We start from the raw sequence: 57,671 nt of genomic DNA on the forward strand, positions 1-57,671 counted from the left end.
GGTAAATAATAAATTGAATAAATGGTACGACCAACGCGAAATGCCCGAAGTTCCAGAAGAATCTTTTAGAGAATGGTACAAGAAAAATGGTAAAGCAACTAAAGGAAAAAATGATGAGCAGTAAAGAATCTATTTTACAAAAAATAAAACAAAATCAGCCAAAAGAATTGAATGAACTTCCTAATTTAGAGCCTTTGAAAGAATCTGAATTAGATGTTTTAGAACAATATAAATCGGTTTTAAAAAGTATTGGCGGTGACTTTGTTGAAGTATCCAATTATGCTGAAATTACTGATTTTGTAAAAGAAAAATTCGATACCAGCAAACGCATACTGACCACTCTTCCAGAACTTTCAGAAGTGGCCAATTTGGATTGGACTAGCGATGATCCTCATTCTTTGCAGGATGCCGAACTTATTTTGGTTAAAGCACATTTTGGCGTAGCCGAAAATAGTGCGCTTTGGATTACCGACGAGGTTATGGGACAACGGGTTTCGACTTTTATTCCGCAATATTTGGCAATAGTTGTCAATAAAAAGGATATTGTTGCCAAAATGCACCAAGCTTATGACCGCATTGGAAATCAGGAATATGGTTTTGGAACATTTATAGCTGGACCTTCAAAAACAGCTGACATAGAACAGTCTTTAGTTTTAGGGGCACACGGAGCAAGAGGATTGACCGTTTTTTTGATGGAATAAGTTCATGTTTTTTTCGATACTGTAAAATACATAATTGATATATAAATAATAGCTTTTGTATATTAATTGAATTCAGGTTTTCATAAATTTTCCATTTCCTGAAAGTTTATGAATTTAAATTATTTTTAAATGTTTTCTTAAACAGTGTTTTCAAGTTATCTTAATAATAAAGTTTTTTTGATCCAGTAGTGCTTTTAAGGCTGGTGCTTTTTTTATTTGGAGAAATTTCCTTTCTTAATAAAATCCGTATCTTTCGCGACTGGAATTAAAAATACTAATTTAAAACAACCAAAATTGAAAACAGATTTCTTATTAAATGATAAAGTTATTGTTGTTACAGGGGCTACAGGAATTTTAGGAGGAGCTTTTGTGAAAGGAATTGCCGAGGCTGGAGCAACAGTTGGCATCTTAGGCAGGAACGAAAAAATAGCTAATGAACGAGTAAAGGCTATTGTTGATAAAGGAGGAAAAGCAATTGCTTTAATTGCTGATGTTACCAAAGAAGCAGATTTAGTTGTTGCTCGTGAGCTGGTTCTTTCTAAATATGGAAAAATTGATGGTTTGGTTAATGCCGCTGGCGGGAATATGCCCGATGCAGTAGTACAGCCCGATCAAGATATTTTTAAATTGAATATGGATGCTTTACAGCAAGTAATGAATCTTAACTTGTTTGGAACGCTTTTGCCTACTCAGATTTTTGGAGAAGCCATAAAAGATACTGTTGGTAGAGGAAGTATTGTAAATATTTCTTCGGTATCCACAGTGGCGGCAATGACAAAAGTACTAGGATATAGTTTGGCAAAATCAGCCATTGATTCTTATACTAAATGGTTTGCTGTAGAACTTGCTAAACGTTATGGCGATAAAATTCGTATGAATTCAATTGCGCCAGGCTTTTTCTTGACAGAACAAAATAGAACTTTATTGACCAATACGGACGGAAGTTTGACTGAAAGAGGAAATTTGGTAATTCAAAATACTCCTTACGGCCGCTTCGGCAGTCCAGATGAATTAGTTGGAGGATTGGTTTGGCTGTTGAGTGATGCATCTAAATTTGCAACTGGATCAAAAATTACTTTAGATGGAGGTTTTACAATTTTTAGCGGAGTTTAATATTTTTAAAGAAAGCAATTATGTATAAAATGAAACAAACGTGGAGATGGTTTGGACCAAATGATCCCGTAAGTTTATCCTATATCAAACAGGCAGGTGCAACAGGAGTGGTATCAGCGTTGCATCATGTTCCTCATGGTGAAGTTTGGACAATAGCAGAAATCAATAAAAGAAAAGCTGAAATTGAAGAATCTGGTTTAGTATGGGATGTGGTAGAAAGTATCACAGTACATGAATCCATTAAAACCAGAACAGGAAATTTTCAGGAATATATCGATAAATACAAAGAAAGTATCCGTAATGTAGCAGCTTGCTGTATTCCGGTAATCACCTATAATTTTATGCCGGTAAACGATTGGACTAGAACGCAATTGGATTACAGAATGCCAGATGGGTCAGAAGCTTTGTATTTTAACTGGATTGATTTGGCAATTTTTGATATTTATATTTTAAAAAGAGAAAATGCCGAGAAAAGTTTCCCTGAAAATATTGTAACCAAAGCCAAAGAACGTTTTGTTGCTATTACTGAGCAAAGATTACAAGAAATAGCAGATACAGTGATGTTTGGAATTCCTGGAGAAAAAAAGATAACTGTAGAGTGGATGCGCAATGCATTGAAGGCCTATGACAACATTGACAGAGATGCTCTAAGAAGTAATCTGAGTTATTTTTTAAACGAAATCTGTCCCGTTGCTGATGAATGCGGCGTGCAGTTAGCCATTCATCCAGACGATCCTCCATTTGATATTTTAGGCTTGCCAAGAATTGTTAACTCAATAGAAGATTATGATTATATCTTGTCTAATGCGCCATATAAATCAAACGGAATTTGTTTTTGCACGGGTTCTTTAGGTGCTTCAAAAGCAAATGATTTACCCGAAATGGTTAAAAAATTAGATGATAAAATTCATTTTATACATTTAAGAAATGTTCGCAGCGATGAAGAAGGAAACTTTTTTGAAGCCGATCATTTAGATGGAAATACCGATATGTATGCGGTAATGAAAGAATTATTACTGATTCAGAAAAAATACAAAATTTCAATTCCGTTCCGTCCCGATCACGGACACCAAATGTTAGATGATTTAGGTAAACAGAATAATCCTGGATATTCGGCAATTGGGAGGCTTAGAGGATTAGCAGAATTAAGAGGTTTAGAAGAAGGAATTATCCGTTCATTATAAAAAAAAAACTAGAGCTTAAAGGCTGAGGCTGTTCATTTTGGACAGCCTTTTTTATATTCTAGAATTCTGCCTTTTTATTATTTAAGCTAAAATTTTATGTAAAATAAATAATAAAATTAAGTTTCTTTTAAACGAAATTTTCTTATATTTCGCAAATATTTTTTTATGACCTACAGATTTTTTTCAGCGATAACTATTTTTTTGTTATTTACTACAACTCTGCTTTTTTCTCAAAAACCTGATTACAGTGCTCTGACTATTTCCGACAGTCTCAAAGAAAATGCTAATGCTATTGTTCGTTTAAACCAAACGGATATTTTAATTGCCTCTCAGCGCAGCATGAATATCAAGAAAATAAGAATAGTTACGGTGCTTAATGAAAAAGGCCTTGAAGCCATAGGAGCAGTCGCTGGTTATGATAAAAGGTCGAAGATTAGAAACATAGAAGCAACCGTTTATGATGCTTTTGGAAAGGAAATTAAAAAAATAAAAAAAGGTGATTTTAGAGACGTTAGTGCAGCAGATGGATACTCTATTTTTTCTGATGATCGAATTATTTTTACAAATTATACACCAATACAGTATCCTTTTACTTTTGTTTATGAAAGTGAATTTGAAACTTCAACTACGGCACATATACCAACTTGGAATCCAATTTCTAATTATTTTGTTAGTATAGAAAAAAGCATCATAAACGTAACTTACCCTTCTATTCTTGGTTTTAAAAAGAAAGAGTTTAATTTTTCTAATTATAAAATCAAAAAAACAATAGATAATGAAACTCAACTTTCTTATTTGGCTACAAATATTTTTGCTCAAAAATATGAAGCAAATAGTCCAGAGTCAAAAATTTTCCCAAAAGTGATGATGGGATTGGAAAGTTTTAATCTTGAAGGTGTTGATGGAACCGCTAAAAATTGGAAGGAATACGGACAATGGTTCTCCGAAAACATTTTGAAAGGAACAGATAATCTAACTGATGAAACCAAAGTCAAAATTAAATCGTTAGTTGGAGATGAAACCGACCCAATAAAAAAAGCAAAAATTGTGTATAAATATATGCAAGAAAAATCTAGATATATTAGTATTCAAGTTGGTATTGGCGGGTTTAAACCAATGCTTGCTAGTGATGTTGATAGATTAGGTTATGGCGATTGTAAAGCACTGTCCAACTATACTAGAGCATTATTGGAAGTTGTTGGCGTTCCATCATATTATACCGAATTATTTGGAGATAGTGATATAGAAAATATACAATCAGATTTTACATCTCTACAAGGCGATCACGTTATTTTATGTGTTCCAAATGGGGAAGAGAAAATATTTTTAGAATGTACTAGTCAAAATAATCCTTTTGGTTACCAAGCTAATTTTACTGACGATAGAGACGTATTGATTATAAAGCCGGATGGTGGAGAAATTGTTCATACAAAAATCTATGAAGATAAATCTAATAGTCAAATTAGTAAAGGAACTTATGAAATTTCTGAAAAAGGAGATTTTGGAGGGAAAATTACGATAGTATCAGAAGGTTCACAGTATAGTAAAGCGAAAATTGAAAATTGGCAACCTACAGACAAAGAAGAACATTATAAAAATTATTGGAATAATATTAATAATTTAAAAATAGGAAAAATGTCATTTTCGAATGACAAAGAAAATATTCGATTTACTGAAAATATTACAATAAGTGCTGTCAATTACGGAAACGTATCTGCTAACAAAATGATGTTTGCTCTAAATGCTTTTAATCCATTAACTCAAAGTGTAAAACGAATTCGAAACAGAAAGAATCCGTTAGAAATTCAAAGAGGATCTGTAGATGTAGATGAAATCGAAATTGCTATACCAGCTAATTTTTCAATTGAGTTTCTTCCAGCTAATGTTGAGATTAACGGGAAATTTGGGGAATATAAAACTGAGATTATAAAAAAAGATAATGTGACTATCGTTTACAAGCGAAAATTCTTTTTGAAAAAAGGATTGTATACCAATAAAGAGTACGACGAATTTCGTCTTTTTATGGAGCAGATTTCTAGAAATGATAATGCTAAAATAATTTTAACCAAAAGCTAATTGCCAAATGAAAATCAAATATTTAACTTTTCTGTTTCTTATTGCCCTATTTTGTTCCAATGTAAATGCTCAAGAATTTAAATTAGGAAAAGTCTCCATAGCAGAATTAGAACAAAAAGTGCATCCGAAAGATTCAGCTGCGGTAGCTGCCATATTGTTCAAAAAAGGACAAACCAGTTTTGTATTTTCAGAAAACGAAGGGTTTATTGTAGTTTTAGAGGTTACCATGCGTATTAAAATCTATAAAAAAGAAGGATATAATTGGGCAAATAAGCAGGTAGCCTTTTTAGTCGGAAATGGTACTAGTAAAGAAAAAGTTGCCTTTTCAGATGCAGTAACTTATAATTTAGTAGCAGGTAAAATAGAAAAAACAAAGCTTAAAAGTGAGGGCGAATTCACAGAAAAAGTTAATAAATATTGGAATAGGAAGAAAATAACTTTGCCGAATGTAAAAGAGGGTTCTGTGCTAGAATACAAATATGAAATACGAACAGATAATATTGGAATGTTGAGAGAATTTGATTTTCAAACAGATATTCCTGTAAATTATTCAGAATATATAACTCACATACCCGAATACTTTGTATATAACACTAAATTAAAAGGTTTTATCTCTCCAAAAATCACAACAGAAAAATCGAATCAGTCCATTACTATTAATAGCAAAGAAAGATCTGGAGGAGGATGGACTGCTAGCAGTACTAATTTTACAACGGATAAAATTGATTATCTTCAAACAAAAACAACCTATGTTATCGAAAATGCTCCTGCTATGAAAGACGAGGCATTTGTAAATAATATTGACAATTTTACTACCAGTTTGGTTCAGGAATTATCGATGACACAATATCCAAATAGACCTATTAAGCCTTATTCTACAGACTGGAATTCTGTTGCAAAAACTATTTATGAATATGATGATTTTGGACCAGAGTTGAATAAAACCGGATATTTTGAAGAGGATTTAAAAGCAGTTATTGCAGGTTTGTCATCTCAAGATGAAATTATTACAGCGATTTTAAATTATGTAAAAGCTACTGTGAAATGGAATGAAAATTATGGTTATTCTTGTGATGAGGGTGTTAAAAAAGCTTACAAAGACAAAGTAGGAAACGTAGCCGAAATTAATTTAATGCTTACTGCAATGTTGCGTACTGCGGGCTTAAAGGCAAATCCTGTATTAGTGAGTACCCGATCTAACGGAATTTCAATTTTCCCTAATAGAACTGCATACAACTATGTGATTGCTGCAGTCGAAACACCTCAGGGCATAATACTATTGGATGCTACAAATAAATATTCTACTCCAAATGTATTGCCATTTAGAGATTTAAACTGGATAGGAAGATTAATTAGAAAAGACGGGTCATCTGATGAAGTCGATTTAATGCCAAAAATGGCTTCAACTGATCATGTAACAATGTTGTACGCTATTGACGCAATAGGGAAAATTACAGGAAAATTAAGAAGACAGAGAACCGCTCATAATGCAATGAGTTTTAGGTCGAAAATTGAGAATGTAAAAGAAGAAGACTATCTGGAAAAGCTGGAAAATGAAAATCAAAAAATTGAAATTGCAGATTATTCCAGAACTAACGAGAAGGATTTGAAATTACCCATTATGGAAACCTGTTCTTTTACCGGAACTAATTTATGTGAAGTTATAGGGGAAAAAATATACATTAATCCATTATTGTTTTTTACCAAAGAGCATAATCCTTTTAATAAAGAAACCAGAGAATACCCTATTGATTATGGTTTTCCATTTATAGAAAGTTACAATATTAATATTGATATTCCTGAAGGATATGTTGTAGAGACATTGCCAAAATCGGCTCAGTTAAATATGGAAGAAAATATAGGCGGATTTAAATTTAGAGCAAATGCTTCTGGAAATAAAATACAGCTGATTATTTCCCATCAAATAAATACTCCAATCATATCTTCAGAATATTATTCCATGATGAAAGATTATTACCAAGGAATGATTACGAAGCAAACCGAGAAGATTGTGTTGAAAAAAGTGTAAACAATGAAAAAAAGCAAAGTGTTTTTGGTATTGTTCATTTTATTTTCTTTCGTAAAGATAAATGCTCAAAACTTTGAATTAGGAAAAGTATCAATTGCAGAATTAAAGGAAAAAGTTCACCCCAGAGACACAAGTGCTGTTGCAGCAATATTATTTAAGAATGGTAAAACTAGATTTGAGTACACTAGGGATAAAGGATTTGTCGCAATTACTGAAGTTTCGATGCGAATTAAAATTTATAAGAAAGAGGGCTATGATTGGGCTAATTTTACGGTACCGTATTATGTAGGGTATGAAAATTATAGTGATGATGTTGTCACATTTTCCAATGCTGTAACCTATAATCTGGTAAATGGTGCGATTGTAAAAACTAAACTCAATAGTGAAGGCAGTTTTAAGAAAAATGTGAATGAATATTGGAATGAAGCAACTATAATGTTGCCAAATGTAAAAGAGGGGTCGGTAATTGAATTTAAATATGTTTTGAAAACGGAAAACATTGTTAAGTTTCCTGTTTTCTATTTTCAATATAAAATTCCAGTAAATTCAGCTGAATATACGACTAATATCCCTTATTTTTTTACGTATAAACCTATTCAGATTGGTTTTATAGATCTTAAAGTCGATTCAAAAGTTACAGATGGAAGTCTTCATTATGATGATCAATATCAACATTCAGTTTCGTTGAGTTTCAATCAGATAAAAAGTAAATATAGTACAGAAAATATTCCAGCATTAAAAGAAGAAAGTTTTGTTGATAATATTCGAAATTACCAATCGTCATTGCATCATGAACTTGAAAAAACAAATTTTCCCGATGATAAAGAGAAAAATTTTTCAAAAGATTGGGATGGCGTAGCCAAAACTATTTATGCAGATAAAGATTTTGGGAAAGAGTTAGAAGAGAGTTCTTATCTTCTAGACGATACTAGATTGATTTTAAAAGGAATTGATTCTAAGGAAGAAAGACTAGCAGTAGTTTTTAAGTTTGTTCAAGAACGGATGCATTGGAACAATGATAATGGATACTACACAGATAAAGGAGTAAAGCAAGCCTATACTGCCAGAACTGGAAATGTTGCCGAAATAAATTTTATACTTATCTCAATGTTAAAACTGGCAGGTTTTGATGCAAATCCAGTACTGATTAGTACAAAAGATTATGGAAGACCGGTTTTTCCTAATAGGACTGGTTTTAATTATGTTATAGCTGAAGTGAATATTGATGGGAAGCAAATTTTATTAGATGCTACTCATAAATACACAACCCAAAATATTTTACCCTTGAATGTTTTAAACTGGAAAGGACGGCTTATTAAGCAAGATGGAACTTCTCAGGAAGTGGAGCTAGTGCCGACAAAGAGTTCAGGTAAAAATTATACGCTGATGGTAAAATTGGATAAATCCGGAGGAATGGAGGGCAAGTATAGATCTCAGTTAACGGATTATGAAGCATACAATTTTAGAGATAAGTATGCAGAAATGGAAACGGACAACTATCTCGAGAAATTAGAAAATAATTTAAACGGAATTAGAATTCAAGGGTATACCATAGATAATAAAAAGACTAATCTTGCTAATCCTGTTATGCAGACTTTTGCTTTTTCAACTAATAATCATTCTGAGATTATTGGAGATAAAATATATATCAACCCAATGTTATTTTTTACGGAATCTCATAATCCTTTCGTTCAAGAAAAAAGAAAGATGCCAATCAATTTTGAATATCCAAAATTTGAAAAATATAATATAAGTTATGAAATTCCAGAGGGTTATGCTATAGAATCGCTTCCTAAACCCTTAAAGATTTCAACAGAAGGTGAAGAGCTGTCCTTCTCTATGAATGTGAATTCGCAAGATAATAAAATACAGATTGCTGTAATCAAAGAGATAAATTTTGCTGTCATTTCAGGTGATTTTTATGGATCAATTAAAGACTTTTATCAAAAAATGATTGACAAGCAAAATGAAAAAATAGTCTTGAAAAGAATATAGTATGACTTTGTGCATTTGTATATTTGCCATAAAAATACCGCTATGAATCTAAAAAATGCCCAACAAGACGTAGATACTTGGATCAAAGAACACGGAGTCCGTTATTTTAATGAACTGACTAATATGGCACAGCTTACCGAAGAAGTAGGTGAAGTAGCCCGAATCATTGCGCGCCGTTACGGAGAACAATCCGAAAAAGAAAGCGATAAAAACAAAGACCTTGGCGAAGAATTGGCCGATGTTGTTTTTGTAGTGCTGTGTTTGGCTAATCAGACAGGAATCGATCTGCAGGCCGCCTTTGATAAGAAGATGGATTTGAAATCAGTAAGAGATAAAGACCGCCACAAAAACAACGATAAACTAAAATAATGTTATAAGTGAACGCAAAGCTTTGGTACATCCTTTTTTTAAAATAAATTTGCCAAACATACCTTTTCAACTTATCCAAAATGAATTTACTAGTACAGACTTCCCAACCCGATTTACAAGACCAAATTGCAATTACAGGATCCAAAAGTGAAACAAACAGACTTTTGCTGCTTCAAGCATTGTTTCCTAATATCACTTTAGAGAACACTTCAAATTCAGATGACAGTGAGGTAATGCAAAAAGCATTAAAAGGGAATGACGAAATTGTAGATATTCATCATGCAGGAACTGCAATGCGTTTCTTGACTGCTTATTTTGCAGTCAATGAAGGCCGTGAAGTTGTCTTGACAGGATCTCAAAGAATGACCGAACGCCCGATTAAAGTTTTGGTGGAGGCTTTGGTACAATTAGGAGCAAAAATCACGTATGAAAATGAAGAAGGTTATCCGCCTATTCGAATCATTGGACAAAAAATAACGGCTCACAAAGTCAGTATTCCTGCTAATGTGAGCAGTCAATATATATCGGCATTGCTTTTAGTAGCGCCAAAATTAGAAAACGGAATTGAACTGACTTTGGTTGGCGAAATAACTTCTGTTCCGTATATCAAAATGACTTTGACTTTGCTAAATGATTTAAATATTGAAACGAGTTTTGTTGGAAACGTAATAACTGTAAAACCAAAGAAAGAAGTAGAAACCAAAGTAATGACTGTTGAGTCCGATTGGAGTTCAGCTTCCTACTTTTTTAGTTTAGTAGCTTTGGCAAAAACAGCTTCAGTTTCTTTAACGAGTTATAAAGAAACAAGTTTGCAAGGAGATTCGGCTTTGGTTGAAATTTATAAGAAGTTGGGAGTTTCTTCACAGTTTGAAGGAGATAAGCTTACATTGACAAAACAAGAAGGTTTCGATTATAAAGACATCACTTTCGATTTAAACAATACACCAGATATTGCCCAAACTATTGTAGTTACTTGTTTAGGATTAGGAATTGGCTGTCACTTAACAGGCTTGCATACCTTAAAAATTAAAGAAACTGATAGATTGGAAGCACTTCGAATAGAATTGACTAAACTAGGAGCCAATATTTCAGTAACCAACGACAGTTTGACATTGGTGGCAACAGAAAATATTAACCCAGAGATAAGAATTGATACTTATAACGACCACAGAATGGCGATGGCTTTTGCTCCGCTAGGACTAAAAGTTCCAATTATTATCAATAATGCTGATGTTGTATCAAAATCATATCCAGATTTTTGGGATGATTTAAAAAAATTAGGCTTTTTAGTTGTTCAAAAGTGGTCATTTACCTAGACTCTTGTTCAGTTTGTTGTCAATTCATTTTTGTTTAGCGTTTAGGTGAGTAAAAATAAACACCTAAACACTTGACAACGCCTATCTCACAATCGTATATTTGCACCCGAAAGATTTTTAAGTTCAGGCTAAACAGCTTGCAACTTGAAATTTTAAACTTTTAAACAAACAGCAAATGAAATTATCACACTTTCAATTCAATTTACCAAAAGAACTTCTTGCAGAATATCCAGCCGAAAATAGAGATGAGTCTCGTTTGATGGTTATTGATCGTAAGAAACAAACGATAGAACATAAAATGTTTAAAGATGTTATCGATTATTTTGATGATGGTGATGTTTTAATCCTAAATAATACCAAAGTTTTCCCAGCCCGTTTGTACGGAAACAAGGAAAAAACCGGAGCTAGAATTGAAGTGTTTTTATTAAGAGAACTAAATGCAGAACAAAGACTTTGGGATGTATTGGTAGATCCGGCACGTAAAATCAGAATTGGAAATAAATTATACTTTGGAGACGACGATTCATTAGTGGCTGAGGTAATTGACAATACTACTTCTCGTGGTAGAACCTTGCGTTTTCTTTATGATGGTTCTTATGAAGAATTCAGAAATAAATTGACCGAATTAGGAGAAACTCCTATCCCAAAATATATTAACCGTGAAGTGACGCCAGAAGATGCTGAACGTTACCAAACAATTTATGCCAAAGAAGAAGGAGCTGTAGCGGCGCCAACTGCTGGTTTGCACTTCTCTAAGCATTTATTGAAAAGATTAGAAATTAAAGGAGTTAAATTTGCCGAAGTTACACTTCACGTAGGTTTAGGAACTTTTAATCCAGTTGAGGTTGAAGATTTATCTAAACACAAAATGGATTCTGAAGAATTGAAAATTACTCAGGAAGCCTGTGATATTGTAAATACTGCAAAGGCGGCTAAGAAAAGAATCTGTACCGTAGGAACGACTTCTATGCGTGCTGTAGAAAGTTCAGTTTCTTCACAAGACACGCTAAATCCTTATGATGGATGGACAAATAAATTCGTTTTTCCTCCTCATGATTTTAGTATACCGACCTGTATGATTACTAATTTTCATACGCCAAAATCTACTTTGTTAATGATGGTTTCTGCTTTTTGCGGACATGATTTAATGAAAAGAGCTTACGAAGAAGCAATCAAAGAAGAATATAAATTCTATTCTTACGGAGATGCAATGTTGATTATCTAATCGCATTCAAAATTATAAATATAAGTCTCGTCAGCAATGGCGAGATTTTTTTTACCTGCAAACTAATTCCACAAACTGAATACTGCTATCTGAACAGTGATGACTGCCTTCTGAATATGGGCGTATTACGGGTCATCCATTACAAGTTTTGACCAGAAATCAAAGTAATACTAGCACTGTGGGAGCTTCCGTTGGTCGCTTCCTCGTTGCTGTATTACTAATGGCTTCAAGTAAAAACTTTTCATTTTTATCCCTAACGCAATTTCTTTTCCATGAAAATTTCGTTGCTTTAAATATAAAATTTAGCTCCCAATGGATTGATTTTTTATTGAATTATCTTTTTATAGGACTTAAATACTTTCTTTTTTCTATTTTTACTGCATAAATAATAAAAAGATGGATTTCAAAAACACACTGAAATTTGCACAAAAACTGGATGCTCAAGATAATTTACATAAATATCAAGACGAATTTATTTTTCCAAAAGTCAATGACAAAAAGGTAATTTATTTTACTGGTAATTCTTTAGGATTACAGCCAAAAAGATCCAAAAAATATATTGATGAGGTAATGGATGATTGGGCAAATTTAGCCGTTGAAGGTCATTTTTATGCAAAAAAACCTTGGTGGGACTATCAGGAGCGTTTTACTAATCCGTTGAGCAAATTAGTGGGTGCATTGCCGTCAGAAGTCACAGTGATGAATACGCTGACAGTGAATCTTCATTTATTGATGGTTTCTTTTTATAGGCCAACAGCAAAACGTTTCAAAATCATTTGCGAAGAAAAAGCATTTCCTTCAGATCAATATATGTTTCAGAGCCAAGTGCATTTTCACGGTTATAAACCAGAAGATGCAATCGTAGAAATTAAGCGCCGTGACGGGGAACATAACATTCGGCTGGAAGATATTCTGTCAACAATTGAAGAAGTCGGAGAGGAGCTGGCTCTAGTTTTAATAGGTGGCGTAAATTATTATACAGGCCAGGTTTTTGACATGAAAACAATTACCGAAGCTGGTCACAAACAAGGCGCTTATGTGGGTTGGGACTTAGCTCACGCCACAGGAAATATTAAATTAGAACTGCACAATTGGAATGTGGATTTTGCCGCATGGTGCAGCTATAAATACATGAACTCAGGACCAGGAAATGCTTCGGGCTGTTTTGTTCATGAAAAACATCACAACAATAAAGAACTGCCTCGTTTTGCGGGTTGGTGGGGACATAATAAAGAACGACGCTTCAAGATGGAACCGGTTTTTGATCCTGTTCACGGAGCTGGTGGCTGGCAGATAAGTAATCTACCAATTTTATCTTTAGCACCTTATTTAGCTTCTGTTGAAATGTTTGATGAAATTGGAATGGATCAATTAATCTTAAAAAGAGATAAAATAACTTCCTATTTAGAATTTATCCTAAACGAAATCAGCATAGAAGTGCAAGGTTCTTTTGAGATTATTACACCGGCTAATTCTTCTGAAAGAGCATGTCAGTTATCTGTTTTTTTGCATGGAGAAGGGCGCAGGCTGTTTGATTATTTAATGAAAAATGGTGTAATTACAGATTGGCGTGAACCCAATGTAATCCGATTGGCGCCAGTTCCATTATATACCTCCTATGAAGATATGTTTCACTTTGGGCAGATTCTGAAAAGAGGAATATTGGAGAAATAAAAAAACGTGAATAGTTCTAAATGCTGTTCCCGTTTCCTTTTAATTGTAATTTCTTATTCTTTGTCTTTCCTGAAAGGTTTTGTCGGAACGTCCTGCTGAGCCTGTTGAAAACGGTCAATCAGTTTTGGTAAAAAATAACCGTCAGTACCATTTAAGGCAACAACATTTCCTTTGTCTAACTGCAGCCAGCCGTCTTTATGTTCTAATGCTTCGTCATAAAAAATACTTTCGATGGAAGCGATGATGTGTATAGTTCCGTTTTCTTTGATGTTATATTCATTCACAAATTTGCAGTAGAGCTGTACAGGGCTTCCTTTTACAAAAGGGATACTGATTCCTTCTTTATACTCTTCTTCCAAATTGGTTTTGTCAAATTCGGAAATTCCTGATTCATAATTAGCAGATGTGTGATGAGCATCAGTAATCATATCAACTGTTATATGGTTTACAGTGAAGTAGCCGGTTTCCATGATGTTTTTATAAGTATCTCTTGGAGTAGTGGTTGGACGTACAATGATTCCAATTAACGAGGGACTGTTTCCTAAATGGGTAACACTGCTGAAAATAGCAACATTGGTATTGCCCTCAATAGATTTTGTGGCAATCAAATTAGCAGATTTAAATCCAGTACATGAATTAATTAAATTTAATTTTTCAATCTTATCCATCTGTGAAATGGTTTCTTTTGAAATGCTTTTCATGTCTTTTTTGAATTTAAACAAATATAAGAAACGGTTATTTAATACTATAAAATCTTTTGTAAAAATCTTATTTTAGATATTCATTTTTAACTTGTGAGCAAGATATTCTTTGTTTTGTAATAAAAAAATGACAATAATGCTAAAAGCAGTTATAAGCATGGTTTGTTTGTATTTGATAAAAAATAATTCTTTTTTAAAAATGTTTTAGGAAATGGATGTCAAAATATAATGATTTTTATATAAGTTTGAGAGGATCTATTAAAATTGCTTCTGATGAGAATATTAAAACGAGTCTTGCTTATTTTTATTTTTTTGCTAATTGCGGTACTAATTTTATTTGTAATATATAGGGCATATCAAAAGCCTGAATATGAAGGAGAAATTTATTTAAAAAATATTCAAAAGGAAACTATTGTTTATTTTGATGAATTTGGCGTGCCTCATATTTATGCAAAAAATTCCAAAGATGCAATGGTGGCTTTGGGATATGTACATGCTCAAGATCGATTATGGCAAATGGAATTGCTTAGACGAATAGTTCCTGGTAGGCTGTCCGAAATATTTGGTTCGGTAGCTTTAAAGAATGATAAATTTTTTGCTGGTTTAGGAATTGAAGAAGCTTCCCAAAAAGCAATTGCAGACTTGGATAAAAAAAGCCCAGCCTATCAATTGATGATGGGATACCTTGATGGAATTAATCAATATATTGACGAAGGACCAGCTCCTGTTGAGTTCAAATTGTTAGGAATTAAAAAAGATAAATTTACGGTACAAGATGTTTATAATATTTTTGGGTACATGTCTTTTAGTTTTGCAATGGCTCAAAAAACAGATCCTTTACTTACCGATATTCGTAATAAATATGGGATGGATTATCTGAAAGACTTTGGTTTAGAAGGGCAGTTTAATACAACTCAAATTAAGAATGCAAAACAAAGCACACAAGAATATGCTGTTATTTCACAATCTATTGCTTCATTATTAGATAAATCCCCAGTTGCTCCTTTTGTAGGGAGTAATAGCTGGGTTATTGCTCCGCCGAAAACAAAAAATAAGAAAGTGATTTTTGCCAATGATCCTCACATTGGATTTTCGCAGCCGGGAACTTGGTACGAAGCTCATATAGAAACTCCAGATTTTGAACTATATGGCTGTTATCTGGCAGGTGCGCCGTTTCCTTTGTTGGGGCATAATCATGAATATGCTTATGGTTTGACAATGTTTGAAAACGATGATGTGGATTTTTACCAAGAAGAAAATAATCCAGAAAACAGTAATCAGTATAAAACTAAAAACGGATTTCAAGAATACGAAATCAGAAAGAAAATAATAAAAGTAAAAGATTCTGCGGATGTGGTTCTGAATATAAAAATAAGTCAGCACGGTCCTGTTATGAATGATTTATTAGTGGGTTTAAAAAGTGATAAGCCAGTTGCTATGTCTTGGATTTATACACAGCATCCTAATCATAACATTGAAGCTATTTATGCTTTATCACATTCAAAATCTGTTTCCGAATTTGAAAAAGGAGTGTCACTTATTCATTCGCCGGGACTTAATGTGATGTATGGTGATGCCAAAGGAAATGTGGGTTGGTGGGCAACAGGGAAATTATATAAGCATAGAAATAGTGCAAATACTAATTTCATATTGAATGGATCTGAGGGTAAAGATGATAATCTGGAATATTTAGATTTTTCTAAAAATCCTTCAGCTTTCAATCCAAGCTGGAACTATGTTTATTCTGCAAATAACCAGCCGGAAGCAATTGATGGCTTTGTGTATCCGGGATATTATCTTCCTGAAGACAGAGCCAAAAGAATTACACAATTATTAAATTCAAAATCCAATTGGGATAAAAGTTCAGTTGGTGAAATGATTAATGACAATACCTCTGCAATCGCTCCCGAAATGGTTAAAAAGCTGATTTCAAATTTAAATCTTAAATCACTTTCCAAAACAGAAAAAGAAGCAATAATTGTTTTAAAATTGTGGAAAGGAACTAATAATTTAGAAGATGTTGCTCCTGCGATTTATAATAAATGGATTTATTTGTATTTAAAGAATACTTTTCAAGACGAATTAGGAGACGAAAAGTTTAAACAGTTTCTTGGAACTCATTGTATGAAGCAAATTACCACAAGACAGATTTCTAGCAAAAATTCACCATGGTGGGATGATATTACTACCAAAAACAAGAAGGAAACTAGAAGTGAAATAGTGACAAAGTCATTTGAGGAGGCAGTAATAGCCTTAGAAAAACAATTAGGAAGTTTATCTTCGGAATGGAAATGGGAAAAAGTTCACACAGTAGAATATCAACATCCAATAGGGAAATTAGCATTATTAAGACCTTTTTTTAATGTGGGCCCTTATGAAGTCTCTGGATCGAATGAAGTGATAAATAATCAATTTTTTGATTTTGCTGAAGATGGTTTTTATAAAGTAAAAGGAGGCCCATCAAGCAGAAGAGTAATAGATTTTTCAGATATTGAAAATAGTTGGGGAATTTTACCAACGGGTCAGTCTGGGAATCCATTCAGCAAGCATTACAATGATCAGGCTGAACTGTATAATTCAGGAAAGTTCAGAAAAATGAAATTGAATAAAAAAGAAATTATACAGTCTTCTACAAAGCTGGTTTTTTATCCTGTAAAGAATTAATCTTAATCCCAAATGTATTTCCAAGAACGGTCTTTTTGTTTTTTCCAAACCGTATGAAAAATACCTTTTGAAATCTGCTCCTTTCCAGAGGAATCTTTTGAAATCCAGACATATTTGCCGTAGCTTGAAGCCATATCGCCAGCATAGGAGACGGTTACAGCATCAGGAGACCAGGTTACGGTTACGTTTTGATATCTAGGATTGGAATAATAATTTTTAATATTGTTTTTTCCAATGATTATAGTGTCGTGTTCTCTTTTGATAACGGCACAGGAATCTGCAAATTGGTAAAAGCCTTCTGCTGGTCCTTTTTCGGCTACTAATTTTTCAAAGTCCTTTTCGGTTTTGACAATTTCTAATTTGATATACGCCGCATTTTTAGTTTCTGACTTTGGCGAACAGCCATTCAGAATTAACATTAAAATAAAGAATTTGAATACTTTTTTCATTGTGAATTATTTTTTAAATATAAAATAAACGGCTAAAATTAAACATATAAAACCAATGAAATGATTCCATCTCAAAGTTTCATTTTTAAAAAAAAGCAAGGAGAACAACACAAAAATAACTAATGTGATTACTTCTTGAATTACCTTAAGCTGTAATAAAGAAAAAGGACCGCCATTACCTTCGTAGCCTATCCTGTTGGCAGGAACTTGAAAAAAATATTCAAATAATGCCAAGCCCCAGCTTATCAATACGACAGTTATTAATCCTGTATTTTCAAACCATTTTAATTCCTTGAATTTAAGATGCCCATACCAAGCCAATGTCATAAAAATATTTGACAACAGTAATAACCCTATAGTAGCGTATGCTTTCATGTTTTGTTTTTTGAACCAAGAATAGTAATTATAATTGCTATTTTAATATTGAAAACTGTGGAGGTTTATTTTTTGAGTATTTTAGAGAGTATTCCAAATGCGCCTCTGATGAAAGTTGCGCTGGTAACAACCTTTAAAACCGATTTTGTGACAACACTTGCAGCGCTTGGTTCATTATTTGCTTTTTTTGTTTCCTCAATAACAACTGCTTGTTCTTGTGCAGATTCTATTTTTTTAGTGAGCATCTCATAAGCACTTTCGCGGTCGATCACTTCACTGTATTTTTTGACTAATTTGGACTTGTTGTTAATCTCCTGAATTTCAGCATCCGTTAAAATGTCCATTCGGCTCATTGGCGCACGCATCATTGTAGCCACAAGCGGAGTTGGAATTCCTTTTTCGTTTAAGGCTGTTACAAAAGCTTCGCCAATTCCTAAACTGGTCAATAATTCATCTGTTTTGTAATATTCGGATGAGGGGTAATTATCCGCTGATTGTTTGATTGCTTGTCTGTCATTAGCAGTAAAAGCTCTTAGAGCATGCTGTATTTTTAATCCGAGTTGTGCCAAAACGCCACTTGGAATATCCATTGGATTTTGAGTGATAAAATAAACACCTACTCCTTTGGAACGAATTAACTTTACTATGGTTTCTATTTGTTCCAATAAAGTTTTGCTGGCTTCATTAAAAATCAAATGGGCCTCGTCTATAAATATAACTAATTCGGGTTGGTCTGCATCTCCTTTTTCAGGCATTTGCTGGTATATTTCGGCTAATAAACTAAGCATGAAAGTAGAGAATAATTTAGGTTTATCTTGAATATCTGTTAGTCGGATAATATTGATGTACCCTTTTCCGTATTCATCAATACGCAGTAAGTCATCAATTTCAAAAGACAATTCTCCAAAAAACAAATCACCGCCTTGCTGTTCCAGTTCAATTATTTTTCTTAAAATTGTTCCTGTAGTCGAAGTAGATATCTTGCCGTAACTTTCTTCAATTTCGTCTTTTCCCTCGTCGGTTATGTAATTAATGACTTTTTTAATATCCTTTAAATCTAACAGGGGCATTTTATTGTCATCACAATATTTAAAAATAACCGAAACAACTCCAGCCTGTGTGTCATTTAAATCTAAAATTCGGGAAAAAAGTACAGGTCCAAATTCTGAAACTGTAGATCGAAGCCTTACGCCTTCCTGTTTAGAAAGTGTCATTAATTCGACTGGGAAACCCGATACAGCATAGGGGATATTTAGTTTTGAATGCCGTTCTTTTATGAAATCTTTTTCTTCTCCTTCTTTGGCAATACCGCTAAAATCACCTTTTATATCCATCATTAAAACAGGAATGCCATAAGAGGATAACTGTTCAGAGAGAACTTGAATTGTTTTTGTTTTTCCGGTTCCAGTAGCGCCAGCTATCAATCCATGTCTGTTTAATGTTTTTAATGGGATTTTTACAGGAGTGCTTGCTAATACTTCACCATCTAGGATGGAGACTCCAAGTGTTATGCTTTCACCTTTGGATAAATAGCCTTTATTTATGTACTGAATAAAATTTTCTTTGTTGCTCATTTTAACGGAGTTTTTGAAATGAACTGCAAGATATTAAATATTATCCAAATGGAATAATCAAGTGTTTCTTATAAATAATATCACAAAAAAAGATTAATTTGATAGAAAATGTAAGTTTTTTAATTAGGCAATTCTTTGAATAAAAATACTCGGAATGCTTAAAACGTCTTGTTTTTTTAATAATTTTGAAAGGTTTTTTAAAAAAAATATTCAATTATTCTTAAAAAACCTTACAGTACTGTTTTAAGAATAAAATAAATTGTTAGAATACTTAAAAAAAAGTTTTTTTATTTCAACTAAAAAATTAAATTTGCTCCTATACAAGTTTATTAAAACTAAAATAAATATTTAAAATTTAAAAAAATGGCAAACGTTAAAGTTAAAAAAGAAAGCACTTCAAATGGTGGAGGAATGGTTTCAGGAATTATTATCGCATTATGTATTTTTGTAGGTTGGTTAGTTTGGTCTCAAGTGATGGGAGACCCATCGAATTTTGAAGGTGGAGATACAGAAAAAGGTCACCCATTAAATACATTAGGACAAGTTTACAAAGGAGGATTTATAGTACCGGTATTATTAGGTATGTTATTAATGGTTATTGTTTTCTCTATTGAAAGATTTTTTGTTATTACAAAAGCTGCTGGTAAAGGAAATTTAGATAAATTTATGAAAGCAATCCAAGTAAGTATCAAATCAGGAGATATTGATGGCGCTATTGTTTCATGTGATAAACAACAAGGTTCTGTAGCAAACGCAATTAAATCTGCATTAGTTAAATACCAAGAAGTTAAAAAAGAAGGATTCAACAGTGAAGAAGCTGCTGAAACGATTCATAAAGAAATCGAAGAGATTACAGCTCTTGAAATGCCAATGTTAGAAAAAAACATGACTATTATTTCTTCTTTAGTTTCATTAGGAACACTTGGAGGATTATTAGGAACGGTATCAGGGATGATTAAAGCGTTTGGTGCTTTGGCTTCTGCTGGAACTCCAGATCAAGCAGCTCTTGCGGTTGGTATCTCTGAGGCTTTGATTAACACGGCTACAGGTATCTCTACTTCTATTACTGCAATTGTTGCTTACAATTTCTTTACTTCAAAAATTGATGATTTAACTTATTCTATCGATGAGGCTGGAACTACAATCGTAAATACTTACAGACATTTTAGAGGTAGTTTAAAACAATAAATTAAATTTTGATATTTTTTTTATAATATCAAATAAAAGATAAAAATAATGGGAAAAATAGTAATGAAAAAAAAGTCCACATCTACCGATATGACGGCGATGTGTGATGTTGCGTTTCTTTTGCTAACGTTCTTTATTTTGACTGCCACTGCTAAAACACCTGAAGTATTACCAGTTGATACTCCGCAATCTACTGTTCAAACTAAATTGCCTGCAGATAATCTGTCGACATTGACGATTGGTAAGGTACAAGGAAAATCAGTTGTATTTTTTGACCTAAAAGGAAAAGATGTTCGTAAAAAGGCACTTGAATTTATGGCTGATAAATATAATATTTCCTTTACTGAAAAAGAGTCGGAAGAATTTGGATTAATGGAAAGTTTTGGTGTGCCAATTCAAAATTTAAAACAAATTTTGAATATGAAAGCAGCAGATAGAAGTAAAGCGGGACAGCCTGGAATACCTAAAGATTCTTTGGATAACCAGTTGAAGGATTGGGTTCTTTATTCTCGTAAAGCAAATATTGAGGTTAATGACAAAGAATTGAATTTTGCAATAAAAGGAGATGCGAAGGAACAATATCCTGCAATTAAGCAAGTAATGGATGTTTTGCAAGATCAAAAGGTCAATAGCTTTAACTTGGTTACAGGTTTAAGAGGAAAGAATTTTTAATTAAAAAAGACACACAAAATGGCTGAATTAAATACCGACAGTGGCGGTGGCAAAAAAGGCGGTGGTAAAGTAAGAAGTAAAAAACAAAACTCTAAGGTAGATTTAACTGCCATGGTGGATTTGGCCTTCTTATTAATCACATTCTTTATGCTTACTACTACCTTGTCAAAACCACAATCCATGGATTTGACGTTGCCAGATAAAGAAAAAGATCCAAATGTTAAAAGTAATATAAATGTTGATGAGAATCGTACGATGACTTTATTGCTTGGTGAAAATGGAAAGTTGGTGCGTTATGTTGGAATGTTGGAAAAACCACTTGCGGCTCCAAAAGATTTTTCTTACGGTAAAGATGGGATTCGTAAAGAATTACTCGATAGAATGGATAAAGTAATCGCATATTCTACTGCTAAAGGGAAACCAAAAGATGGTATGATTGTAATTATCAAACCAAGTAAAAAATCAACTTATCGTAATTTGGTTGATGTTTTGGATGAAATGGCAATAGTTGGGGTAAATAAGACTGGTTCTTATGCAATAGTGAATGAATTTGCACCTGAAGAAGTGAAATTGTTAGAAGTAAAAAAATAATTTTTTTTACTAATAACCTAATAATTATAAAAAATGAAATTAGATTTAATAAAAAATCAATGGATTGAGATCGTTTTCGAAGGGCGTAACAAACTTTATGGTGCGTACGTACTTAGAAAATCGAATCGTAAGACTTCTATGCGGGCTCTTATCATTGGCAGTGTTCTTTTTAGTCTAGCTATCAGCGCTCCTCTTATTGCAAGTTACTTGCCAAAAGGGGGTGATGATGACACAATTAACGAAAAGATTATTGCGGTTAAGATGCCTCCTAAGAAGAAGGTTGAAGCTCCTAAAGATCTTGCACCGCCACCACCACCTCCACCTAAACAGGATCAGGTTAAATTCGTTAAACCTGTTGTTACTAAGGCTGAGGATGTTACTGAGGATCCGCCAAAAATGGATGATATCAAAGATAAGAAAACTGGTGCAGAAACTATTAAAGGAGATCCAGATGCTCCTCTTACAGTTGAAGAAGTTGGTAATGGCCCTGTAGTTGAAGTTATTGCAGAGGACACTAGTGTACACTCTTTAGCGGGTATTGAGCAAAAACCTGAATTTCCGGGTGGTATTGAAAAATTTTATGCTTTTGTAGGTAAAAATTATACACCACCAGAAGAAGAAGGTCTTAAAGGAAAAGTTTATGTGACATTTGTTGTTGAAAAAGATGGAACTTTAACGGATATCAAAGTAATTAGAGATATTGGTTATGGGACTGGAAAAGAAGCAATCAGAGTTTTGAATAAATGCCCGAAATGGCTTCCTGGGGAACAAAATGGTAAAAAAGTTAGGGTTTTATATTCTCTTCCAATTACTATTCAATCAGCAGAATAATGTTAAATAATTTATTTAACAATTTGAAGAAGAAATCGCTTATTGAGCGATTTCTTCTTGTTATAACCATATTGGTTTTCTTAGCTTATTTCTTTTTAGGAATAATGGTTATTTTTTGGGATAAATTTCCATTTGACATGCAAATGCACTATAGAATAGCTTTAGGCTTTGTGTTAATTGCCTATGCTATTATTAGATTTTTCCGCGTATATAATGCTAATAAAGAATAATTATGTCCAGATTTAGTTTTTATTTGATTTTTGGATCCTTTATTTTTTTCTTTTTTAATTGCAAAAAGGATGAAAATAATGTTCTAAATGATGAAACGATTTTAAAAGGTAAGGCTACCATTTATGTTGATGAGACAGTTACTCCTATTGTTGAAGATGAAGTTATGGTGTTTGAAGGTTCTTATGACGCAAAATTCACTTTAATTTCTGAATCTGAATCTGAAGTCTTAAACTCGTTATTTAACAAAAAGGCCAGTATCGTTGTATTAGCTCGGAATTTATCAAAAAAAGAGTTAAATCTTTTTGAACAAAGAAAAATAGTTCCTAAAATAACTAAATTTGCTATTGATGGCATAGCTTTTGTTTCTAATAAATCTAGTAATGACACATTAATTGCATTGAAAGATGTAATTGGTTTTATGAAAGGAGAACGCAGCTCTAAAATAAAAGGTATCGTTTTTGACAATCCAAATTCAAGCACTGTGAGTTATATGAATAATTTGGCTGGTTTGAATAATTTGCCAGAGAATGATATTTACACTTTTAAAACTAATAACGAAGTTTTAAAATTTGTTTCAGAAAATAATGGAATGATTGGTGTTGTTGGAGTAAATTGGCTGTCTCAGCCTGTTGCATCAATGGAATCAGTTATTAAGAATATAAATGTTTTAAGTGTTAAGGGCTTAGATAGAGAAGGGTATTATGCTCCTTCACAAAATAATTTTGCAGAAGGGACGTATCCTTTATTGAGAGATTTATATATTGTGAATTGCCAAGGGTATTCTGGTTTAGGAATGGGGCTTTCTTCGTTCGTTGCAGGTGATATTGGACAACGAATTATTTTAAAATCTGGTTTGTTGCCATATACGATGCCCACAAGAAAATTAAATATAATACGAAATAAGTCTGATATCAAAAAGAAATAAAATAAATTAATTTAATGAAGATGAATAAAATTAAAATTTTAAGTATTGCTCTATTGGCAGTTGTGGCAACAGGCCGTGCGCAAGATCTTAATCAAGCAAAGAAAGCTATCGATGCTGAGCAATTTGAAAGTGCAAAAAACATATTAAAATCTATAATTCAAGCAAAACCAGCTAATGGAACTGCAACTTTTTATTTAGGAAATGTTTATTTATTGCAGAATAATGCAGATTCGGCAAAAATCTATTATCAAAAAGGCCTTGCTGGTTCAGAAGGTGTAAGACTAAATAATATTGGTTTAGGTTTAATCGATTTAGATAAGGGTAATGCTGCGGAAGCTGAACAAAAATTTGCGTTAGCAACCAAAGATTTAAAAAAGAAAGATATTGAAGAGTATATTTTTATAGGTCGTGCTTATACATTTTCGACCAATCCAGATTATAAAAAGGCATTAGAATATTTGAATAAGGCTAAATTGGTTAATCCTCAAGATGCGCAATTAAATTTAGCATTAGGGAATGCCTATTTCGGTGATAAAAATCAAAACGAAGCTTATTCAGCTTATAGAAACGCTTATACTATTGATAATACAATGATTAGAGCAAAAATGCAGTTAGGTGTTTTGCTGAAAGGCGCTAAGGCTTATACAGAAGCAATAAAAGCCTTTGATGAAGTTATTGCTATCAATGCAAATTATGGTCCAGTTTATCGTGAGTTAGCTGAAACGTATTATTTATGGGGTAGAAATGAACCTTCTAAGTATAGAGTGTATATTGAAAAAGCCCTGCTTAATTATGAAAAGTATTTGAGTTTAACAGATTATTCAGTTAGTTCGAGAATGCGTCATGCTGACTTTTTGGTTTTGGCTGGTGAATATAAAGCGTTAGAAGCTGAAGCAAATAAAATGGTTGAGCTGGATAAGGTTAATCCTAGAATTTTACGTTATTTAGGAATTTCAGCTTATCAAAATGGAAATTATGATGTCGCAATAAAATCTTTAGAGAGTTTTATTTCTGAGGCTACTAATAAAGTAATTGCTTTTGATTATCAAGTTTTAGGTTTTGCTAAAATTAAAAAAGCAATTGGCGAAGATGGAAAAAATCTTGATATTGTTTTGTTTGATAATGGTATTCTTGATGTGAAAAAATCGGCAGAGATGGATGCTAATAGTTTGGCTGCGAATATTAGTGATATTGGTAAAAAGTTATACGAGTTAAAATTATTTAAGCAAGCTAGTGTGATTTATGAAATCGCTGTTGCAAATAAAGAATCTAAAAACTATACATTAGATAACTTCTATTTAGGAAACAGTTTGTATTTTGACAATACGAAAAAAGATGTGAAAGCTGATCCAATTGCTTTACAGAGAGCAGATTTAGCTTATGGTGCCGTAATTGAGGCTTCTCCTAAAACACAAGATGCTTACTTGTACAGAGCCAGAACTAATAGTTTATTAGAAAATGATGAGATGACAATAAAATATTATAATGATTACGTTAATATAGTTACGGAAAAAGGACCAGAAGAATTGGCAAAACCTGCTGTAATTAAAAAATTAATAGAAAGTTACAATACTGCGGGAGCTAGTTATGCAAATTCTGACAAAACAAAAGCTATTGAATATTTTAATAAAACATTAGTTATTGATCCAGCTAATGAATATGCTTTGAATTCATTGAAATCCTTAAAGTAATTAAAATAAAATATTTTTTAAAACGACAATTAGAAATAGTTGTCGTTTTTTTTATATTTTTTTTTGGTGTGTTTCCTGCTCATTTTGATTGTGTTTTTTGTTCATTATTTAGGTTTCTTTTAATTGCGTATATTTGTACCCTAAATTTATATAATGTTATCTAAAGAAGTTCAATTAGAAGTTAATAAAGGGACTATGCTTCCGTTAATGGAAGAGTTTTATACTATTCAAGGAGAAGGGTTTCATACGGGTACTGCAGCTTATTTTATTAGAATAGGTGGTTGTGATGTTGGCTGTCATTGGTGTGATGTTAAAGAAAGCTGGAATGCTGAGCTACATCCGCCAACCAAAATTGATTTGATTGTAGAGAACGCAGTTAAATATGCTGATACGATAGTTATTACTGGAGGAGAACCTTTAATGTGGGATATGAGCCTTTTGACTCAAAAATTAAAAGACCATGATTTAAGAGTTCATATTGAGACTTCTGGAGCATATCCCTTAAGCGGTAATTGGGATTGGATTTGTCTTTCGCCAAAGAAAAATAAATTGCCAACAAAAACAGTTTATGATAATGCTAATGAACTCAAGGTAATTATTTATAATAAGCACGACTTTATTTTTGCTGAGGAACAAGCTGAAAAGGTTAATTCTGACGCAATTCTTTTTCTGCAGCCTGAATGGAGCAAAAAGGAAGAAATGACTCCTCTAATTGTTGAATATGTCATGAATAATCCCAAATGGCGTGTGTCATTGCAAACGCATAAATATTTAAATATCCCTTAATATAGACTTTCGTTTATATTACAGTCTTTTTTGAGAATATTGTTAATTGCCAAGATGCTAGTTGGGTAATTAACAATATTTTTTTTGATTTTATGGATTACTTTTTTATTTGTCTGTAAATTAGATGGTTTGGTCTTTTTAGAAAAACAATCGTTGTAGTTTTTTCTTATTAAAAAATGTTTTTTTAATATTTCAAATTTTTTTTGAAACAAATTGTTAACTTTAAAATATAATTTTGTGGCGATGTGTTAATTTTATTTGATTATTTTTATTCAATCTGTTTTTATAAGTATATTTTTTTATATATTTACCAAAACCTACTTTTTTAAAAACATATAATTGAATTAGCCCATGAAAAGAATTTTACTTTCTGTAATTACTTTGTTTATTGTGAATTTTGTTTCTGCACAGGTAACTGCCACTATTGTTGATGATGCTCCTTACAGTTATGAAGAGGTAGAAGTGAGACCGGAATTTCCAGGCGGAAACAATGCATTCATGACATTTATTAGCACCAACTTTCAAATGCCGTCTGATTATGATGGTAGTGGAGGGACTTTAAAAGTTGCTTTTATTATTGAAATTGATGGTACGGTAACAAATGTTAATGTTGTTAAAGATCTTGGCGGAGGCACTGGTGCTGAAGCAAAGAGAGTTATTAGTAAGTCTCCTAAATGGACATCAGGAGAAACTAGAGGAAAAAAAGTTAGGGTTCTTTATGAGGTGCCTATTAAAATTGCTGGTCAAGGTTAATTTGAGTATTTAAAATATAAAGAATCGTTGTTGTAGAAAACCAAATGTTTTTCAGCATTTGGTTTTCTTGTTTTTTAGATTGAAAGTTTGGCTAAGTAGTCATAATGTTCTCCTTCAAGAAGTATTTCACATTGAAGTCCATTTGCCAAAGCTGCATTTTGCAATGTATTATAGTCTAGGAATAACCAGTCCAAAGGCTTCTCTTTTTCTCCTTTATAGGTGATGCTGAAAATGGTTTCTCCATAATATTCATTTTCTGTTGGAATCCATTTTCCGCCATCTTCATCTTCATCAAACATATAAATGATATCTGAGCTGTCCATTAATATCTGCCCTCCATCGTTTAATAGAGATTTTAATTTCAATAGAAATTTGGAGAGGTTTTTTAGTTTACCGCAAATTCCCGGTCCATTCATTAGAACAATAATGGTATCGAACTTGTCATTTTCTAAAGTCATCAAATCTTGAACTTTTGCGTTTTTTAGTCCGCGAAGTTTGCAGGCTTGAATTGCATTTTCCGAAATGTCGATGGATGTAACATCAAGCTGTCTGTCGTTTTGCAAAGTCAGACTGTGGCTTCCGGCTCCACATCCCACATCAAGAACTTTTCCTTTGGCTAGTTGTAATGCTTTTTGTTCTATTTTAGGCATCTCGGTATAGCCTCGAAACAGATAGGCTACACTCATTTCGTCTTCTTCTGAAATAGAAGTTTCGGTTATTAAATCTTCAGGTTTATTGTTGGTTTGGTAATCAAGTATTGCTTTTCCAAAAAGATCTTTCATAAAATTAGTTTCAAGTTTAAATTTCCAAGTTTAAAGTTTATTACTTTTGCTGATTCAACATCCAAATTTAAAAATTGAAACCAGCTTTAAACGAATTAGGAAAACTTGCCAAAGATAAGCATATCGAAAACAAAAAGTATTTTGATAAGCTAAAAAAGAAAACACCTAAGAATTTGGATTATATAATGCAGGATATTCATGATGCTGAATTCAAAAAAACAGATTGTTTAAAGTGTGCTAATTGCTGTAAAACTACTGGTCCATTATTTACTTTAGCAGATATTGAGCGCATTTCAAAACATTTGAAACAAAAGCCACAGCAATTTATTGAGCAATATTTGCGTATCGATGAGGATAAGGATTATGTCTTGCAAAATGTGCCTTGCACTTTTCTGGATACTGATAATACCTGTTTTATATACGATGTTCGTCCGAAAGCATGTCGGGAATTTCCGCATACCGACAGAAAGAAGTTTCAGCAAATTACAGATTTGACACTCAAAAATATTGCAATATGTCCGGCAGTATTTAATATTGTCGAAGAAATGAAAAAGAAATTACCGCTTTAAGATTCTGGTTTGTTTAGCCGATTGTTATTCAAATAGTGCAAAAGGTTAACAAGACCTTAAATAAAACTTTATGTATATTTGCTCTGTTCCTCAAAATAAATCAATTTGAATTTAGAATATTTTATAGCCAAACGGCTCATAACTGCCAAAGATTATAAAAGCAGTATATCGGCTCCAATAATTAACATTGCTATAGCGGCTATTGCTATTGGTATGATTATGATGATTATTTCTGTTGCTACCGGAATCGGTCTTCAAAATAAAATCCGCGAAAAAATTGCTGCTTTCAATGGGCATATTATAATTTCGAATTACGATAATAACCAATCCGAAATAACATTATTACCTATTGATAAGAATCAGAATTTTTATCCAAAGTTTAATGCAGTGCCAGAAGTAAGTCATATTCAAGCAATAGCCAGTAAATCTGGAATTATTAGAACTGAAACTGCATTTGAAGGAATTATTTTTAAAGGAGTAGGTAATGATTATCAATGGGGAAACATAAAAGAGTATCTTGTTTCTGGAGGATTGCCTAATTTTTCAAAAAATGCCCAAGAAGTTGTGATTTCTCAGTTTTTAGCCAATCGGCTACAGCTAAAAGTTGGTGATTCTTTTAATACCTTCTTTATTAAGGAAAATCAAAATCAATTGCCAAATGTTCGAAGATTCAAAATAGCAGGTGTTTTTAATTCAGGATTCCAGCAATTTGACGCTACATATATAATAGGAGATATTAAGCATATACAGCGAATCAATAAATGGAGACCAAATCAAATTGGAGCATTCGAGATTTTCGTTAAAGATTTCAATACAATAAAGGAAACGGGAGAGCAGGTATATAAAAAAACATCTTCAACTCTGGATACCAAGACAATCATCGAAAAGTATAGTTATATATTTGAGTGGTTACAACTTTTCGATTTCAATATTATTGTAATATTAGCAGTAATGATACTGGTGGCTACCATCAATATGGTAGTTGCTTTGTTGGTATTGATACTAGAACGTACCCAAATGATAGGAATCCTTAAGGCATTAGGAGCTCATAATTGGTCGATTAGAAAAATTTTCCTCTACAATGCATTCTATCTTATAATAAGAGGATTGCTTTGGGGTAATGGTATTGGGATTTCATTGTTGTTATTGCAGCAACAGTTCGGAATTATAAAATTAAATCCCGAAAACTATTATGTAAACCAAGCGCCGGTATATCTTAACTTGGGATATATCCTGGCGTTAAATTTCCTTACGGTAATAATTTGTGCAGTAGTGTTATTGATACCATCTTATATAGTCACAAAAATTTCCCCAGTAAAAGCTATTCGATTCGATTAATAATAGTATAATATTTAGGAGCTTAATCCTGCTTTCCGTTGCAATCTTGTGTACCGAACCCCGGTCCACAAGGATTTCCACTGCTATCAGGGCTAGGGCATTTGTTTACATAAGGGCAGATGTTTAAAATCACTCCTTATATATAGTATAGTAGCATTAAAAAAATCCGTTCGATCCGTTACATCTGTGTGCCGTGCCAGCGCAATACACCCGCATTAAAACCAAAAAACGGCTTCAAATCTCAGCAAAACGGCAAAAACGCGCAGAAAACGAACTTTTAAATTTAAAAATCCTCAAAAGGTTGCATTGTAACGAACGACAAACCAATACATTAAAAAATAAACAAAAAATAGTTAAGAAAAGCTATTGTTTTACTGAATAAACTATCTACTTTTGCACCCGCAACAACGCGGACGTTCTTTAAAACACTGACATGCCAAATGAATTAAAGCGAAAATAAGTTTTCAAAAATAATTCAAAAAAAGCTTGTGAGATTTAAAAACGGATGTTACTTTTGCACCCCGCTAAATGGGCAAAGTTATTTGACAGACTGCTAAGAAAAAGAGAAGAAAGGGGAAATAAAATTTTCCAAAAAAAACTTCAAAAAGTTCTTGCCAGTTAGAAATAAATTGCTACTTTTGCACCCGCTTTGAGAAACAAACGAAAGGCGAAAAGCGTAGAGATTCACTGTTGTGAATCTTAACAAAAAAAGAGAAGACAACGTTCCTAGACATATTGAATTGACAGCCGTTTTGGTCGAAAGATCAGAACAAAAGAAATAAGAGTAATAGAATCGGAAGATTTGAGAAAAGACCACTAGAATTTGAGTCGCATAAAACAGCTTAATTTATTAAGCGCACAATATACGATGAAGAGTTTGATCCTGGCTCAGGATGAACGCTAGCGGCAGGCTTAACACATGCAAGTCGAGGGGTATGCTTCTTCGGGAGCAGAGACCGGCGCACGGGTGCGTAACGCGTATGCAATCTACCTTTTGCAGAGGGATAGCCCAGAGAAATTTGGATTAATACCTCATAGTATTATGACTCGGCATCGAGATATAATTAAAGTCACAACGGCAAAAGATGAGCATGCGTCCCATTAGCTAGATGGTAAGGTAACGGCTTACCATGGCTACGATGGGTAGGGGTCCTGAGAGGGAGATCCCCCACACTGGTACTGAGACACGGACCAGACTCCTACGGGAGGCAGCAGTGAGGAATATTGGACAATGGGCGCAAGCCTGATCCAGCCATGCCGCGTGCAGGATGACGGTCCTATGGATTGTAAACTGCTTTTGCACAGGAAGAAACAACATTACGTGTAATGTCTTGACGGTACTGTGAGAATAAGGATCGGCTAACTCCGTGCCAGCAGCCGCGGTAATACGGAGGATCCAAGCGTTATCCGGAATCATTGGGTTTAAAGGGTCCGTAGGCGGTTTGGTAAGTCAGTGGTGAAAGCCCATCGCTCAACGGTGGAACGGCCATTGATACTGCCAGACTTGAATTATTAGGAAGTAACTAGAATATGTAGTGTAGCGGTGAAATGCTTAGAGATTACATGGAATACCAATTGCGAAGGCAGGTTACTACTAATTGATTGACGCTGATGGACGAAAGCGTGGGTAGCGAACAGGATTAGATACCCTGGTAGTCCACGCCGTAAACGATGGATACTAGCTGTTGGGAGCGATCTCAGTGGCTAAGCGAAAGTGATAAGTATCCCACCTGGGGAGTACGTTCGCAAGAATGAAACTCAAAGGAATTGACGGGGGCCCGCACAAGCGGTGGAGCATGTGGTTTAATTCGATGATACGCGAGGAACCTTACCAAGGCTTAAATGTAGATTGACCGGACTGGAAACAGTTTTTTCGCAAGACAATTTACAAGGTGCTGCATGGTTGTCGTCAGCTCGTGCCGTGAGGTGTCAGGTTAAGTCCTATAACGAGCGCAACCCCTGTTGTTAGTTGCCAGCGAGTCATGTCGGGAACTCTAACGAGACTGCCAGTGCAAACTGTGAGGAAGGTGGGGATGACGTCAAATCATCACGGCCCTTACGCCTTGGGCTACACACGTGCTACAATGGCCGGTACAGAGAGCAGCCACTGGGCGACCAGGAGCGAATCTACAAAACCGGTCACAGTTCGGATCGGAGTCTGCAACTCGACTCCGTGAAGCTGGAATCGCTAGTAATCGGATATCAGCCATGATCCGGTGAATACGTTCCCGGGCCTTGTACACACCGCCCGTCAAGCCATGGAAGCTGGGGGTGCCTGAAGTCGGTGACCGCAAGGAGCTGCCTAGGGTAAAACTGGTAACTAGGGCTAAGTCGTAACAAGGTAGCCGTACCGGAAGGTGCGGCTGGAACACCTCCTTTCTAGAGCTTTAGTGTTAGCTATATGCACGCTAAGGAAAGAAGACGATCTGACTATTGGTTACAGATAATAAGATTATATTACTCTTGCTGTTAATTTAAAAAAAAAGAAAATAAATTATTTTAAATGATGAATTATAAATTATAAATGACGTAAAGGCATTTAAAATAAAAAAATTCAAAATTCAAAACAATTTTAAGAGTGTCTCGTAGCTCAGCTGGTTAGAGTACTACACTGATAATGTAGGGGTCGACAGTTCGAGTCTGTCCGAGACAACCAAAAAAGTATTAAGTACTTAGAATTAAGTATTAAGACAAAAACGTTCATAGAAACAGATTAAAAGGAAATTCTAGGGTTGAAAGATTACGAATTACAACAATTCATAATTCATAATTCACAATTCATAATTAAATTGGGGGATTAGCTCAGCTGGCTAGAGCGCCTGCCTTGCACGCAGGAGGTCAACGGTTCGACTCCGTTATTCTCCACAGGAAAGTATAGAGATAATAGTACAAAGAATTAAGACAAAATCTTAATGCTTAATACAAAAATCTTGATACTTATTAAAGTTCATTGACATATTGAGATAAGAAATAATAAAAAGTAGAAAGAACATGATAGTATCAAGACGGTAGTATCAAGTATTAAGAGTAATCTTGATACTTAATACTTAAATCTTAATACTTTGTAAGTACAATAAGCAAAATAAGGGCGTATGGGGGATGCCTTGGCTCTCAGAGGCGATGAAAGGCGTGATAAGCTGCGAAAAGTTACGGGGACGAGCACACATCGATTGATCCGTAAATACCTGAATGGGGCAACCCGCTATGTTGAAGACATAGCACACCGATAGGTGGGCAAACCCGCTGAACTGAAACATCTAAGTAGGCGGAGGAGAAGAAAACAAAAGTGATTCCGTAAGTAGTGGCGAGCGAACGCGGATTAGCCCAAACCAGTGCTGTTACGGCAGTGCTGGGGTTGTAGGACCACGAGATTTTATGCACAAAGAATTAGAATCTGCTGGAAAGCAGAGCCATAGAGAGTGATAGCCTCGTATAAGTAATAAGTGTAATAGATAGTGGTATCCTGAGTAGGGCGGGGCACGTGAAACCCTGTCTGAATTTGGCGGGACCATCCGCTAAGGCTAAATACTCCTGAGAGACCGATAGTGAACCAGTACCGTGAGGGAAAGGTGAAAAGAACCGTGAATAACGGAGTGAAATAGATCCTGAAACCATACGCTTACAAGCGGTCGGAGCCCTTTAGTGGGGTGACGGCGTGCCTTTTGCATAATGAGCCTACGAGTTAACGTTGCTGGCAAGGATAAATGGTTAAGCCATGGATCCGTAGCGAAAGCGAGTCTGAATAGGGCGCTTTAGTCAGTAGTGTTAGACGCGAAACCGTGTGATCTACCCATGGGCAGGATGAAGCGCTGGTAACACAGTGTGGAGGTCCGAACCGGTTGACGTTGAAAAGTCTTCGGATGACCTGTGGGTAGGGGTGAAAGGCCAATCAAACTCGGAAATAGCTCGTACTCCCCGAAATGCATTTAGGTGCAGCGCTGTGCATAAGTTATATAGAGGTAGAGCTACTGATTGGATGCGGGGGCTTCACCGCCTACCAATTCCTGACAAACTCCGAATGCTATATAATGTTTCACAGCAGTGAGGGCTTGGGTGCTAAGGTCCAAGTCCGAGAGGGAAAGAACCCAGACCATCAGCTAAGGTCCCCAAATATATGTTAAGTTGAAAGAACGAGGTTTGTCTGCCCAGACAGCTAGGATGTTGGCTTGGAAGCAGCCATTCATTTAAAGAGTGCGTAACAGCTCACTAGTCGAGCGGACGAGCATGGATAATAATCGGGCATAAACATATTACCGAAGCTATGGATTTGTATGTAAATACAAGTGGTAGGGGAGCATTCCAGCAGGGTTGAAGGTGTATCGTCAGGTATGCTGGACCGGCTGGAAAAGAAAATGTAGGCATAAGTAACGATAATGCGGGCGAGAAACCCGCACACCGAAAGACTAAGGTTTCCACAGCTATGCTAATCAGCTGTGGGTTAGTCGGGACCTAAGGCGAACCCGAAAGGGACAGTCGATGGCCAACGGGTTAATATTCCCGTACTACTGATTACTGTGATGGGGTGACGGAGTGATGAAAGCGCCGCGAACTGACGGAATAGTTCGTTGAAGTACCTACCTATAAGACCCGCAGGCAAATCCACGGGTTTTGGGGAAATACGATAGTACTCGGAGTCTTCGGACAAAGAGATAGTGCGCCTAAGGGCTTCCAAGAAAAACCTCTAAACTTCAGGTAATTAGTACCCGTACCGCAAACCGACACAGGTAGTCGAGGAGAGAATCCTAAGGTGCTCGAGAGATTCATGGCTAAGGAATTAGGCAAAATAGACCCGTAACTTCGGGAGAAGGGTCGCCCCCAGTAATGGGGGCCGCAGTGAAGAGGTCCAGGCGACTGTTTATCAAAAACACAGGGCTCTGCAAAATCGTAAGATGAAGTATAGGGCCTGACACCTGCCCGGTGCTGGAAGGTTAAGAGGAGATGTTATCTTCGGAGAAGCATTGAATTGAAGCCCCAGTAAACGGCGGCCGTAACTATAACGGTCCTAAGGTAGCGAAATTCCTTGTCGGGTAAGTTCCGACCTGCACGAATGGTGTAACGATCTGGACACTGTCTCAGCCATGAGCTCGGTGAAATTGTAGTAACGGTGAAGATGCCGTTTACCCGCAGTGGGACGAAAAGACCCTGTGCACCTTTACTATAGCTTAGTATTGACCTTGGATAAATGATGTGTAGGATAGGTTGGAGACTTTGAAGCGGCGTCGCCAGGCGTTGTGGAGTCATTGTTGAAATACAACCCTTTGTTTATCTGAGGCCTAACCCCGCTTAAGCGGGGGACATTGCTTGGTGGGTAGTTTGACTGGGGTGGTCGCCTCCAAAAGAGTAACGGAGGCTTCTAAAGGTTCCCTCAGTACGCTTGGTAACCGTGCGTAGAGTGCAATGGCATAAGGGAGCTTGACTGAGAGACATACAGGTCGATCAGGTACGAAAGTAGAGCATAGTGATCCGGTGGTTCCGCATGGAAGGGCCATCGCTCAAAGGATAAAAGGTACGCCGGGGATAACAGGCTGATCTCCCCCAAGAGCTCATATCGACGGGGGGGTTTGGCACCTCGATGTCGGCTCGTCACATCCTGGGGCTGGAGAAGGTCCCAAGGGTTGGGCTGTTCGCCCATTAAAGTGGCACGCGAGCTGGGTTCAGAACGTCGTGAGACAGTTCGGTCTCTATCTACTGTGGGCGCAAGAAATTTGAGTGGATCTGATTCTAGTACGAGAGGACCGAATTGGACTAACCTCTAGTGTATCTGTTGTCCCGCCAGGGGCACCGCAGAGTAGCTACGTTGGGAAGGGATAAGCGCTGAAAGCATATAAGCGCGAAACCCACCACAAGATGAGATTTCTTTTAAGGATCGTGGGAGATGACCACGTTGATAGGCTATAGATGTAAAGGCAGTAATGTCATAGTCGAGTAGTACTAATAATCCGTAAGCTTATGTACGCCACCTCCCCCTTCCCCTCCAAAGGAGGGGGGACGGAACTTTCTAATACACTTTTTATATTCTTTATCTCAGTATGTTAAGATATTATTTTAATTATTAATGGTTAATGATCACACGAGGCGAAAGCCGAACTGAGCGTAGCTAATTATTAATTAAAAAGTTGTCCAAAGCAACTAACGGCCTTAAGGTGGTTATTGCGGCGGGGCTCACCTCTTCCCATCCCGAACAGAGTAGTTAAGCCCGCCTGCGCAGATGGTACTGCAGTTATGTGGGAGAGTATGTCGCTGCCTTTCTTTATTAAAACCCTGTTTCATACCGAAACAGGGTTTTTTGGTTGCAGTAAATTCATGAGAAGAAGATGGGATTATACCGGATCAGGAGCAAAAGTTGGGGAGGAAATGTTAAAAGATTGGATAATCTGAATAAGAAGAAATCTATATTTCTCACTCCTCTAAACTGACTTCTAAAAGCTTTTATTTTTGCATTGAAAGATTCGGCAGAAGCATTTGTGCTTCTATTGTCAAAATAGTTTAAAATTGACTGGTAGTTAAAAGTTATAGTATTGAGCAGAATATTAAAGTTTTTAAAGCCTGATTCCTCTACATTTCTATACCAATGCGCCAGTTTGGTCATGGCAATGTGTTTGTCATTGTTGTTATTGTAAATCCCTCGAAGTTGTTGATTTAGATTATATGCTGTCTTTATATCGGGGTATAATTCAAATAACATTTGAGCCCTTTCTTTTTGATTTTCAGTCCATTTTTCGCGAGATTTATAGAGTAGATACCTGCTTCTGGCCAAAAGTTGTTTTAGAGAATCTCCATTAGGCAAGAGCTCTGGGATATATGTTTTATTCTCTCTTTTTGCCTGCAATATCAATTGATTCTCAAAATCCATAGCTTCCCATCGATGCTTGATTCTAATCTCTTGTAAAGCTTCCAATGCTAATTTTTGAACATGAAACCTATCGGTCACTTGTATTGCTTTTGGAAAGCATCTCTTAGAGATTAGTTTCATGGAATTAGCCATGTCAAGTGTTATCTCTTTGACACAGCTCCTCTTCTTATAATCAATCTTACTGATGTGTTCTATAACCTGATCAGCCTTGGTTCCAGCAACAATAGCAACTAATGAACCTTTTTTGCCTTTGAATTTCTTGTTGGTTACAATAGTATAAAGTTCACCCTGAGATAAAGCTACTTCGTCAATTGATAAATGAGTACCTATATTTTCAGGATAAACAATCCATTGATGTGCATGTTCTCGTGGATCCCAAGTATTAAAGGAACTCAAGTGCTTTTTGTATTGTCTTTGGAGCTTCTTTCCGTTTACTCCGAAAAAACCTCCAATGGTATGACAATCGGTAGCGCTGTTATCTATTAATTTCTTTTAAAAAAGCCGCAAACTCTTGAGTCATGCGGGTTCCTTTGGCAACTAAATTCCAATCTCTTTTAATAATTTCTCCTGTGGTTTTATTAGTCCAGCGACGTCTTTTGATATGCAAATACACAAACTTACCTCTTAGAGGAAAATCCTGAATAGTGATCTCATCCAAAAAGCCCTTTGATACCAGTTCAAATGTATTAAACTCTTGTGGAGGCTTAATTTTTTCCTCAAAATACAAGTGTAATATTTCTTCTGTATTAGTAGTAGAAACCACTTCAAAGTGGTCTACTAAAAAATCAGGCAGCATCAATTTTAAAAGGTCAATAGGAGTCATCTCAAATTATAAGATTACAAAGTTCTTATTTTATTTTAACATTTCCTCCCCAGGTTTTGTTCTTGATCCATTATACCGGATCAGGAGCAAAAGTTGGATCAGTAGCAAAAGTTGGGGATTATGCAAAAAGATTGGATAATCTGAATAAGAAGAAATCTATATTTCTCACTCCTCTAAACTGACTTCTAAAAGCTTTTATTTTTGCATTGAAAGATTCGGCAGAAGCATTTGTGCTTCTATTGTCAAAATAGTTTAAAATTGACTGGTAGTTAAAAGTTATAGTATTGAGCAGAATATTAAAGTTTTTAAAGCCTGATTCCTCTACATTTCTATACCAATGCGCCAGTTTGGTCATGGCAATGTGTTTGTCATTGTTGTTATTGTAAATCCCTCGAAGTTGTTGATTTAGATTATATGCTGTCTTTATATCGGGGTATAATTCAAATAACATTTGAGCCCTTTCTTTTTGATTTTCAGTCCATTTTTCGCGAGATTTATAGAGTAGATACCTGCTTCTGGCCAAAAGTTGTTTTAGAGAATCTCCATTAGGCAAGAGCTCTGGGATATATGTTTTATTCTCTCTTTTTGCCTGCAATATCAATTGATTCTCAAAATCCATAGCTTCCCATCGATGCTTGATTCTAATCTCTTGTAAAGCTTCCAATGCTAATTTTTGAACATGAAACCTATCGGTCACTTGTATTGCTTTTGGAAAGCATCTCTTAGAGATTAGTTTCATGGAATTAGCCATGTCAAGTGTTATCTCTTTGACACAGCTCCTCTTCTTATAATCAATCTTACTGATGTGTTCTATAACCTGATCAGCCTTGGTTCCAGCAACAATAGCAACTAATGAACCTTTTTTGCCTTTGAATTTCTTGTTGGTTACAATAGTATAAAGTTCACCCTGAGATAAAGCTACTTCGTCAATTGATAAATGAGTACCTATATTTTCAGGATAAACAATCCATTGATGTGCATGTTCTCGTGGATCCCAAGTATTAAAGGAACTCAAGTGCTTTTTGTATTGTCTTTGGAGCTTCTTTCCGTTCACTCCGAAAAAACCTCCAATGGTATGACAATCGGTAGCGCTGTTATCTATTAATTTCTTTTAAAAAAGCCGCAAACTCTTGAGTCATGCGGGTTCCTTTGGCAACTAAATTCCAATCTCTTTTAATAATTTCTCCTGTGGTTTTATTAGTCCAGCGACGTCTTTTGATATGCAAATACACAAACTTACCTCTTAGAGGAAAATCCTGAATAGTGATCTCATCCAAAAAGCCCTTTGATACCAGTTCAAATGTATTAAACTCTTGTGGAGGCTTAATTTTTTCCTCAAAATACAAGTGTAATATTTCTTCTGTATTAGTAGTAGAAACCACTTCAAAGTGGTCTACTAAAAAATCAGGCAGCATCAATTTTAAAAGGTCAATAGGAGTCATCTCAAATTATAAGATTACAAAGTTCTTATTTTATTTTAACATTTCCTCCCCAGGTTTTGTTCTTGATCCATTTAGACATATTGATCAGTCTAATTTAAACATGAAAATAACTAAACCCACAGAGGTTTTTTGTAAAAGATTTTGTAATCATCGTTTTTACAATCTGATTTAATTCGAATTTAAGATCATCCATTGTTTTGAAGATTTTATTTGTTAATTTTCTTTTTATGTTAAACCAGACAAGTTCTGAGGGACTAAGTTCTGGAGAATATGGTGGAAGAAAAGCTAATGCAATATTTTTGGTATTTCAAGAGATTTCCCCTTATGGAAAGCATCATTATCTAAAACTCGTTGGGATTTTACAGGAGAGTTCACTTAAAAATATTTGGAAATTCTGTCCATTGCATTGTGATAATTCCATAACCAAACTGTCTCCATTTATTGGGGAAAATGCGCCAAAAATATAAGTGGATTGGAATATGTTTTGATAACTACAAATCGGTTTTACCCCCTCTTGCTGTTAATGCTTTTCCGTTACGGGTAAATAATCCGAAACGGCTTTCACCTTGTACATAAATATTAAAAGAAGTATATATTTCTTCAGGATATCTTAAAGCGCTTTCTAAAATTATTTTAAAGTTTTTTTAAAAGCTTGTACGGCATTTTTATCTTTTTTCGAATGACTTTTACGTGTTACTTTTAACTTGGCGCCAAAATGTCTTTTTACATATTTATTTACGGTATGATAATTTATACCCTCAGGAAGGTAATTTTCTACAATCCAATTAATTAAATCTATATAAGAAGTAAATGCGTCTTTAGGAGAAGTTAGTCTTTGTTCAATAGCTTGGTGCATCTCCTTGCTGATAATTGATGGTTTAAAACCAACCCTACCATCTGATAATAGTGCATCAATACCTTTCTCGCAATACGTTTTTCTCCATCTTTGAGCGGTATTGTGATTTATCTTTAAAATGTTCGAAAGTTCATTCTTACTCAATGAACGCTCACTGCGTTTAAGAACCAATAACATCTGAACACGATTCCTTAAGTGAATAGGTTGTTGTCTCAATAATTTCTTAAGTTCAACTTTGTTTTCTTTTACTGATATACTTTTTGATTTTGCCATGCGCTAATATACAAAATTAGATTTATAAATTAGTCTAATAATTGAAAAAAATAACCTGAAATTAATCAGGCTATTTTATATTTCTAAATGGTATTAAGACAACTTTAGTATACTCTAAACTTAAAAAAATTAAAATGAACCACAAGTATTACCTGTGAACGTAGCACCTGCACCACCAGAAACATCTGCTTTAACCGCTGATGCTGCAAGTGTTGGAATTGTATAAGGAGGTGTAAAAGCGGTGTTGCTTCCTGCAGTATTTCCTGTAACATTAGTGAAAATATTTCCAACAGCTGTAACCGCCGTGTAACCTGTCATTAAATCAATAGGTTGTTTAACATTTTCGAATACATTGCTTTCGACACGGATACTCGCTTCAAAACCAGCAGCAATACATTTGTTGCTAACGGAACTGTTAAAATAGCTGTTTATAATGTGTATTTTTCCAAAACGCACTCTTGGCATTCTTTCTCTACAGCCACTAGCCCACCAACAACGAGCAAATGTAATTCTTAATTTTCCGCGGTCTCCAGTTGCACCATCACTAGAACCAATTAAATTGGAATACCTGTGATCATCTGATCCTCCCGAGCCGCCAGCTTTTGGAGCTTTAAGATAGGCAAACTTTGTGTACGAAACCGTAACATAATCCGACATGTTTTTTATGTCAAAATTACCGTCGACACCGTCTCTAAATTCGCAATGATCTACCCATACGTTTTGGCAATTGTCTAAAGTTGCATTATCCCAACCATCAGTATCATAGGCACCTGGTCCTTCGAAAATTAAATTTCTAATAATGATATTGGTACACCTTTTAATGTAAATGATACCGGAATTTGCTTTCGTTTGATCGGTGGAAACAATTTTAGCACCACTAGCGCCATATATTGTTTTTCCAGATTGATCCTGAAAAGCTAATCTTCCCGTAGAAGTTGCTGGTATTGTAATTGTACCCGAAACTTTAATCACTTTTACAGCACTGTTCTCAATTGCCGATTTTAATTGTGCATAAGTAGTTACTACAGTTTCAGTAGAACTTCCCCCTCCAGTTGTTCCCCCATTTTGTGATGCCCATCCTGGAACTTGTGAACAAATCCCAACTTTTGCAGTTGAAACTTTTTGAAATGTCACTTCTTCATTGTTGGTAATACTTGTTTGATCTTTTCCGGTTCCGTTAAGATCTTCATTTGTGCAACTTGCAAAACTGAAAAAAATGGCAACCAAAAACATTGATAATTTAGATTTCATAATTTTTTTTTATGGTTAATGTAACTTATAACATTGCAAATTTGTTAAAAGTTTACTGTAAAAAGATTGAACTTGTTCAACTTTTTGTAAAAAAAAAATTGCTTTTAATTTTTTATTAACAATATTTTTATTAGCATTATAATTTTTCATACTTTTGCGCAATCGATTACATTTTTTTGCGCACAAAAATGTATTACAAATCTTAGAAAAATTTAAGCACATATAAAACCCCAATGACATGTACGAATTACTAAGGAAAAATATAGAATATAAAATTCCGCTTACAAACAGTGAATGGAAAACAATAATTGAGAAAACTGAATTTATTAAATTGAAGAAAAATGAGTTTTTACAAATTCAAGATTCTAGCAGTAAATATGAAGGTTTTATTTTGAAAGGATCTTTTAAAATTTATATATTAAAAGAAGATGGGGCGGAAAGCGTTTTGTTTTTTGCATTTGAAAATGACTGGCTCTCAGATATCGAAAGTTTTTACCATCAAAAGCCAGCCAAATACAACATAAAAGCGCTGGAAGATAGCGACATATTGGTTATCAACAAAGCAAATAAAACTTTCTTATACCAGCAAGTTCCAAAATTGATTCAATTTCATACCCTAATGGTCGAACGAACTAATATCGCTATGCAAGAAAGACTTCTGGATGTGCTAAACAAAACATCTAAACAACGATATGCAGATTTTATAAAAAAATACCCCCACAAAAGCCATAAAATCAACAACAAAAATTTATCGTCTTATCTTGGCGTTTCGCATGAGTTCTTATCAAAAATAAAAAAAAAATTTATTTAAAATAAAACCGATTGATTTTTTTTGACAGAATCTTATTGATTGCACTAAATATATTTTCTCATTGAACTGAGAAAAAGAATAGGGATTAATCTTTGTTTTTATTTTGTTCAGATTAGTTGAATTTTCTGAGTTTAACAACAAAATAATCTTCAATTATCTCTTCAAAAGTTAGAATATTATTTTTTAGTATTTTATTGGTCTCAAAAATAGTTAAAACTATGCTCTTTAGTGCATTTCGCTTTTAGCTTCTGAAAATATTTAAGCCACAAATTACACCAATTTTCACAAATTAATTGGTGCAAATTTGTGTCTAATAAATAAGTACTGCAACCTTGCAGACTTTCAGTCTGCTAAACCATTATGGACTGAAAGGCCAATAATGGTTTATTTTGTTTTAGCAATTTTTTTAAAACTAAAAAATCCCGTTCTGATTTTACTCAAAACGGGATTTCTATTATAGACTAACAAGCATTAAGCAAGCATAGTTACCGGATTTTCAATGTATTGTTTTAATGTTTGTAAAAACTGTGCTCCTGTTGCGCCATCAATTGTACGGTGGTCGCAAGCTAATGAAAGCATCATAGTGTTTCCAACTACAATCTGTCCATTTTTTACTACTGGTTTTTCTACAATAGCACCTACAGATAGAATTGCAGAGTTTGGCTGGTTTATAATAGAATTAAATTCAGTTATGCCAAACATTCCAAGATTAGAAACAGTGAAAGTGCTTCCTTCCATTTCTGCTGGTCCAAGTTTTTTGTTTTTAGCTCGTCCTGCAAGATCTCTAACACTTGCTCCAATTTGAGATAAACTCATTGCATCGGTAAATCTTAGTACTGGAACTACTAATCCATCTTCAACAGCTACAGCTACACCAATGTTAACGTGGTGATTGATGATGATAACATCTTCTTTCCATTGTGAGTTGATTTTTGGGTGTTTTTTCAATGCTAATGCACAAGCTTTGATTACCATATCATTGAAAGAGACTTTGGTATCTGGAATGGAATTAATAACAGTTCTTGATTGCATAGCATCATCCATTGCAACTTCAATTACAAGATTGTAATGAGGTGCAGTAAATAATGATTCAGCCAAACGTTTCGCAATGATTTTACGCATTTGCGAATTTTTGATTTCTTCCGTAAAAACTTCTCCTGCTGGTACAAAAACTTTTGGAGCTTCTGCTTTTGCAGTTTCTGAAGTTTTTGGTGTGTTATTAGTGCTAGCGACAGCTGGCGTAAAGTTTTCAATATCGCTTTTTACGATGCGTCCGTTTTCACCTGATCCTTTTACTTGTGTTAATTGAATTCCTTTATCGCTTGCTATTTTTTTAGCTAATGGTGATGCCAAAATTCTTTTTCCGTCGCTAACAATTTCAGTTACTGGTGCAGTATTTTCGGCAACCGGTGCTTTTGTATCTTCTTTCGCTGTAGTAACAGTAGTCGCTCCTCCTGCTTTATAGTTTTCTGCGATTCCGCTAATATCTGTTCCTGCAGGTCCTATGATAGCTAAAAGACTATCTACAGGAGCTGTATTTCCTTCTTGAATTCCAATGAATAGCAAAGTTCCTTCATTGAAAGATTCAAATTCCATTGTTGCTTTATCAGTTTCGATTTCTGCAAGTATGTCACCTTCAGCAACTGAGTCTCCTACTTTTTTCAACCAAGAAGCTACTGTTCCTTCGGTCATAGTATCACTCAAGCGAGGCATTGTTACTACAATAACTCCTTTTGGTAAAGATGCTGCTGGTGCAGATGGTGTTGCTTCGGCAGATTTTACTTCAGTAATTGCAGGTGTTGAGCCTGCTGCCGCTGGTGCAGTAGCTCCTCCAGCAATTAAAGCTGAAACATCTTCACCTTCTTTTCCAATAATTGCTAATAAAGAATCTACAGGAGCAGTTTCGCCTTCTGGGATTCCAATATATAAAAGTGTTCCTTCATTGAAGGATTCAAATTCCATTGTTGCTTTGTCGGTTTCAATTTCTGCTAAGATATCGCCTTCGCTTATTTTGTCTCCTACTTTTTTAAGCCAAGCTGCTACCGTTCCTTCTGTCATAGTATCGCTCAAGCGAGGCATTGTTACAATTGTTGCCATAATTGATTTATAATTTATGAGGTGTGAATGGATAGTTTTCTTGGTCGTACACTACATCGTATAATTGTTGGATTTCTGGGTAAGGAGATTCTTCAGCAAATTGAACGCATTCTTCAACTTTATCTTTTACTCTTTGGTCAATTACTTCGATTTCTTCTTCTGTAGCGTATTTTTGATCTAAAATCACATCCAAAACTTGAGTGATTGGATCTATTTTTTTGTATTCTTCAACCTCTTCTTTAGAACGGTATAATTGCGCATCAGACATTGAGTGTCCTCTGTAACGGTATGTTTTCATTTCAAGAAATGTTGGGCCATCACCACGTCTAGCTCTGTCAATTGCTTCTGTCATTGCTTCAGCAACTTTTACAGGATTCATTCCATCAACTGGTCCGCATGGCATTTCGTATCCTAAGCCTAGTTTCCAAATATCAGTATGGTTTGCTGTTCTTTCAACAGAAGTTCCCATTGCATAACCATTATTTTCTACTATGAATACTACAGGAAGTTTCCATAACATTGCCATGTTGAAAGCTTCGTGCAATGAACCTTGGCGAGCAGCTCCATCTCCAAAATAAGTCATGGTAACTCCGCCAGTTCCATTGTATTTGTCTCCAAATGCTAAACCAGCTCCCAATGGAATCTGACCGCCTACAATTCCATGTCCGCCATAAAAACGGTGTTCTTTTGAAAAGATGTGCATTGATCCACCCATTCCTTTAGATGTTCCAGTTGCTTTTCCTAAAAGTTCTGCCATTACGCGTCTTGGGTCGACACCCATACCAATTGGCTGAACGTGATTTCTGTATGCAGTAATCATTTTGTCTTTTGTCAAGTCCATAGCATGTAAAGCTCCTGCTAAAACAGCCTCTTGACCATTATATAAGTGTAGAAAACCTCTAACTTTTTGCTGAATGTATAATGCTGCAAGTTTGTCTTCAAACTTTCTCCAAAGCAGCATGTCTTCATACCACTTTAAATAAACTTCTTTTGTAACTTCTTTCATCTGAAATAATTCTTTTGCTTAAGTGTTATTGTTTTATCAATCATGACCTAGTAACGCAAAATAGTTTCCTCACCACAAATTTGCGCCCCAGAGGGGTCGGGATGCAAAAATAAGACATTCCTACTAAGAACTAAAATTTAAAAGCTAATTTTTAGTTCTTTTTTAAAGTAATTTGTTATCAAACATAAAAGGGAGTAAATTTTTTAGGGAATCCGATTGATGTATTTCTCCTGTTTCACCCATATAATATATTTTTATGGGGGTGTTCTGACGAATTTCATATTCGGCAATTGATTGTCTGCAGGCTCCGCATGGAGGAACAGGAATTGATGTAGAATTGTTGTCTGAAGCTGCGGTAATTACTATTTTTAATATAGCAGCTTCAGGATACACAGATCCAGCATGAAATATAGCTACTCTTTCTGCACAAAGTCCCGAAGGATATGCAGCATTTTCTTGATTGGAACCTACTACTATTTTGCCGTTGTCTAACAAAATAGCTGCTCCAACCTTGAATTTAGAATAAGGAGCGTAAGCTTTTTTTCTAATTTCAATAGCTTTTTTCATTAAATTTTGTTCCGTTTGAGGTAATTCTTGAATGGATTCAAAAATATTAATTTTTGAAGTAATCGTTATTTCTTTCATTCGAATATTGTTTAAATGATTCTGTATAATTAGAATAGAACTTTGTAATTTTTGCTACAGCAAATTATCTGTCAATTAAAAACCAAAAAATCCAAACTTCATTATTTTGAAGTTGGATTTTTTGGTTTTTAACTATTCAAAATTATACTAATAGTTTTCATATTTTTCTCCAAAATTGAATGATAAAGAGAAACGTAAAGTATTTTCTAAAGGGTTTTGTACTTTGGATGTGGAGAACAGGTAGGAAACATCTATTTTCACAGTACTGTATTTAAAGCCTGCTCCAAGTGAGAAAAATTCTCTTGCTCCTTTATCTGGACTTTCATGAAAATATCCAGCGCGAAATGAAAAAGCATCCTGATAGATATATTCTGATCCAATAGAGTAGGTGACTTCTTTTAGTTCTTCGCTAAATCCGTTTGGCGCGTCGGTAAACGATTGAAACATTCCTGAGAACCATCCTATTGAATTGTATTCGTTTTTAGCAAGATCATTATCTGTTTTGTCAACTATTCCGTCTCCATTCATGTCAGATCCTTGATAGTTGTCGCCATTATAAGATACTTGAGGAGTAGGAACCATTAATTTACTAAATTCCAAATTAACACCGATTGTGCTGTATTCATCCAGAATGAAATCAAAACCTCCTCCAAGTTTCATATTTGAAGGCAAAAAATTAGCATTTATGTCGTCGTTATCGTAGCTCATTTTAGGTCCCATATTCTGAAAATTAAACCCAGCTCTCCATCTTCCGTTAAAATCGCTGTACGCAATTTCTTCAGACTGATAAAATCCGGAAACATCGACGGCAAAACTGCTTGAAGATGAAGCGTCATTATTGTCTGTTGCTACTTTAAGATTAGAATTAATGAACCTTCCTCCAACTGCCATTGAGAATTTTTCGCTCAATTTTAAAGAATAGGATAAATCAAGCGCAAACTCATTTGGAGATACAGTTTGAACAGGGCTATCAAAATCTTGTCTTAATTCAATATCCCCTAAACCAAAATAACGGAAACTAGCAGCAAATGCACTTTTGTCGCTGTATTTATTGTAATACGTTAACTGCGCTAATGAAATATCATTCACTAAGTCTGTTAAATAAGGAGTGTAGCTTACTGAAAAACCTTGCTGATCGGTGGCAAAGGCATATTTGGAAGGATTCCATTGCTGCGAAAAGGCATCTGGAGAGGATGATACTCCATTGTCTGCCATACCAGCAGCTCTAGCATCTGCAGCTACTAAAAGAAAAGGAACTGCTACTGTAATTGGCCTTTCTTGTGCATGCGTGAAATTAAAAATATAGAAAAATACAATTAATAAAGACGTTTTTTTCATTATAAAAAAAAAATTAAATTGGCATAAATATACTATATTATTAGAGAATAACAAGTTTTTCAATCTTTTCGACTTTCTTATTAGATAAGGTTGCTTTTACCGTGAGTCTATAAACATAAACTCCTTTACCAATTCTATTTCCAAAATCATCTCGAGTGTCCCATGTTATTTCTCGCGATAAAAAACCGGATGTCGTAATAGTTTGATTTTTTGTCCAAACTATTTTTCCAGTAATTGTCAATACTTGAATTTGAACTTCTAATGGCTCATTTGGTTTATTATGTGTAAACCAAAACTCTGTATAATTTACACATGGATTTGGGTAATTTAATACATTTGTTACTGTTACTGTTTCATTGCCAACCACTAAAAATTGTATTTCAGAAGTTGTAGCATTATTATAAACATCCCAAACAGTAAATGTAATTGTATGAAGACCAATTTTTAAATTTCTCAACGGAAAATGTAAATTACCAGTAATATAGCTGTCCAGTTCTGTTTGATAATAGTCGTTCAATATAATAGGATTACTTACATCTCCATCTAATACAGCAACTATATCATGACCTATTCCTCCTGCTGTATTTATACCGCTTTCATCCTCCATATAGGCAATAAAAACGGGAGATTCATTGGTTATGCCTCCAGAAACAAAAGTTTCAGCATTCATATATAACTTCACTTTTGGGCTATTATTGTCTGCTACAGCATTTTCATTTATTCCGCCTACTTTTATAGTTGTATCATATCCGGTTACATCTTCCAATAATTGATTTTTTTGAGCATAAAAACTTATTTTTCCATTGTCCAAAGGAATACGGATATCTTTGGGCACTATAAAACTGCATTCAAATTGTCCATTAGATACGGATGCATTTCCTCTAAAAATAGCTTCACCTAATGCTGTGAAGTTTATTGCTGGGCTATATCCGTCATTATTTAAAGTTCTTTTTGTTATTTTTTTATCAAATAAGACCGCAGACAGAGAACCATTATAATTTGTAATTGGAATATTGTTTTCATCGGTTATTTCTCCTGATATTTTCATTTTAGCTAATGATTTAAAATCAGGGATTGATTGATTGACAGGGATATCGTTTACTTTTGTGAGTATTACTTTTGGTTTTGGAATAGCGAGAAATAATGCAGGATCTCCTATATATAGGACTACATTTGTTGCAGCATTTGGATTTTCATTTTTAGATATTCTTAAGGCTTCAGCAATAGAGACATATTGGTTTGAACCATAAGCGAAAAGATTTTTTGCAAAAACATCATTAAAATTCTCAGCACTATATTGCCCAATCTCTCTAATAGTAGAAATTAGAGAGATTGCACCTCCTTTTGAATTCCAATAAATATATTCTCCGGCAGTGGGTCTTGTAGGATTGTCAAAACGGGAAAACTCACAGGTTATGGTAATGAATAATGGATATTTGTATTGGTTGCTTAGACTTTGACTGTCGGCTTTGTCCCAAATCCGTTCACTTGATAAACCGTCTTCTCCCCCATGTCCTAAATAATTAAAAACTAATGCCCCTTTTTCAAATTCGTTAAAAAATTCGGATTTAGCTTTAGGATATCTTTCACCACCTGCAGTGGCTTCTTGTGTATAAGAATCTAAAAATATTTTGGATACATTCAAAAATGGTTTTTGAATTTCAATTTCGTCAGCTAAAGTATTTTGTCTTGACTGCAAAGTGGCATCTGTAGATTTATCAGAATCATCTGCAAGAGTTACATAATTATTTCTCCAAGAACCGTAAGCTTTTTTGTTGTAATATTCGATAATTTTGTTGACCATTTCATCGGCTTGAACGGTATTGTTAACTAACATTCGGCCAACGGCTATATCAGAACCTCCATAATTGTTTGTGATATTTCCTTCGGTATCGTCCATTAATCCATAAAAATCATCAGATGCAAAAGAAGCTTCTCCAATGGTGTTGCTAATTAAGGCTTCATAAATAGGGACGATGTTATTGTTATTAGCTATTCTGTTTTTATAATCGAAAGAGGCATCTCCAAAGAGATTTAGATATCGTACTTTTTTGTCGTTGGAAGAAGCATTATTGTAAATGTATTTAATACAGTTTCGGATTCCGGCAATATCTTGTTTTCCAGAAGCAAATTCTTGATAAATAGATTCTAAGGTAATAACTTTTACGTTTAAATTAGAATTTACCCGATGAAAACCTGCCAATTTTTCTGCCTGAATTCTTAATAATTCAGGGGTGATAATTATATAGTCAATGTCTTGAAATTGCCCTTGGGCATTTTTGAATACTGTTCCTTTTATATTTGTATTGGTTATTTTAGATTTACTTTCTTTTAGAGGAGTATAGTAATCATTTGGATCAATGGCAATGTATTTTTGAAGTTCTCCAAGATTTGCTTTAAATGAAAATGTATTTACGTTATTGTTTTCTGCTTTTGTCACATTATAAATGTCAGTTATATTCCAAACTTGAGAAATAGAAGATGCGTTTGTGAAATTATATGCAATCACGCCAAGACTTGAATTGGCTAAATCATATTGAAAATGGAATTGTTTTCCAAAACCCTGTAATTTACTTTTTGCTTTTAATTGGATAAAATCCAAAAAACCCTTAGAACCTGGAACGCCATTGTTATTATAGGTCAATTTGATCTTTATATTTGAAGTGCCTGTAAATGTTGTATTGGTCAGTCTATTATTGAAATATTGTATTTCTGAGCCTGTATTCAAAGAGGCAAATGAAACAGAGCCAACATCCTGTCCATTGGCAGCAACTTTAAAAGAAGTGGGTGTATAAGCTGCAGATGCTAAAAAAACATTTAAATTTACAGGAATTGAGGAATCAATATTTGGAAAATCAAACGAGAATTCCTGGGTGTCATTAATTTCAAATGATTCTCCAACCCATTGCCGGCCGAGTTGGGCAATATTTGTTTGATCTACTTCATGAAATTGGTAATCGTCATACGATGTAAGAGAAATAGTATTCGAAGCAGTTGGCTGTGGCATATCCAAAATTCTTTTTCCATCATCTCCCTGCACTGTTATGTAATAATAGGATTTTGTATCGTATAAATTAAGATAGGTTTGGCTTTCTTCGTTCCAATTTGAAGTTCCTTGTCCATAGAATAAAATATAATCCTCTGAATTGAAAACACCATCGCCTTCTCCTTGAATTTGAATAGCATTTTCGGTTAAATCGGTTGGGTAATAGTCGCTATTTGCCAAAGGAAGCATTTTGCCACCGTTGCCGTAAATTTTTATTTTTTTTGGATTAATTCCGTTTAAATTTAATCCCAGCTGCTGTAGAAAATCTTTTGAAATTTTATAAACTCCGGATTTTTCGATATAAAATCGATACCAATCTCCAGAACTCAAAACAGAATTGGTAATACTAGTACTGTTTTTAATTGAGGAGATTTTTTTTGTAGATCCATTATTAATGCTATAAGTGAAGGATTTTATTCTTTTATATCCTGAATTGTCTTTAATTATTGGAGAAATATTTAGAAAATTTTGAATTTTGTTTCTAGATTTTGTACTGTAAAGATTCGTTTTTATTGTGAGTGGAATAATTGCGGGATTTAAATTTCCAATGAAAGACGCTGCTATTGACTCATAAATTACATTACTAATTTGAATGCTTTTTGCGTCTAAATCAGTATTGTTATTTAGATCTAAATTATAATAAAGCACTTGATTAAAACTGTCATAAAAGTAGCTATTTCCTTTAAAAACTGGCACTTGCGATTTGTTGTGAGTAGGTGATGTAGTACTATTTTCTATCCAGTCTATAACAACATCATCTTTAATTTGAGAAAATGTTATTATGGGGAGAAGTAAGGTGAAGTAAAAGACTAGATTTCTCATGGAAACTGATAACGATTTGTGGTGTAAATATTTGATAAAAGTAAATAAAAAATTTTAAAAGTCTTTTTCCTTGTTTTGTGTAATAAAAAATATATTTTTGCGTTTTAATTATGTCTAAAAAATCGTTAAAAATTAAATTAAAAAGGGTTTTGCAGTTTAATTTTAATTATTACATTGCACTACCTAAATTTTAATAATTACCTACCAGAAACTATGAGAGTAAATAAGACTATTCCGTTAAAAATAATGCTGTCCCTTGCATTAATATTAGGATTAGCTAGTTGTAGCAAAAAAACTAAATCCGACAGTGCATCAAGAGGTACGGGTTGGAACGTAAGCAGTTCTAAAGGAGGCTTTGCTAAAGGAACAGCTGGTAAACCACAAGAAACTGGTCCAGGATTGGTGTTTGTCGAAGGCGGAACTTTTACAAAAGGACTAGTTCAAGACGATGTGATGCATGATTGGAATAATGTGCCAAGTCAGCAGCATGTTATGTCTTTTTATATGGACGAGACAGAGGTGACCAACTTAATGTATCTTGAATATCTTGAGTGGTTGAAAAAAGTGTATCCTCCAACAGAAGAAAATTATAAAAATATTTATGAAGGAGCTTCACCGGACACACTTGTTTGGAGAAATAGATTGGGATATAATGAAACAATGACCAATAACTATTTGAGACATCCTGCTTATGCTAATTATCCTGTTGTAGGAGTAAATTGGGTTCAAGCGGTTGAATTTAGCAAATGGAGAACAGATCGTGTAAACGAAGCTGTACTTGAAAAAAATGGTTATTTAAAGAAAAACGCCAAAACATTAGATGTTTCAGCTGAAAGCAATTTTAATACTGAAACTTATTTGGCTTCTCCAACATCAACTTATGGAGGAAATGAAGAAATTCTTTTGAAAGGGAGAGGAGCTTCTAAAAAAGCACCAAAACCAGACAAGGATGGAAAGGTTGTTGAAGAGAAAAATGTTTATGCGCAAAGATCTTCAGGAATTATATTGCCAGAATACAGACTGCCAACTGAAGCCGAGTGGGAATACGCAGCAGCAGCTGATGTAGGACAAAGAGAATATAATATCTATAAAGGCCAAAAGAAATATCCTTGGTCTGGAAGCTATACACGTTCAGGAAAAAGATCTAATAAAGGTTTCCAATTAGCCAATTTCAAACAAGGTAATGGTGATTACGGCGGAATCGCAGGTTGGTCTGATGATGGAGCAGATATTACAAATGAGGTTAAAAAATATCCAGCAAATGACTTTGGTCTATACGATATGGCTGGTAACGTGGCAGAATGGGTTGCTGATGTTTACAGACCTATAGTTGACGTTGAAACTAATGACTTCAATTATTTCAGAGGAAATGTTTATACCAAAAATAAAATTGGTAAAGATGGAAAAATTGAAATTATCACGAATAAAGACATTGTTTATGATACTTTAAGCAATGGTAAATTGGTTCCTAAGTTTTTACCAGGCGAAATAGCACAAGTGCCAGTTGATGATAATGAAACTTATTTGAGACAAAATTTCAGTACTAGTGATAATATCAATTACAGAGATGGTGATAAGCAGTCTAGTAAATATTATAAGTTTGCTAGTACAGATGCTGATGCTGGAAAAAAATCTGACAAAGAGATTATGTATAATTCACCTAAACAAAATGTAAGAATCGACAGTTTAGGAAATATGGAAAGAAAATACGATAAGTCTACTAAGAGAACAACTTTGATAAATGATGCAGTTCGTGTGTATAAAGGAGGATCTTGGAGGGACAGAGCTTATTGGTTGGATCCAGCACAAAGACGATTCTTTCCTCAAGATATGGCAACAGATTACATCGGATTTAGATGTGCTATGTCTAGAGTGGGGTCTAAATCAAATACCAAAAGAACACCAAGAAATTAATTTTTTTAGATAATACCAATAAAAAGCCCTTTCATAGGGCTTTTATTTTTTAAACTATATTTATATGGATATTAATTACATTCATAATTTGTTTTTGAAATGCAGTTCAGTTTCAATTGACACTCGTAAAATCGGTGTAAATTCCTTTTTTGTTGCTATAAAAGGAGATAATTTTGATGCAAATACTTTTGCTAAGGAAGCTTTGGATAAAGGAGCTTCATATGTATTGATTGATAACAAAGACTATTTTATTGACGAAAGAACTATTTTGGTTGAAAATTGTCTAACGGCTTTGCAGGAATTATCCAAGTTTCATAGAAATTATTTGAAACTGCCTATAATTGCTCTTACTGGCAGCAATGGAAAAACGACTACAAAGGAATTAATAAACGTTGTTCTCTCTAAGAAATTTGTAACTAAGGCTACAGTTGGAAACTTAAATAATCATATTGGAGTGCCGTTAACATTATTATCTTTTAACGAACAAACTGAGATTGGGATTGTGGAAATGGGAGCCAATCATAAGAAGGAAATAGAGTTTCTTTGTGAAATTGCGCAGCCTGACTATGGTTATATTACTAATTTTGGGAAAGCACATCTTGAAGGATTTGGAGGATTTGAAGGTGTTATCCAAGGGAAAAGTGAAATGTATCAGTATCTTTCAAAAAACAATAAATTGGCATTTGTGAATTTTGATGATCCTATTCAAGTCGAAAAAATAAAAGATTTAAAATCGTATTCTTTTGGAGTAAACAGAAAGAATGTAGATATAAATATTAATCATATTGAAGCGAATCCTTTTGTGGTTGTTTCTTATTCTCAAAATCAAATTTTTTCTCATCTAATTGGCTTGTATAACGCAAATAATATAAATGCTGCAATTGCAATAGGTAATTATTTTGGTGTTCAAAATGACGCTATTAAAGAAGCTCTTGAAAGTTATATTCCTGAAAATAACAGGTCGCAATTAATTACTAAGGGAACAAATAAAATCATTTTGGATGCTTACAATGCCAATCCCAGCAGTATGAAAGTGGCTATTGAAAACTTTCTGCTCCTAGATAAAACTAACAAAACTCTTTTCTTGGGAGATATGTTTGAATTGGGAAGTGAAAGCTTGGCAGAACATAAAGGAGTGTTAGATTTGTTAATAAATCAAGATGGTATTGACTGTTTTTTTATTGGTAAAGATTTTTACAAGAATAAAATAACAAAGCCAAATTTTTTCTTTTTTGAAAATTTCGAAAACTTTTCTGAAGCTATTAAAAGTAAAAAATTTGACAATAATATGATTCTTATCAAAGGGTCTAGAGGAATGGCTTTGGAACGTGTTTTAGAGCTAATTTAATAATGAAGCCAGCAAAATTTATTGCTGGCTTTTTATTTTAAATACTCATTAAAAACCCTATTAGATTTTCTTTTTTATTTAATCCTAGTTTTTTTCTAAGCCTGTATCTTGCTAATTCTACTCCTCCAATAGAAATGTTCATTATCTCTGTAATTTCTTTTGTAGACATATTCATTAATAAATAAGTTGATAAATCTAATTCTCTTGGTGATATCGTTGGGTATTTCTCTTTAAGTCTTTTTAGGAAATCGAAATGGACATTTTTGATGTGCTTTTCTAAATCTTTCCAACTTTTGTCATTATTAACTTCTTTTATGATGCTTTTGTTTAATCTAGTAACCTGAAATTTAGTAGGTTCATCTAAAACCTTAATGTCAATTTCTTTTACTTTTTGTAAGATTCCATTTAAAACTTTATTTTTCTTTACTACTTGCAGAGAGTTTGTGACTAATTCTTTGTCTTTAGCAAGAATTTGAATCTGCAGGTTGTCATTTTTTAATTTCTCAATTTCTTTTTCTAATTCATGCTGTTCTTGACGTATTTTAGATTCTTTTTCTAGATACAGCCTTCGTTGTTCAATGGTTTCGTAATATTTGTTTTTTCTGATTTTTAGTTTTATCCTATTGTACACGATGTAAACTGCTATTATAACTAGTATGAAATAACTCAAATAGGCTAAAGAATGTCGATACCATGGTGGAGAAATTGTAAAATATAGTTTAGCTGGTTCAGATTCAACTCCATAATTGTTTTTGACTTTAACTTTCATAATATAGTCGCCTTCTCTTAAATTGGTGTATTCCTTCATTGAACTGGAAGTCCAGTTTGTCCAATTTTCTTCAAAAGGTTCTAATTTATAGGAATAGGTTGTGTTTTGAGAATTTTCATAAATAGGCGACGAAAATGTAAATTTTACTTGATTTGAGCTGTAGGATAAATTATGATTTTCATTACTATTAGATAGATTTCCTGTTATAATTGTATCTTGAAGCGAGCTAAAACTATCTATATAAACTTTTGGTTTTGTGATGAAATTGTTTGGAATAGTAGAATCATAATGTGCTAAGCCTTCTGTGAGCCCGATAAAAACATTATTTGGATTTACAGAGTTAATAGATATGTAATCGGTAACTAAATTACCTGATAAATTAGTGAAAGGAGCTTCTTTTTTGATGTAATTGCCATTTTTATTTTTTTCAAGCACACCTAATGTTGTATTATAACGATACCATAAGTTCCCAAGTCTATCTTCTATTATTCTATTTAATGGTAGAGTATTTTTAAATAATGATGATATTTTTCTGTCCTCAAAAAAAATTTCCTGTTCTTTAGAATATCTGTAAAAATGGTTCTTTGTTTGAAAATATATTTTACCGTCTAGTTTTTGAATGCTTTCAATTCCTTTATATTTTTCACTAATTTTTGTGTGAATTGTAATTTTTTCAAATTTTTTTAAATCATCGGATAATTTCATTTGATATAAAATGGAACTTTTTTTAACCCAAATAAAATTATCATCTATAAATGTTTCTAACATATTTGCTGCTTCATCAAAACCTGCTACAGAATTTTCAAATTCGAGTATATTGTTCTTTTTTTTGAATATTGAAAAGCCGTTGTAATTTTCTCCAATAATATAATCTGGGTGATTTGGAATGCTCAAGAAACCAAAATAGCCCTGATGGTTAAGCACCTTCGCGATTTTATTGTTTTCAATTAACAATGCTCCGTTATTACTAGCACAAAGTAATTGTCCGTTAATCAATTGAATGTTCCATGCTTGTGAGATTGTGCCTTCAACTCTATTAAATGGTTTGTCAAAATGTATTTCATCATATTTTTGATAAAAAAGACCTTGATTTGTTGCGACATATAATGTGTTTTTGTAAACCAAAGAAGCATAAACGGTACCCATGTTATAGCTATAATCAAAATAAGTGAAGGGAGAATTTTCAGTTACAAAAGCAATTCCATTATCTAAACCTAACCAGAGATTATTTTTTTTGTCTACAAATGATTTTAAGACAGTATTGTTTTGGATACCTTTTTGTCTATTTAAATGTTGAATTATTTTTCCATTTAAGTCAGAAATTATAATTCCATTCAGAACTGTATTGAATACAATGAATTTATTTTTAATCATGCATCCACCTAAGGATGAGTTTTTCTGAAGGTAATTATTGGCTTCGGTTTGCCATGGACGTATTGAATTATTGTCATATACAAATAGTCCGTTTTCTAAAGTGGCTATTATCAATTTGCCGTTTGGAAGAGGAAATATAGTCCATATTTCTGAATTATTTAATGCGGTAGTTCCTTTTAACGGTGTGAATTTCTCGTTTGAGTAATATAATAAACCTAATTTTTTATCTTGAAAATAAAGTTTGTTATTTACTAAAAATGAAAACTGAAAATTGTTTTTACATTCATAGTAACGTAATTTATTTTTTTTTAAAAAAAATACTTTTGTAAAGGATTGAAAAATCACTTCATCTTGGTAACAGTGAATTTTCCATATCAGATTAATGTTTTTCGTAATTTTTTTATTTTTTATAAAGTTCTGGGACAGTGAGTGATAAACTAGATTTCCCTTTTGATTATTTAAAAAATATCCAAATTCATTACTTCCGCCCACATATATTCTGCCTGAAGCATCAATTTTTAAACTTTGTAAAACGGTGTTGGGCATCGAATATTTATGCCAGCTTGTTCCGTCAAATTTTAATAGTCCACTATTGTTGGCAAAATATAGATTTCCGTTTTTGTCTTGGTCGATATCCCAATTTTGAGTTCCTCCTTTATATTCGTTTCTCTTGTAATTTTTAATATCCGGAATTCCTAGTTCTTTGACTTGTGAATAACTCGCTTGAACGAGTGAAATGATCAAGATTAGAGATATCGTAAAGATTATTGATTTCGTAAATTTCATCTAATTTTTTAATTATTCTGTATATACTCAGGTTTTATAGGGCTATTGAAGATATTTAGACACCTTAATTTTCTTTAAAAATATTGGATTTTAGTATTTTATGTAAATGTAGGTTTATTTTTTTAATTAACATATTAATAACAATTGATTTGTATTTGTAAAATATTGATTTAAAGTTATTTAAAATAAAAACGATGTGTTTTTGTAATATTTAAATTTTGTATTTGATGTGTTTTTGTCATGTTTATTTTTTATTAATTTCATTTTTTTTAACTTATTATTGCATCAAATTACTAATTAATTAACCAAAATTTTTAGAAAAATGAAATTAACAAAATTACTTATTTTTTGTGTTTCAGCTTTGTTTTTCTCAGTAGTCCTGCAAGCCCAGGACGTAGCCATTACTGGAAAAGTA

At 33.9% G+C, this 57,671-nt stretch carries 45 protein-coding genes, 2 tRNA genes and 3 rRNA genes (2 of these 50 only partly in view); 32 read left to right on the top strand and 18 right to left on the bottom strand.

All coding sequences use genetic code 11. The features are described 5' to 3' along the window. The 11 genes from CLU83_RS19655 to kynU form a co-directional block, all read left to right on the top strand. Positions 1-124 carry the 3' portion of a lactate utilization protein B gene (locus CLU83_RS19655; protein WP_100433176.1) on the top strand. The gene continues 1,280 nt to the left of window position 1, outside the view, so only the last 124 of its 1,404 coding nucleotides appear in the window; its start codon lies off the left edge, out of view; its stop codon occupies positions 122-124. Continuing rightward, positions 87-701, top strand: a complete 615-nt coding sequence (locus CLU83_RS19660) for an LUD domain-containing protein (RefSeq protein WP_232727199.1) — start codon at positions 87-89, stop codon at positions 699-701. Before CLU83_RS19655 ends, CLU83_RS19660 begins: the two co-directional genes overlap by 38 nt. A 294-nt stretch (positions 702-995) precedes the next feature. Further along, positions 996-1,814 (top strand): SDR family oxidoreductase, encoded by an 819-nt coding sequence (locus CLU83_RS19665; RefSeq protein WP_100433811.1) that lies wholly within the window; start codon positions 996-998, stop codon positions 1,812-1,814. 29 nt (positions 1,815-1,843) lie between these two features. After that, positions 1,844-2,998: a mannonate dehydratase gene (uxuA, locus tag CLU83_RS19670; protein WP_198512360.1), complete on the top strand. Its 1,155-nt coding sequence runs from the start codon at positions 1,844-1,846 to the stop codon at positions 2,996-2,998. Positions 2,999-3,163: 165 nt separating this feature from the next. Further along, entirely contained in the window at positions 3,164-5,074 is a 1,911-nt protein-coding gene (locus tag CLU83_RS19675) for a DUF3857 domain-containing protein (protein ID WP_100433178.1), read from the top strand. A 7-nt stretch (positions 5,075-5,081) separates the two neighbouring features. After that, positions 5,082-7,103: a DUF3857 domain-containing protein gene (locus CLU83_RS19680; RefSeq protein ID WP_100433179.1), complete on the top strand. Its 2,022-nt coding sequence runs from the start codon at positions 5,082-5,084 to the stop codon at positions 7,101-7,103. A 3-nt stretch (positions 7,104-7,106) separates the two neighbouring features. Beyond that, positions 7,107-9,098, top strand: coding sequence for a DUF3857 domain-containing protein (locus tag CLU83_RS19685; RefSeq protein ID WP_100433180.1), 1,992 nt, complete (start codon positions 7,107-7,109; stop codon positions 9,096-9,098). Positions 9,099-9,140: 42 nt separating this feature from the next. Continuing rightward, positions 9,141-9,467, top strand: a complete 327-nt coding sequence (locus CLU83_RS19690) for a nucleotide pyrophosphohydrolase (protein ID WP_077373631.1) — start codon at positions 9,141-9,143, stop codon at positions 9,465-9,467. A gap of 80 nt (positions 9,468-9,547) precedes the next feature. Further along, complete coding sequence (aroA, locus tag CLU83_RS19695) at positions 9,548-10,783, top strand: 3-phosphoshikimate 1-carboxyvinyltransferase (protein ID WP_100433181.1); 1,236 nt, start codon at positions 9,548-9,550, stop codon at positions 10,781-10,783. Between the two features lie 175 nt (positions 10,784-10,958). Further along, on the top strand, positions 10,959-12,008 hold the full coding sequence (gene queA, locus CLU83_RS19700; protein WP_100433182.1) for a tRNA preQ1(34) S-adenosylmethionine ribosyltransferase-isomerase QueA: 1,050 nt from the start codon (positions 10,959-10,961) through the stop codon (positions 12,006-12,008). A 396-nt stretch (positions 12,009-12,404) separates the two neighbouring features. Continuing rightward, the gene (gene kynU, locus CLU83_RS19705) at positions 12,405-13,682 is read left to right on the top strand and encodes a kynureninase (protein ID WP_100433183.1); all 1,278 of its coding nucleotides are present in this window, start codon (positions 12,405-12,407) and stop codon (positions 13,680-13,682) included. 53 nt (positions 13,683-13,735) lie between these two features. Here kynU and CLU83_RS19710 read toward each other — a convergent pair whose 3' ends face one another. Continuing rightward, on the bottom strand, positions 13,736-14,383 hold the full coding sequence (locus tag CLU83_RS19710; RefSeq protein WP_100433184.1) for a flavin reductase family protein: 648 nt from the start codon (positions 14,381-14,383) through the stop codon (positions 13,736-13,738). A gap of 273 nt (positions 14,384-14,656) precedes the next feature. Here CLU83_RS19710 and CLU83_RS19715 point away from each other — a divergent pair, with 273 nt between their 5' ends. Then, positions 14,657-17,047: a penicillin acylase family protein gene (locus CLU83_RS19715; RefSeq protein ID WP_100433185.1), complete on the top strand. Its 2,391-nt coding sequence runs from the start codon at positions 14,657-14,659 to the stop codon at positions 17,045-17,047. 2 nt (positions 17,048-17,049) lie between these two features. Here CLU83_RS19715 and CLU83_RS19720 read toward each other — a convergent pair whose 3' ends face one another. The 3 genes from CLU83_RS19720 to CLU83_RS19730 all read right to left on the bottom strand — a co-directional run bounded on the left by CLU83_RS19720 (position 17,050) and on the right by CLU83_RS19730 (position 19,445). Further along, a complete protein-coding gene (locus tag CLU83_RS19720) occupies positions 17,050-17,496 on the bottom strand; it encodes a hypothetical protein (RefSeq protein WP_100433186.1) in 447 nt (148 codons plus the stop codon). A 6-nt stretch (positions 17,497-17,502) separates the two neighbouring features. Then, positions 17,503-17,871, bottom strand: a complete 369-nt coding sequence (locus CLU83_RS19725) for a DMT family protein (protein ID WP_100433187.1) — start codon at positions 17,869-17,871, stop codon at positions 17,503-17,505. Between the two features lie 65 nt (positions 17,872-17,936). Next, positions 17,937-19,445 (bottom strand): helicase HerA-like domain-containing protein, encoded by a 1,509-nt coding sequence (locus CLU83_RS19730; protein WP_100433188.1) that lies wholly within the window; start codon positions 19,443-19,445, stop codon positions 17,937-17,939. A 363-nt stretch (positions 19,446-19,808) separates the two neighbouring features. On the opposite strand from CLU83_RS19730, the gene CLU83_RS19735 reads away from it, so the two are divergent. The 8 genes from CLU83_RS19735 (at position 19,809) to CLU83_RS19780 (ending at position 27,113) form a co-directional block, all read left to right on the top strand. Beyond that, positions 19,809-20,633: a MotA/TolQ/ExbB proton channel family protein gene (locus CLU83_RS19735; protein WP_100433189.1), complete on the top strand. Its 825-nt coding sequence runs from the start codon at positions 19,809-19,811 to the stop codon at positions 20,631-20,633. 48 nt (positions 20,634-20,681) lie between these two features. After that, positions 20,682-21,305 carry a biopolymer transporter ExbD gene (locus CLU83_RS19740; RefSeq protein WP_100433190.1) on the top strand — a complete coding sequence of 208 codons (624 nt, stop codon included), beginning with the start codon at positions 20,682-20,684 and terminating at the stop codon, positions 21,303-21,305. Between the two features lie 18 nt (positions 21,306-21,323). Further along, positions 21,324-21,896 carry a biopolymer transporter ExbD gene (locus CLU83_RS19745; protein WP_100433191.1) on the top strand — a complete coding sequence of 191 codons (573 nt, stop codon included), beginning with the start codon at positions 21,324-21,326 and terminating at the stop codon, positions 21,894-21,896. A 33-nt stretch (positions 21,897-21,929) separates the two neighbouring features. Then, positions 21,930-22,727: an energy transducer TonB gene (locus tag CLU83_RS19750; RefSeq protein ID WP_100433192.1), complete on the top strand. Its 798-nt coding sequence runs from the start codon at positions 21,930-21,932 to the stop codon at positions 22,725-22,727. 232 nt (positions 22,728-22,959) lie between these two features. Beyond that, a complete protein-coding gene (locus tag CLU83_RS19760) occupies positions 22,960-23,883 on the top strand; it encodes a PstS family phosphate ABC transporter substrate-binding protein (RefSeq protein ID WP_100433194.1) in 924 nt (307 codons plus the stop codon). A 20-nt stretch (positions 23,884-23,903) separates the two neighbouring features. Next, positions 23,904-25,574, top strand: a complete 1,671-nt coding sequence (locus CLU83_RS19765; protein ID WP_100433195.1) for a lipopolysaccharide assembly protein LapB — start codon at positions 23,904-23,906, stop codon at positions 25,572-25,574. Between the two features lie 153 nt (positions 25,575-25,727). Beyond that, positions 25,728-26,360, top strand: a complete 633-nt coding sequence (locus CLU83_RS19770; RefSeq protein ID WP_100433196.1) for a 7-carboxy-7-deazaguanine synthase QueE — start codon at positions 25,728-25,730, stop codon at positions 26,358-26,360. 351 nt (positions 26,361-26,711) lie between these two features. Further along, entirely contained in the window at positions 26,712-27,113 is a 402-nt protein-coding gene (locus CLU83_RS19780; protein WP_100433198.1) for an energy transducer TonB, read from the top strand. A 74-nt stretch (positions 27,114-27,187) separates the two neighbouring features. Here CLU83_RS19780 and CLU83_RS19785 read toward each other — a convergent pair whose 3' ends face one another. Then, positions 27,188-27,895 (bottom strand): bifunctional 2-polyprenyl-6-hydroxyphenol methylase/3-demethylubiquinol 3-O-methyltransferase UbiG, encoded by a 708-nt coding sequence (locus tag CLU83_RS19785; protein ID WP_100433199.1) that lies wholly within the window; start codon positions 27,893-27,895, stop codon positions 27,188-27,190. Between the two features lie 74 nt (positions 27,896-27,969). Here CLU83_RS19785 and CLU83_RS19790 point away from each other — a divergent pair, with 74 nt between their 5' ends. From CLU83_RS19790 to rrf, 7 genes are all read left to right on the top strand, one after another. Beyond that, positions 27,970-28,464: a YkgJ family cysteine cluster protein gene (locus CLU83_RS19790; RefSeq protein WP_100433200.1), complete on the top strand. Its 495-nt coding sequence runs from the start codon at positions 27,970-27,972 to the stop codon at positions 28,462-28,464. A 105-nt stretch (positions 28,465-28,569) separates the two neighbouring features. Continuing rightward, the gene (locus CLU83_RS19795) at positions 28,570-29,802 is read left to right on the top strand and encodes an ABC transporter permease (RefSeq protein ID WP_100433201.1); all 1,233 of its coding nucleotides are present in this window, start codon (positions 28,570-28,572) and stop codon (positions 29,800-29,802) included. A gap of 865 nt (positions 29,803-30,667) precedes the next feature. Beyond that, positions 30,668-32,181, top strand: a 16S ribosomal RNA gene (locus CLU83_RS19800). A gap of 200 nt (positions 32,182-32,381) precedes the next feature. After that, a tRNA-Ile gene (locus tag CLU83_RS19805) sits at positions 32,382-32,458 on the top strand. A gap of 135 nt (positions 32,459-32,593) precedes the next feature. Beyond that, positions 32,594-32,667: transfer RNA gene (locus CLU83_RS19810), tRNA-Ala, on the top strand. A gap of 206 nt (positions 32,668-32,873) precedes the next feature. Next, positions 32,874-35,757: ribosomal RNA gene (locus CLU83_RS19815) — 23S ribosomal RNA — on the top strand. Between the two features lie 184 nt (positions 35,758-35,941). After that, positions 35,942-36,051: ribosomal RNA gene (gene rrf / locus CLU83_RS19820) — 5S ribosomal RNA — on the top strand. Together the 16S, 23S and 5S rRNA genes with 2 tRNA genes alongside form the textbook arrangement of a ribosomal RNA operon. A 52-nt stretch (positions 36,052-36,103) precedes the next feature. Here the strand turns inward: rrf and CLU83_RS19825 are convergent. From CLU83_RS19825 to CLU83_RS22910, 5 genes are all read right to left on the bottom strand, one after another. After that, on the bottom strand, positions 36,104-37,108 hold the full coding sequence (locus CLU83_RS19825; protein WP_198512337.1) for a transposase: 1,005 nt from the start codon (positions 37,106-37,108) through the stop codon (positions 36,104-36,106). A 22-nt stretch (positions 37,109-37,130) separates the two neighbouring features. Next, positions 37,131-37,478 (bottom strand): transposase, encoded by a 348-nt coding sequence (locus CLU83_RS19830; protein ID WP_100429739.1) that lies wholly within the window; start codon positions 37,476-37,478, stop codon positions 37,131-37,133. Between the two features lie 118 nt (positions 37,479-37,596). After that, on the bottom strand, positions 37,597-38,550 hold the full coding sequence (locus CLU83_RS19835; protein ID WP_198512334.1) for a transposase: 954 nt from the start codon (positions 38,548-38,550) through the stop codon (positions 37,597-37,599). A gap of 22 nt (positions 38,551-38,572) precedes the next feature. Then, a complete protein-coding gene (locus CLU83_RS19840; RefSeq protein WP_100429739.1) occupies positions 38,573-38,920 on the bottom strand; it encodes a transposase in 348 nt (115 codons plus the stop codon). A gap of 94 nt (positions 38,921-39,014) precedes the next feature. Continuing rightward, the gene (locus CLU83_RS22910; RefSeq protein WP_100433202.1) at positions 39,015-39,215 is read right to left on the bottom strand and encodes a transposase; all 201 of its coding nucleotides are present in this window, start codon (positions 39,213-39,215) and stop codon (positions 39,015-39,017) included. On the opposite strand from CLU83_RS22910, the gene CLU83_RS19850 reads away from it, so the two are divergent. Beyond that, complete coding sequence (locus CLU83_RS19850; RefSeq protein WP_100433203.1) at positions 39,148-39,387, top strand: hypothetical protein; 240 nt, start codon at positions 39,148-39,150, stop codon at positions 39,385-39,387. The genes CLU83_RS22910 and CLU83_RS19850 overlap by 68 nt on opposite strands. Before the next feature lie 161 nt (positions 39,388-39,548). On the opposite strand, the gene CLU83_RS19855 is transcribed toward CLU83_RS19850, so the two are convergent. Further along, the gene (locus tag CLU83_RS19855; protein ID WP_100433204.1) at positions 39,549-40,049 is read right to left on the bottom strand and encodes a hypothetical protein; all 501 of its coding nucleotides are present in this window, start codon (positions 40,047-40,049) and stop codon (positions 39,549-39,551) included. 129 nt (positions 40,050-40,178) lie between these two features. Next, positions 40,179-41,300, bottom strand: coding sequence for a polysaccharide lyase family 1 protein (locus CLU83_RS19860; RefSeq protein WP_100433205.1), 1,122 nt, complete (start codon positions 41,298-41,300; stop codon positions 40,179-40,181). A gap of 238 nt (positions 41,301-41,538) precedes the next feature. Between CLU83_RS19860 and CLU83_RS19865 the strand changes: the two genes are divergently transcribed. Further along, the gene (locus tag CLU83_RS19865) at positions 41,539-42,111 is read left to right on the top strand and encodes a Crp/Fnr family transcriptional regulator (RefSeq protein WP_100433206.1); all 573 of its coding nucleotides are present in this window, start codon (positions 41,539-41,541) and stop codon (positions 42,109-42,111) included. A 471-nt stretch (positions 42,112-42,582) separates the two neighbouring features. Here CLU83_RS19865 and CLU83_RS19870 read toward each other — a convergent pair whose 3' ends face one another. The 5 genes from CLU83_RS19870 to porU form a co-directional block, all read right to left on the bottom strand. After that, positions 42,583-44,208 carry a pyruvate dehydrogenase complex dihydrolipoamide acetyltransferase gene (locus CLU83_RS19870; protein WP_100433207.1) on the bottom strand — a complete coding sequence of 542 codons (1,626 nt, stop codon included), beginning with the start codon at positions 44,206-44,208 and terminating at the stop codon, positions 42,583-42,585. A gap of 7 nt (positions 44,209-44,215) precedes the next feature. Beyond that, entirely contained in the window at positions 44,216-45,214 is a 999-nt protein-coding gene (gene pdhA, locus CLU83_RS19875) for a pyruvate dehydrogenase (acetyl-transferring) E1 component subunit alpha (RefSeq protein ID WP_100433208.1), read from the bottom strand. A gap of 162 nt (positions 45,215-45,376) precedes the next feature. Beyond that, the gene (gene cdd / locus CLU83_RS19880; protein ID WP_369828812.1) at positions 45,377-45,865 is read right to left on the bottom strand and encodes a cytidine deaminase; all 489 of its coding nucleotides are present in this window, start codon (positions 45,863-45,865) and stop codon (positions 45,377-45,379) included. A gap of 141 nt (positions 45,866-46,006) precedes the next feature. Then, entirely contained in the window at positions 46,007-47,197 is a 1,191-nt protein-coding gene (gene porV, locus CLU83_RS19885; RefSeq protein ID WP_100433210.1) for a type IX secretion system outer membrane channel protein PorV, read from the bottom strand. A 40-nt stretch (positions 47,198-47,237) separates the two neighbouring features. Next, the gene (gene porU, locus CLU83_RS19890) at positions 47,238-51,065 is read right to left on the bottom strand and encodes a type IX secretion system sortase PorU (protein ID WP_100433211.1); all 3,828 of its coding nucleotides are present in this window, start codon (positions 51,063-51,065) and stop codon (positions 47,238-47,240) included. A 213-nt stretch (positions 51,066-51,278) separates the two neighbouring features. On the opposite strand from porU, the gene gldJ reads away from it, so the two are divergent. Together gldJ and murF are read left to right on the top strand one after the other, a co-directional pair. Next, on the top strand, positions 51,279-52,979 hold the full coding sequence (gene gldJ, locus CLU83_RS19895; RefSeq protein ID WP_100433212.1) for a gliding motility lipoprotein GldJ: 1,701 nt from the start codon (positions 51,279-51,281) through the stop codon (positions 52,977-52,979). Between the two features lie 64 nt (positions 52,980-53,043). Further along, positions 53,044-54,327 (top strand): UDP-N-acetylmuramoyl-tripeptide--D-alanyl-D-alanine ligase, encoded by a 1,284-nt coding sequence (gene murF, locus CLU83_RS19900; protein WP_100433213.1) that lies wholly within the window; start codon positions 53,044-53,046, stop codon positions 54,325-54,327. A gap of 37 nt (positions 54,328-54,364) precedes the next feature. On the opposite strand, the gene CLU83_RS19905 is transcribed toward murF, so the two are convergent. Further along, positions 54,365-57,256, bottom strand: a complete 2,892-nt coding sequence (locus CLU83_RS19905) for a triple tyrosine motif-containing protein (protein WP_100433214.1) — start codon at positions 57,254-57,256, stop codon at positions 54,365-54,367. 322 nt (positions 57,257-57,578) lie between these two features. Here CLU83_RS19905 and CLU83_RS19910 point away from each other — a divergent pair, with 322 nt between their 5' ends. Then, positions 57,579-57,671, top strand: partial view of a TonB-dependent receptor gene (locus CLU83_RS19910; protein WP_100433215.1) — the start only. 3,144 nt of this gene lie beyond the right edge of the window; only the first 93 of its 3,237 coding nucleotides appear in the window; the start codon lies at positions 57,579-57,581; its stop codon lies beyond the right edge, outside the window.

The organism is Flavobacterium sp. 1 (assembly GCF_002797935.1).
In the GTDB taxonomy this organism is placed as follows: Bacteria; Bacteroidota; Bacteroidia; order Flavobacteriales; family Flavobacteriaceae; genus Flavobacterium.

Excerpts from the sequence above, each read along its gene's own strand:
- CLU83_RS19870 (WP_100433207.1), bottom strand. The coding sequence starts at position 44,208 with ATGGCAACAATTGTAACAATGCCTCGCTTGAGCGATACTATGACAGAA.
- CLU83_RS19855 (WP_100433204.1), bottom strand. The coding sequence starts at position 40,049 with ATGGCAAAATCAAAAAGTATATCAGTAAAAGAAAACAAAGTTGAACTT.
- CLU83_RS19740 (WP_100433190.1), top strand. The coding sequence starts at position 20,682 with ATGGGAAAAATAGTAATGAAAAAAAAGTCCACATCTACCGATATGACG.
- CLU83_RS19660 (WP_232727199.1), top strand. The coding sequence starts at position 87 with ATGGTAAAGCAACTAAAGGAAAAAATGATGAGCAGTAAAGAATCTATT.
- queA (WP_100433182.1), top strand. The coding sequence starts at position 10,959 with ATGAAATTATCACACTTTCAATTCAATTTACCAAAAGAACTTCTTGCA.
- CLU83_RS19725 (WP_100433187.1), bottom strand. The coding sequence starts at position 17,871 with ATGAAAGCATACGCTACTATAGGGTTATTACTGTTGTCAAATATTTTT.
- CLU83_RS19685 (WP_100433180.1), top strand. The coding sequence starts at position 7,107 with ATGAAAAAAAGCAAAGTGTTTTTGGTATTGTTCATTTTATTTTCTTTC.
- CLU83_RS19730 (WP_100433188.1), bottom strand. The coding sequence starts at position 19,445 with ATGAGCAACAAAGAAAATTTTATTCAGTACATAAATAAAGGCTATTTA.
- aroA (WP_100433181.1), top strand. The coding sequence starts at position 9,548 with ATGAATTTACTAGTACAGACTTCCCAACCCGATTTACAAGACCAAATT.
- CLU83_RS19760 (WP_100433194.1), top strand. The coding sequence starts at position 22,960 with ATGTCCAGATTTAGTTTTTATTTGATTTTTGGATCCTTTATTTTTTTC.
- CLU83_RS19840 (WP_100429739.1), bottom strand. The coding sequence starts at position 38,920 with ATGACTCCTATTGACCTTTTAAAATTGATGCTGCCTGATTTTTTAGTA.
- CLU83_RS19765 (WP_100433195.1), top strand. The coding sequence starts at position 23,904 with ATGAATAAAATTAAAATTTTAAGTATTGCTCTATTGGCAGTTGTGGCA.
- CLU83_RS19750 (WP_100433192.1), top strand. The coding sequence starts at position 21,930 with ATGAAATTAGATTTAATAAAAAATCAATGGATTGAGATCGTTTTCGAA.
- CLU83_RS19680 (WP_100433179.1), top strand. The coding sequence starts at position 5,082 with ATGAAAATCAAATATTTAACTTTTCTGTTTCTTATTGCCCTATTTTGT.
- CLU83_RS19675 (WP_100433178.1), top strand. The coding sequence starts at position 3,164 with ATGACCTACAGATTTTTTTCAGCGATAACTATTTTTTTGTTATTTACT.
- murF (WP_100433213.1), top strand. The coding sequence starts at position 53,044 with ATGGATATTAATTACATTCATAATTTGTTTTTGAAATGCAGTTCAGTT.
- CLU83_RS19720 (WP_100433186.1), bottom strand. The coding sequence starts at position 17,496 with ATGAAAAAAGTATTCAAATTCTTTATTTTAATGTTAATTCTGAATGGC.
- porV (WP_100433210.1), bottom strand. The coding sequence starts at position 47,197 with ATGAAAAAAACGTCTTTATTAATTGTATTTTTCTATATTTTTAATTTC.
- CLU83_RS19735 (WP_100433189.1), top strand. The coding sequence starts at position 19,809 with ATGGCAAACGTTAAAGTTAAAAAAGAAAGCACTTCAAATGGTGGAGGA.
- kynU (WP_100433183.1), top strand. The coding sequence starts at position 12,405 with ATGGATTTCAAAAACACACTGAAATTTGCACAAAAACTGGATGCTCAA.
- CLU83_RS19710 (WP_100433184.1), bottom strand. The coding sequence starts at position 14,383 with ATGAAAAGCATTTCAAAAGAAACCATTTCACAGATGGATAAGATTGAA.
- CLU83_RS19865 (WP_100433206.1), top strand. The coding sequence starts at position 41,539 with ATGTACGAATTACTAAGGAAAAATATAGAATATAAAATTCCGCTTACA.
- CLU83_RS19905 (WP_100433214.1), bottom strand. The coding sequence starts at position 57,256 with ATGAAATTTACGAAATCAATAATCTTTACGATATCTCTAATCTTGATC.
- pdhA (WP_100433208.1), bottom strand. The coding sequence starts at position 45,214 with ATGAAAGAAGTTACAAAAGAAGTTTATTTAAAGTGGTATGAAGACATG.
- CLU83_RS19715 (WP_100433185.1), top strand. The coding sequence starts at position 14,657 with ATGAGAATATTAAAACGAGTCTTGCTTATTTTTATTTTTTTGCTAATT.
- CLU83_RS19690 (WP_077373631.1), top strand. The coding sequence starts at position 9,141 with ATGAATCTAAAAAATGCCCAACAAGACGTAGATACTTGGATCAAAGAA.
- uxuA (WP_198512360.1), top strand. The coding sequence starts at position 1,844 with ATGAAACAAACGTGGAGATGGTTTGGACCAAATGATCCCGTAAGTTTA.
- porU (WP_100433211.1), bottom strand. The coding sequence starts at position 51,065 with ATGAGAAATCTAGTCTTTTACTTCACCTTACTTCTCCCCATAATAACA.
- CLU83_RS19850 (WP_100433203.1), top strand. The coding sequence starts at position 39,148 with ATGTTAAACCAGACAAGTTCTGAGGGACTAAGTTCTGGAGAATATGGT.
- CLU83_RS19785 (WP_100433199.1), bottom strand. The coding sequence starts at position 27,895 with ATGAAAGATCTTTTTGGAAAAGCAATACTTGATTACCAAACCAACAAT.
- CLU83_RS19770 (WP_100433196.1), top strand. The coding sequence starts at position 25,728 with ATGTTATCTAAAGAAGTTCAATTAGAAGTTAATAAAGGGACTATGCTT.
- CLU83_RS19830 (WP_100429739.1), bottom strand. The coding sequence starts at position 37,478 with ATGACTCCTATTGACCTTTTAAAATTGATGCTGCCTGATTTTTTAGTA.
- CLU83_RS19780 (WP_100433198.1), top strand. The coding sequence starts at position 26,712 with ATGAAAAGAATTTTACTTTCTGTAATTACTTTGTTTATTGTGAATTTT.
- CLU83_RS19860 (WP_100433205.1), bottom strand. The coding sequence starts at position 41,300 with ATGAAATCTAAATTATCAATGTTTTTGGTTGCCATTTTTTTCAGTTTT.
- gldJ (WP_100433212.1), top strand. The coding sequence starts at position 51,279 with ATGAGAGTAAATAAGACTATTCCGTTAAAAATAATGCTGTCCCTTGCA.
- CLU83_RS19745 (WP_100433191.1), top strand. The coding sequence starts at position 21,324 with ATGGCTGAATTAAATACCGACAGTGGCGGTGGCAAAAAAGGCGGTGGT.